The organism is Streptomyces sp. NPDC005805, from assembly GCF_040630445.1.
In the GTDB taxonomy this organism is placed as follows: Bacteria; Actinomycetota; Actinomycetes; order Streptomycetales; family Streptomycetaceae; genus Streptomyces.
Map to the genome: position 1 here is coordinate 55,077 of NZ_JBEXXN010000009.1, position 57,671 is coordinate 112,747.

Sequence of the window (57,671 nt, forward strand, 5' to 3'; positions counted from 1 at the left end):
CCGGCGTGGTGGATCTCGTCCAGGATGACCAGCGTCTTGCGCTGCTCGCAGCGGTTGCGGTGCAGCATGGGGCGGACGCCGACACCCGCGTAGGTGACCGCGACGCCCTGGTACTCCTTGCTCAGCGGGCCCGCGCTGTACTCCGGGTCCAGCTTGATCCCTATACGGGCGGCCGCCGAGGCCCACTGCTTCTTCAGGTGCTCGGTCGGCGCGACCACGGTGATCTGCTGCACGACATGGTGGTGCAGCAGCCACGAGGCGAGCGTCAGCGCGAAGGTCGTCTTGCCGGCGCCGGGCGTGGCGACCGCGAGGAAGTCGCGCGGCTGCTCCTGGACGTACCGGTCCATCGCCCCCTGCTGCCAGGCACGCAGCTTGTTGGCGGTGCCCCAGGGGGCCCTGCCGGGGAAGGCGGGTGAGAGGTGGTGGGAGGCGGTAGTAGTCACGGTCTCCGGGTGCGGGCTCGACTGGACGGGGCGCGGTACGACGGGACGGGGGCGCTGTACGACAACCGGGCCACCCTACCGGTGCCGCCCCTGGGCGCGGTCGGAACACCGCCGCGCACCGAGCGACGTGGTACGCGTCACGCGGCCGGAACGGCGAGCTCCCGCAGCGCCTCGGCGATGACCTTCACCTCGTCGACCGCGCCGGTCGCCACATCGATCACCAGACGCTCGGCCGCGTCGATGTCGGGGCGCAGTTGGACGTCGTTCAGCGCCAGGAAGACCATGCAGGAGGTCCACGCCGTGCGCTTGTTGCCGTCGACGAAGGGGTAGTTGACGGCCAGCGACTGCAGCAGCGCCGCGGCCTTGCCGAAGACCTCGGGGTACGCCTCCTGGCCGAACATCGCCGCCGGGGGGCGGTGCACGGCGGACTCGAGCAGGCCCAGATCCCGCACGACGACGTCCTGGTCGTCGACCGCGAGCGCGGCGACGGCCAGGACGTCCTCGGCGTCCAGGTAGACACAGGTCACTTCAGCCGCTCCAGGAGCTCGGACCACTTGGCGACCTGCTCCTTGGCGGTCTTCTGGACCATCGCCTGATGGGCGGTCCTGGCCAGGTACTCGTCGACCGCGCGCAGCAGTATGGCGTGCATGCTGATGCCCTCTTCCTCGGCGCGGCGCTTGAGGGCTTCGGTCTGGTCGTCCCGGAGACGCAGATTCATGGCCATACCAGAACGGCACCAGCGCATGGGGTCACTCTGGTACCACTTTGGGTACACGCAGCCGGGTCGCCACCCACGCCCCCGCCAGGGCGACCGCCGCCATCGGGAGGAAGACGGCGGCGAAGGCGGCCGGGTGGGAGGCGGTGGCGGCCGTCGTGGCGGTGCCGTGGGCCGCCGCGCCGAGTGCCGCGCCGCCGAGTGCGGCGAAGGCGGCACCGCCCGCCGCGAGGAGGAGGACGTTGGAGAGGGCGTCGGAGATCTGGAGGGCCGCCGAGTTGGCGCCCGCCTCCTCAGGGGCCGAGAGCTTCAGCAGCAGCACGCTCGTGGAACCGATGACCAGGCCCATACCGAAGCAGCCGTAGGTCCAGGCGACGGCGACGATCCACACCGGGACCGCCTCGATCAGGACGGTCGGCGCGGTGGCGATCGCGGCGGCGACCAGCAGCATGCCGAGGACGGCCAGCCGTTCGCGGTGGGGCTCGGCGCGCGGCCGGGACTGGGCGAACGAGCCGAGGGCCCAGGTCGCGCCGCCCGCCGCGAGGGAGAGCCCGGCCAGGGTCGGCGACAGCCCCCGCTGGGTGACCAGCATCAGCGGGACGAACGACTCCGCGGCGATGAACGAGCCGGCCGCCACGCCCCGCAGCAGGACGACGGACGGCAGCCCGCGCGCCGCCCGGTAGGTGCCCTTCGGCAGCACGCCGAGCACCGACGGCACAAGCAGCGCGGCGCCCGCGGCGGCCGGCAGCAGGGAGAGCCAGCGCAGGTCCTGCCCGGCGTACTGGAGCAGGCCCGCGCCCAGCGAGATCCCGAACGCGAGCCGGATCCGCCGCCGGTCGAAGCCGGGTACCGGCGCCCCGGGGTCGGCGGGCCCGGAGGCGCGCTGCCGGATCGCGGGCAGGGCGAGCGCGAGGGGCACCACGACCAGGACCGGGATGCCGAGGAACACCCAGCGCCAGCCGAGCTGCTCGGCGACCGTGCCGGCCGCCAGCGGGCCGACCACGGACGGGATCACCCAGCTCGCGGCGAACGCGGCCATGATCGCGGGCTGGAGGTGCGAGGGGTAGGCGCGGCTGACGACGACGTACAGGGCGACGATGACCAGCCCGCCGCCGAGCCCCTTCACGGCCCGCCCGAGGACGAAGACCCACATCGCGGACGCCGTCCCGGAGAGCGCAAGACCCACGGCCCACGCGGTCATCCCGAGCGCGAGCGGCCCGAGCGGGCCCCGCCGGTCGGCCCACTGCCCGGAGACGACCATGCCGAAGAGGCTGGTCGTGAAGTAGGCGGAGAAGGCGAACGCGTAGAGGGGGATGCCGTGCAGCTCACGGGCGGCCACCGGCATGGCGGTGCCGACCGCCGTGGCCTCGAAGGCGATCAGGAAGACGACCGAGACGATCCCGACGCTGAGCGCCCGGTACGGCGCCCGCAGCACCCCCTCGCGCCCGCCACCGCCCCCGGCGGGGACGGGGGCGGAAGCAGGGGGCGGCGGAGGCGGCGCGACCTCGGTGTCGCGCGGTTCGGGGGTGGTCATGCCCCTCAGCGTAAGGGGCATGAGCCGAGTTGGACCCTGTCGCGGGTCGGGTACGGACTGGTCCCTTGGACGTAGGCCCGGCGCACCCGCCCGCGCGCGGGCGTGAACGGCGCATGGCAGTCGTGTTGCGGCCCGGCCGGATTCCTTGAACGGCCCGCGAGCACCGGCCTACGGTCGGGGAGTCGACAACACGACCGTGTGCCCGAGTGGTTCAGGGGCTCGACTGCAACTCGAGTTACACCGGTTCGAATCCGGTCACGGTCTCCACGCGGACGGCGGGGTGCGGTGGCCCGGGAAGCTTCTCCCGGGGCGCCGCACCCCGCCGTCCGTCGTCGCGGGGCGCCCCGCCGGGGCCCCGTCCCCGTTTCAGGAGTTCGCCGCCCCCACCGCCGCCTGGGGGCGGATCGGGAGGCGGTTGACCGGGCGGCCGGTGGCGGCGCGGACGGCGGAGGCGACGGCGGCCGGGGCGGTGACGACCGGGGCCGCGCTGGCGGGCTTCGCGCCGAAGGGGGCGACCACGTCGCGCTCCTCGACGAGCTTCACGATGCGGATGTCCGGGGCGTCCAGGGCGGTCGGGAGGGCGTAGCCGGTCAGGTCCGGGTGGCGGACCAGGCCCCGGGCGGTGCGGAGGTTCTCCGTGAGGGCCGCGCCGATGCCCTGGGTGACGCCCGCCTCGATACGGGTCGCGAGCTGGGCCGGGTTGAGGACGTGGCCGACGTCCTGGGCGACGGCCATCTCCACGACCCGGACGGAGCCGAGTTCGATGTCCACGTCCACCACGGCGCGGATCGCGCAGAAGGCGAGGCCCACGAAGGCGTCGCCCTGGCCGGCTCCGTCCAGGGGCTCGGTCGGGTGGGGGCGGCACTGGGCGGTGGCCCAGAGCTCCTTGCCCTCCATCGCCTCGGTGACCGTCGTCGAGAGCACCCCGTCGTACGAGGTGATCTTGCCGTCCGTGATCTGGAGCAGCTCCGTGGACATGCCGAACTGGTGGGCCAGCGGCTGGAGGAGCTGGGTGCGGACCATCTTCGCGGCCCGTTCGACCGCCCCGCCGGAGACCCAGGTGTGGCGGCCGTGCGCCGCCGGGCCGGCCGGGGGCTGGTCGGTGTCGACCGCGGCCACCCGCACGTCCTCGATGCCCAGGGTCTCCTGGACGATCTGGCGGGCGAGGGTGGAGAAACCCGAACCGGTCTCGACCGCCGCGCAGATGACCGTGGCGACCCCGTCCTGCACCCGGACGGTGGCCGTGGAGACCTCGTCCGCGCCCTCCGCGCCGAGCATGTGGACCATGCCGAGCGCGTAGCCGACGCCCCGGCGCACCGCGCCCGGCTCGCCCGCGCCCTCGGGGCCGCCGGGCAGCAGCCAGTCGTCCTCGGGGGTGTCCTTGGGCAGTGAGGGGAGCGGGAACTCCCTTACTGCCTGGAGGAGTTCGGCGACCGGGGCCGGGCAGGTGACGGTCTGGCCGGTGGGCAGGATGTCACCCGTGGCGAGGACGTTGCGCAGCCTCAGCTCCGCCGGGTCGACGCCGAGCCGGGCCGCCAGTTTGTCCATCTGCGCCTCGTACGCGGCGCAGACCTGCATGGCGCCCTCGCCGCGCACATGGCCGGACGGCGGGTTGTTGGTGCGCACGGCCCAGCCCTCGATGAAGGCGTGCGGCACCACGTAGGGGCCGCAGGCGAACGCGACGGCGGCGGCCAGGGATTCGGAGGAGGTGTCCGCGTACGCGCCCGCGTCCAGCAGGAGTTGGGCCTCGACCTTCACCAAGTGGCCCTCGGCGTCCGCGTGGTGGCGGTAGCGGAGGAGCGTGGGGTGCCGGTGGGGGTGGCCGAGGAAGGACTCCTCGCGGGTGGCGGTCAGCTTGACCGGGCAGCCGGTGCGCAGCGCGAGCAGCCCGAGGGCGAGCTGGAAGCCGGGGTCCTCGCGGTCGCCGGTCGCGCCGGGGACACCGGTGACGACGACCTTGACGCGCTCCTGCTCCAGCCCGAAGCAGGCCGCGGCCAGGTCGCGGTCGGCGTGCGGGTCGGTGGAGGCGAGGTACAGCTCGACGCCGCCGTCCGGGCGCGGCACCGCGAGCCCGGCCTCGGCGCCGATGGGCGCCGGGTCCTGGCGGCCGATCCGGTACAGCCCCTCGACGACGATCTCGCCGGTCGCGTCCGGGTCGCCGTAGCGCAGCGGGATGTGGCGGACGAGGTTGCCGTCGGGGTGCAGCGGCTCCGCCTCGAACGCCTTCTCCGGGTCGGTGACCGGCTCCAGGACCTCGTACTCGACCGCGATGGCGGCGGCGGCGAGGCGGGCGGTGTCCGGGTGGTCGGCGGCCACGGCGGCGATCGCCTCGCCGTGGTGGCGGACGACCTCGGAGGCGAAGACGGGCCGGTCGGCGATCCGGCGGCCGTACGCGGTGTCGCCGGGCACGTCCTCGTGGGTGATCACCGCGCGCACGCCCGGCATCTCGCGGGCGGCGGAGGTGTCCACGGAGACGATGCGGGCGTGCGGGTGGGGCGAGCGCAGCAGGGCGGCCCAGAGCAGGCCCTCGGCCCACAGGTCGGCCGCGTAGGGGAAGGTGCCCTCGGTCTTGGCGCGGGCGTCGGCCGCCGGGAGGGAGGCGCCGAGGCCGTGGACGGGCTGTTCCGGGGCGGGGCCGCCGCCGTCGGTGACGAGGGGGGCCGGGGTGGTGGTGGCCGCGTCGTTGCTCACGCCATGCCTCCGTCGTGCGGGTGGGCGTCGTGCGGGTGGGCCTGAACGCCCCCGGCGCCCGGGGGCGCCTGGTGCGGGATACGCGCCTGCGGGTCGGCGGAGGGCTCCGCCGGGGAGTCGTCGGCGGCGTCCGCCGTGCCGGCCGCGCGTTCGGCGACGACCTCGCGGACGGCGGCGAGCACGCCCTGATAGCCGGAGCAGCGGCAGAGGTTGCCGCAGAGGGCCTGCCGGGTCTCCAGCTCGGTGGGGGCGTGGTTGCCCTCCAGCAGGTCGTGGACGGTCATGGCCATGCCGGGGATGCAGAAGCCGCACTGGACGGCCCCGCAGGCCGCGAGCGCCCGCTGCACGTCGGAGGGCTCACCGCCGTCCGCGAGGCCCTCGACGGTACGGACCTCGGACCCGGCGGCGGTCGCGGCGGGGACCAGGCAGGAGGCGACGAGCCGGCCGTCCACCTGGACGTTGCAGGCGCCGCACTCGCCCTGCGAGCAGCCGTCCTTGGCGCCCGCGAGGCCGAGGCGCTCGCGCAGCACGTACAGCAGGGACTCGCCTATCCAGGCGTCACTGACGGGGCGGTCGGTGCCGTTGACCCGCAGGACGTAGGAGGTGGCGGGGTGCTCGTCGCCGGGGGCGTCGGGCTCGGGGCCGGGGTCGTGGGCGGGCTCGGGCCCGGCCGCCGGGGCGAGGTCGGGCCGCGTTTCCGGGTCGGCCGACGCCGGGGCGGACGGCCCCGGGGCATCGGCGGCGGCCGGGCCGACCGCGGTGGGGTCCCCCGGGGCGCTGTCGGACCGGTCCGGCGCGGACGGCGGCTCCGACGGCTCGGCCGCGCCCCCGGCGGCGGCCGCCCCGGTGGCGGGGCCCGGGTCCTCGGCGGGGGGCTCCGGTGCGGGCGACGGGGCCACGGGCTCGGACGCTTCCGCAGCGGGGGCGGTGTCCGGGTCGGCGTGGGCGCTCCCGGCCAGGCCGTCGGCGGTCTCGGCGGCGTCCCCGGCCGGGTCGGCCGGCTGTGCGGGGAGCTGGTCCGCCCAGGGGGCCGCCGCGCCGCCCGGGAGGGTCGCCCAGGGCGCGGGCGCGCCACCGGGCAGGGTGGCGGACGGGTCGCCCGGGGCCGGGTCCGTCCGCGCCCGGTCCGTGCGCGCGAACTCGCCCGACTCCTCGGGGAGGTCCCCCTCCGCGATCGGGATCGACCACTGGCCGGTCATCTCGTGCGCGGCGGTGGGGGGCGTCTCCTGCGGGAAGGTCCACTGGCCGGTCGCGTGCGGGTCGGCCGCCGGGTCCGGGCGGGTCTCCCCCGGCTCGGGCCAGCGCACGGCCTCCGGCCGCCCACCGGAGGCACCAGCCCCGGCATCGGCACCGCCACCGGGCGCACCCGTCCCGAGCCCCCTGCCCCAGCCGCCCGGCGCCCCCGGGTCGGTGTCCGCCGCCGGGGAGAGCGGCTTCAGCGGCAGGATCATCGGCGGGGTGTAGCCGTGTCCGGGCGCCTCCAGCGGAGCGCCGTCCGGCAGGCCCTCGGGCGGCAGCTGGACGAAGGCCGTCGACTCGCCGTCGTAGTCCGAGCCGGGCGCGGTGGGCTGCCAGCCGTCGTAGTCGGGCGCGAAGCTCTGGCCCGCGCCCTGGGTGTCCTGGCCGCCGGTCCCGTACGCGCCGGGCGCGCCGGGGTGGTGGCCCTGGCCGTAGGGCTGCCCGTACTCCGGGCCGTACCCCTCCCCGGCCGGGCCGCTACCCGCGTAGCCGTGCGTGCCGAACCCGTCCTGGGCGGGGTACCCGTGGCCCTGCCCGGCGGAGTCGCGCACAAAGCCCTCGGGGAGCCGCAGCCCGTCGCCGCCCTCGCTGTAGTCCGCGCCCTCGGCACGGTCGTCGAACTCGGTGCGATCGCCGTACTCGGCTCGGTCGCCGTACGCGCCGTGCCCGGGGTACTCGCCGGGCCGGGCGCGCTCCGCGTACTCGCCGCGCTCCGCGCGTTCGGCGCGGTCCCCGTCCGGCCGGTCGCCGGTCCGGGGGCCGTGCCGGTGGTCCTCGTTGCTCATGACAGCGCCCTCCCCAGTGCCCGTCGGGCCAGCGCGGCGACCGTGCGCCGCAGGTGCAGCACGGCGGGCGGCAGCACCTGCTGCTGCTCGCCCGGAGCCGCCGGTTCCGGGTCCGGGACGCAGGCGGCGGCGACGTACTCACCGAAGGCCGCGAGCGCCTCGCCCGCGAGCCCGCGTTCCCCGTCCCAGTCGATCAGCGAGGCGATCCAGCGTTCCGCCTCCAGCGGCCGCAGCGGCATCGGCGCGATCGCCCCGACCGCGCAGCGCACCCCGCGCCGGGCCGGGTCCAGCACCACGGCGACCGAGGCGGTGGCCCGGCCGGGGCCGGTGCGCCCGGTGGCCTTGAGGAACACCTGCGGCGCGTGCAGCAGCGGGACGCGGACGTACCCGATCAGCTCGGCGGGACCGAGCATCTCGCGGCCCGCGAGCATGTGGGAGACCGGGATCTCACGGCGGGCGCCGCCCGGGCCGGCGATGACGAGGTCGGCCTCCAGCGCGGCCAGCACCGGCAGGGTGTCCCCGGTGGGCGCGGCGGAGGCGATGTTGCCGCCGAGGGTGCCGGCGTTGCGGATCTGCGGCGGACCGGCGGCGCGCGCGGAGGCGGCGAGCGCCGGGATGAGGGCCGCGAAGTCCGGGCGGCCCATCCGCGCGTGGGTGAGCCCGGCGCCGAGCAGGGCGTGGCCGTCCTGGTAGCGCCAGCCGCGGATCTCGCTGATCCGGCCGAGGCCGACGAGCCCGGCGGGGCGCAGCCGGCCCCGGTTGACGGCCGCCATCAGGTCGGTTCCTCCGGCGACGGGCACGGCGGCGGGCATGGCGGTGAGCGCCGCCACGGCCTCGTCGAGCGAGTCCGGCAGCGTTACCGACTGTGCCGTCCGCGGTGCGTGCGTGGTCACCCAGTCGCCCCTTCCCGGTGTCCAGGCCATCCCGCCTGTGTTGCCGTACCGTACGTGCTCACAGGCCGGACGTGGCAACTCTGGCACATCTTCCGGGCCGCCCGCCGAGAGGGTCCGCGAAGGGACCCTCTGCGACAAAAGTCCGATTGACGGCTGTTCGCTGGATTTCGCACGTGGGGACGCCGGTTCACCCGCGGGACGCCCCGGCCCACCGGGAAGACCCGGCGGACCGGGAGGGGGTCCGGCCCACCGGGAGGACCGGGCGGGGCGGGGCCGCCCGTCAGCCCTCCGGCGGCAGTCCCTCCAACGGGCGCCCCTGGACGCCCGGGCGGCGCTGCCACGGGTGCGGGCCGCCCGGCGGCCGGTAGCCGACACCGAGGGCGTCCAGCCGCGCGTAGTGGGCGTTCATCCGCTCCTCGAAGGCCGTGAAGTCCCGTTCCCCGGGCGGCGGGAGGGGCGACCAGGCGACCTCCGCGAACGCGGCCAGCCGCGGGAAGACCTGGTAGTCCACGCGCGAGCGGTCCTGCATCACCTCGGTCCACACATTCGCCTGGGTGCCGAGCACATGGGCCGCCGCCCCGGCCGACAGCCCCGGCGGAACGGGCTCGAAGCGGTAGACGTCCTCCAGGGTGCGCACATGGGCGATCGGCATGGGCTCGTCCTCGCCGGGCGCCTGGCGGTAGTCCAGATAGACGTGCTGCTCCGGGCACATGACCACGTCGTGGCCCGCCTCGGCGGCGGCGATCCCGCCCCGGTAGCCGCGCCAGGAGGAGACGGCCGCCCCGGGGGCGAGGCCGCCCTCCAGGATCTCGTCCCAGCCGATGAGCCGGCGGCCCCGGTCGGCGAGCCAGCGGTCGAAGTGCCGGATGAACCACGCCTGGAGGGCGTCCTCGCCGGGGAGGCCGAGCTCCTTCATCCGGGCCTGCGCGGCGGCCGAGGCGCGCCACTGGTCCTTGGGGCACTCGTCGCCGCCGATGTGCACGAACTCCGAGGGGAAGAGCTCCAGCAGCTCCTCCAGCACGCCCTCGTAGAAGCGCAGGGTGTCCTCGGTGGGGGCGAGGACGTTCCGGTTGACGCCCCAGTCGTCCCAGACGCCGAGCGCCGTGGTGTCCACCACATCGGTGTTGCCGAGTTCGGGGTAGGCGGCGATGGCGGCCTGCGAGTGGCCGGGGAGGTCGATCTCGGGGACGACGGTGATGTGCCGGTCGGCCGCGTAGGCGACGATCTCGCGGAGGTCGTCCCGGGTGTAGAAGCCGCCGTGCGGGGTGTCGCTCCACAGGTCGGACAGCCGGTGGCCGTGCTTGGTGCGCGGACGCCAGGAACCGACCTCGGTCAGCCGCGGGTAGCGGGTGATCTCGACGCGCCAGCCCTGGTCGTCGGTGAGGTGGAGGTGGAGGACGTTGAGCTTGTGCGCGGCCATCAGGTCGAGCTGGCGGAGCACGTCCTCCTTCGGCATGAAGTGGCGGGCCACGTCCAGCATCAGCCCGCGCCAGCCGAACCGCGGCGCGTCCTCGACGGTCCGCTCCACGAGGCCGTACGCGGCCACGGGGTCGATCCGGGCGCGCCGGAAGGCGGCCGGGCCCAGGAGTTGACGCAGGGTCTGGGCGCCCCAGAAGACGCCCGCGGGCCCGCCGCCGCGGATCTCGACGCCGTCGGCGCGGATGCCGAGCCGGTACGCCTCGGGGGCCAGGCGGTCGTCGGTGAGGAGGGTCAGCGCGTTGGGCGCGCCGGCCGGTCCGGGGGCGAGCGGCAGCCCGAGGGCCGGGCCGAGGGTGGCGCGCAGCCAGTGTCCGGTCCGCTCGGTGCCGGGTCCGGTGTGCAGGGTGGTGCGCTCGTCGGGCGTGAACGCGCCCGCGCCGGCGGCCCCGAGGCGCACGGGCGCGGGGACGAGACCGGCGCCGGGAGCGGGGCCGGGTACGGGTACGGGTACGGGTACGGGTACGGGTACGGGTACGGGTACGGGTACGGGGAGAGGGTCGGGCATCAGGGGTCCTCAGTCCTTCACCGCGCCGCCGAGGCCGGAGACCAGGCGGCGCTGTACGAGTACGAAGAAGACGAGCACGGGCACGGTCATCACGGTGGAGCCCGCCATGATGCCGCCCCAGTCGTTCTCGTCCGGCTTGAAGAAGACGAGCAGCGCCATCGGCAGCGTCGACTGGGAGGTGTCGCTGATGATGAACGACTTGGCGAACAGGAAATCGTTCCAGGTGGAGATGAACGAGAACACACTCGTCGCCACGAGTCCCGGGAACACCAGCGGGAAGAGGATCTGCCACAGGAACCGGGTGCGGCTCGCGCCGTCGATGTACGCGGCCTCCTCCAGCGCCTCGGGGACCGCTTTCACGAATCCGCGCAGCATCCAGATGGCGAACGGCAGTGAGAACGCGATGTGCGGAAGAATCAGCGAGCCGAGGGTGTTGAGCTGGCCCGCGTCGCGCATCAGGAAGAACAGCGGAATGGTCAGCGCCTCGATCGGGACCATCTGCGCGACGAGGAACATGATGAGCAGGGTGGTGCGGAAACGGAACCGGAACCGGGTGACCGCCGTGGCCGCGAGAAAGGCGATCAGGGCGGAGGCGAGGACCACACTCACCGCGACCACCGTGCTGTTGAGGAAATAGCGCCCGAATTCCTCCTGCTGGAAGACCCGGCGGAAGGAGTCGAGGGTGGGTGCGAGGGTCCACGGCCGGGGCTCGGTGGACTGGATCTCCCCGGCCGGCTTGAAGGCGGAGAGGACCATCCAGTAGAGCGGGAAGGCCACGACCAGGGCGATCAGCAGGGCGGCGGCCTCGGCGGCGAGCCGCCAGGGGCGGCGGACGCGGAACCGGCGGGCGAGGCCACGGGCGGGAGCGGGGCGCGCGGCGGCGGGTGGCGCGGGGACGGTGCTCATATCTCTTCTCCCTGGCGTCGCAGCAGCCGCAGGTACACCAGGGTGACCGCGAGCAGAATCAGCAGCATCACCACGCCGATGGCCGAACCGAGGCTGTACTGCGAGGAGGCGAACGCCTTCTGGTACGCGTACACATTGAGGACCAGGTTCTGCCCGGCGATTCCGCCGCCGTTCGTCATGACGTAGATCTGGGTGAAGACCTTGAAGTCCCAGATGATCGACTGGATCGTCACCACCACGAGAATGGGCCGGAGCATCGGCGCGGTGACGGAACGCCAGATACGCCACTGCGAGGCCCCGTCCAGTGACGCGGCCTCCAGCACTTCCCCGGGAATCGCCTTGATGCCCGCGTAGACGGTCACCATGACGAACGGGAAGGAGCACCAGACGACTTCGAAGAGGACCAGGGCGAAGGCGCTCATGCGCCCGTACGTCCAGGAGAAGTCGCCCAGTCCGAGAACCTTGTTGACCGGTCCGAAATCGGGGTCGAAGAGGAACACCCAGACCGTGGAGCCGGTGATCGCCGGGGTCGCCCAGGCGCCGAGGGCGGCCAGCATCAGGGCCAGTCGGGGCAGGGCGCGGACCCGGGTGAGCAGGACGGCGAGCGAGCAGCCGACCGCGAGGGTGGCGACGACGCAGGCGGCCGCGAAGAGGACGGTCGCCAGCAGCACCTGCCAGAACTGGCTGTCGGCGAAGAGGGTGCGGTAGTTGCCCAGCCCCTGGAAGCTGGTCGGTTCACCGCCGCTGACCTGGGCCTGGGTGTACTCCAGGAAGGAGATCAGGCCGAGCTGGTAGATCGGGTAGACCAGTAGTCCGGCGAGGACCACCAGGGCGGGGGCGAGATAGAGCCAGGGGGTCCGGCGCCCCCGGCCGGACCGCCGCCCGGCCGGGGTGCGCCGCCGCGAGGGTCCGCCGGGCGCGCTCTTGGTGACCGCCGCCGCGGGGGCCGCGGCGGCGGTCGTGGTGTCGTGCGCCATGGGCTCAGCCCGCTTCGGCGAAGGCGGTGTCCATCTTGTCGGCCGCGTCGCCGGCCGCCGCCGCCACGTCCTTCTTGCCGCTGACGATCTCCTGGAACATCGTGGGCAGCACGAGGGAGGCGTCGATCTGGCCCCAGGCGGGCGAGACGGGCACGAACTTGGCCCCGGCGCCCAGGGTCTCGATGAAGGGCCCGACGAACGGCTGCTTCTTCGCGGCCTGCTCGCGGACGTCGGTGTAGGTGGGCAGGAAGCCCATCGCGTCGAACAGCTTGCCCTGGGTCTCCTTGCCGGCCAGCCGCTTCAGCAGGTCGACGGCGAGGGTGCGGTGCCCGGTGCTGCGCAGCACGCCGAGGTTGTTGCCGCCGGCGAAGGCGGGGGCGATCTCGCCCTCCTTCGCGCCGGGCAGCGGGACGACGGCGTACTTGCCCTTCACGGAGCCCGCTTCGACGGCCTGGTGGCTGAAGTCGCCGCCGATGGCCATGGCCGCCTTGCCGGAGGCGAAGGCGGTGACGGTCGCGTTGCCGCCCATGGAGGCGCACTTGGCGGCGGGGCAGTTGTCGTCGCCGAAGAGGGAGGTGTAGGTCTCGATGCCCGCGCGGGCGGCGGGGCTGTCGACGGCGGCGGTGTGCTTCCCGCCCTTCTCCTCGGCGAGTTCGCCGCCCTTCGCCCAGATGAACGGCATCGCGCCGTAGGTGTAGGCGCCGCCGACGGCGAGGCCGTACAGCTCCGGCTTCGCCTTGCGGATCTTCTTGGCGGTGGCGACCAGTTCGTCCTGGGTGCGCGGCGGCTCGATGCCCAGCTCGTCGAAGACGTCGGTGCGGTAGTAGAGGGCGCGCACGCCGACGAAGAAGGGGGCGCCGTAGACCTTGCCGCCGACGGTGACGGACTGCCGGGCGGTGGGGTCGGTGTCGCGGGCCTGGTCCCAGGCGTCGAACTCGGCGGTGACGTCGGCGAGTCCGCCGTCCTTGACGTAGCCGGCGGTGTCGGTGTTGCCGTACTCGATGAGGTCCGGGGCGCTCCGGGGGTCGTTGAACGCGGCCTTGATGCGCTGGGCGCGGGTCTCGACGGGTATGTACTCGATCTGTACGCGGGCGCCGTCGTTGGCCTTCTCGAAGGCGGCCACCGCCTCGTCGACGACCTTCTCCTTGGGCTTGTTGTTGACCTCCTGGAAGAGCCAGACGCGCAGGGTGCCGCTCTTATCGTCCTGCCCGGCGCTGTTGTCGGAGGTCTGGGGGGCGCAGGCCGTGAGGCCGGCCAGGGCGAGTGCCGCGACGGGGGCGGCGAGTTTGGCGATGAGCTTCATGCGTGGACCCCTACGAAGAAGCGTTGCAACATGCGCAACGAGCGTTTCGTACTGCACAACACGCAGGAGGCTAGAGCGGGCCGCCCGGCCGGGACAAGAGGTCTCAACCACTCTGTGACCGGCGGACGCAGCCCGTGCAACGCGCGCCGGCAGGAACGCCGGTACGGGGGCCGGGCACACGAACGGCCCCCGGGGCGCGCCGTGGAGCGCGCCCCGGGGGCCGTGGAGCCGAGCCGGTCGGGTGGCGGTGCGGGGACTACTTCTTGTCGCCGTCCTTGCCCTTGTCCCCGCCGGAGCCCATCGAGTCGTAGATCTCCTTGCACATCGGACAGACCGGGTACTTCTTGGGGTCGCGCCCCGGCACCCAGACCTTGCCGCACAGGGCGACGACGGGAGTGCCGTCGAGGGCACTCGCCATGATCTTGTCCTTCTGGACGTAATGGGCGAAGCGCTCGTGGTCGCCGTCGCCGTGCGACGTCTGCGGCGTCGGTTCTACGAGGGTCCCGGTGCCTGTCCCGCGCTCGGGCTCAAGAGTGCTCATGGGCTCCAAGGGTACCCACGTGGGGAGCCGTACGGGAGCGCCCTCGGGGAGCGGGGCCGCCGGGTCGGCGGCGGTCAGTTCAGACTGGGGTCGTCCGGATAGGTCGCGAACATCGCCAGTTCGCTCCGCTGCCGCCGCAGCACCGCCCGCCACAGGCCCTCGGGACGCGGCGAGGAGACGTCCCCGGGCTCGGAGTCGACCACGTACCAGGCCCCGTCCTCCAGCTCGGTCTCCAGCTGGCCCGGCCCCCAGCCCGCGTACCCGGCGAAGATCCGCAGCGAGCCGAGCGCGGAGCCCAGCAGCTCCGGCGGGGCCTCCAGGTCCACCAGGCCGATCGCGCCGTGGACGCGCCGCCAGCCGAGCGGCCCCTCGTCCCCGGGGATCACCGCGACGCCGAGCGCGGAGTCCAGCGAGACCGGGCCGCCCTGGAAGACCACCCCGGGCTCCCCGGCGAGGGCGGCCCACGCCTCCAGGATGTCCACCACGCCGACCGGGGTGGGCCGGTTGAGGACGACGCCGAGGGACCCCTCGTCGTCGTGGTCGAGCAGCAGGACCACCGCGCGGTCGAAGTTCGGGTCCGCGAGGGCGGGAGTGGCGACGAGCAGCCGCCCTGTGAGCGAGGACACCTCGGTCATGCGAGACATGATCCCGCATATTCGCCGTCCGCGGGGGCAGTAGCGACGATGCGTGCCCGCCCGCAGGTCGCGGCGCGCCCGGCGCGCGCCACCGGCACCACGGGGGCGGCGAGCGCCGGTGACCGTGCGCGAGAGACCGCCGACGGTACGTGTTGTGCCGAATTCATTACGTCCCCGGGGGCCCCTCACCCATACAGGGCAGGGCCTTCCGCCCCTTACCCTTTTCTCTGGCCACCCGTCCGACCTCCCCTCCGCACCACTAGGGGGGACCCCTCCGGAACGCGAGATTCATGACCGGCACAGACGATGTACTCCTTGTCCACGGCGGCACCCCGCTCGAGGGCGAGATCCGCGTCCGCGGCGCGAAGAACCTCGTGCCCAAGGCGATGGTCGCCGCCCTGCTCGGCAGCGGCCCCAGCCGGCTGCGCAATGTGCCCGACATCCGCGACGTGCGGGTGGTCCGGGGGCTGCTCCAGCTCCACGGCGTGACCGTGCGCCCCGGCGAGGAGCCGGGCGAGCTGGTGCTCGACCCGACGCACGTCGAGAGCGCCAACGTCGCCGACATCGACGCCCACGCCGGCTCCTCGCGCATCCCGATCCTGTTCTGCGGCCCGCTGCTGCACCGGCTCGGCCACGCGTTCATCCCGGGCCTCGGCGGCTGCGACATCGGCGGCCGGCCGATCGACTTCCACTTCGACGTGCTGCGGCAGTTCGGCGCGACGATCGAGAAGCGCGCGGACGGGCAGTACCTGGAGGCCCCGCAGCGCCTGCGCGGCACCAAGATCCGCCTGCCGTACCCGTCCGTCGGCTCCACCGAGCAGGTGCTGCTGACGGCGGTGCTGGCGGAGGGCGTCACCGAGCTGACCAACGCGGCGGTCGAGCCGGAGATCGAGGACCTCATCTGCGTACTGCAGAAGATGGGCGCGATCATCTCCATGGACACCGACCGGACCATCCGGATCACCGGTGTCGACAAGCTCGGCGGCTACACCCACCGGGCCCTCCCGGACCGTCTGGAGGCCGCCTCCTGGGCGTCCGCGGCGCTGGCCACCGAGGGCGACATCTACGTCCGCGGCGCGCAGCAGCGCTCGATGATGACCTTCCTCAACACCTACCGGAAGGTCGGCGGCGCCTTCGAGATCGACGACGAGGGCATCCGCTTCTGGCACCCGGGCGGGCGCCTGGAGTCCATCGCGCTGGAGACGGACGTCCACCCCGGCTTCCAGACGGACTGGCAGCAGCCGCTGGTGGTGGCGCTGACCCAGGCGACCGGCCTGTCGATCGTGCACGAGACGGTGTACGAGTCCCGGCTCGGCTTCACCTCCGCGCTCAACCAGATGGGCGCGCACATCCAGCTGTACCGGGAGTGCCTGGGCGGCTCCGACTGCCGCTTCGGGCAGCGCAACTTCCTGCACTCGGCGGTCGTCTCCGGCCCGACCAAGCTCCAGGGCGCGGACCTGGTCATCCCCGACCTGCGCGGCGGCTTCTCGTACCTGATCGCGGCGCTGGCGGCGCAGGGCACCTCCCGGGTGCACGGCATCGACCTGATCAACCGCGGCTACGAGAACTTCATGGAGAAGCTGGAGAAGCTCGGCGCGAAGGTGGAACTCCCGGGCGGCGCGGTCGTCTGACCCGCCCGCGCCCCGAAGGCCGCCGCCGAGGCCCCCGCAGGAGTCCTGCGGGGGCCTCGGCGCGTGTGGGGGCCGTGGGGCCCCTTCGGCGGGACGGGGGTCGCGGGGGGCGCCGGGCCCTGGGCGGGGGGCCGTGGCGGGGCCGCCGGGCGTCCGGGCCAAGGCGGCCCGGGCAGGCCCCGGCGCGGCCCCGGGCGGGCCGCGGACGCACGCGAGGGCGGGCACCGGGGATGAACCCGGTGCCCGCCCTCGCTCGTCGGCCTGGCGGCCTTACTTGCCCTTGGCGGCTTCCTTGAGCTTGGAGCCCGCGGAGACCTTCACGCTGTAGCCGGCCGGGATCTGGATCGGGTCACCGGTCTGCGGGTTGCGCGCGGTGCGAGCGGCACGGTGGGTGCGCTCGAAGGTCAGGAAGCCGGGGATGGTGACCTTCTCGTCGCCCTTGGCGACGACCTCGCCGACGGTCTCGGCGAGAGCGGCCAGAACGGCGTCGGCGTCCTTGCGGGTCACCTCGGCGCGGTCGGCCAGCGCGGCCACCAGCTCACTGCGGTTCATGTTGTTACTCCCGTGTTCTTCTTGCTGTTGAGGCGTGCCACGCGGCAGGGCCGCGCTGGCACAGCTAAGCCGATGCTGCCAGGGCCCTCGGACAGTCCCCGGACCCGGGTCCGCTGTCAGACCCTCGCGCCCGAATAGGCATCCTGCCCCCACCACCGGCGGGAACGCCAATCCGGCACTCTCCTGAGTCACACGAAAAGCGCCACAGTCCCGTCGTGATGACGTTGCGTCGACTGTGCCGGGACTCCTCGGAGCGGTCGCGGGCTCATGAACCGCCACCCTAGAGGGGGGTTTGGGGTGCCATGACCCGCGACGCGCCGTATGTCAGGCGGACGTGGGGGCCGTCACAGCCGTCCCGGCGGCCTTCGCGGCCTCCCGGACGGCGCCCGCGACCGCGCCCGCCACCTTGTCGTTGAAGACGGACGGAATGATGTAGTTCGGGTTCAGCTCGTCGTCGGTGACGACGTTCGCCAGGGCCGCCGCCGCGGCGAGCATCATCGTGGTGTTGACGGTGCGGGACTGCGCGTCCAGCAGACCGCGGAACACGCCCGGGAACACCAGCACGTTGTTGATCTGGTTGGGGAAGTCGGAGCGGCCGGTGGCCACAACTGCCGCCGTCTGGCGCGCGATTGCCGGGTCGACCTCCGGGTCCGGGTTCGCGAGCGCGAAGACGATGGCGCCGTCGGCCATCGCGGCCACGTCGTCGGCGCCGAGGAGGTTGGGGGCGGAGACGCCGATGAACACGTCCGCGCCGACCACCGCCTCCTTGAGGGTGCCGGTGACGCCCTCGGGGTTGGTGTTGTCCGCGATCCAGCGCAGCGGCGAGTCGGGGGCGGCGTCGCGCAGGTCCTCGCGCTCCGCGTGCACCACCCCGTGGATGTCGGCGACGACCGCGTGCTTGACGCCCGCGGCGAGCAGCAGCTTGAGGATCGCGGTGCCGGCCGCGCCCGCGCCGGACATCACCACCCGCACGTCGGAGACCGACTTGCCCACCACGCGCAGGGCGTTGGTGAGCGCGGCGAGCACCACGATGGCGGTGCCGTGCTGGTCGTCGTGGAAGACGGGGATGTCCAGGGCTTCGCGCAGCCGGGCCTCGATCTCGAAGCAGCGGGGCGCGGAGATGTCCTCCAGGTTGATGCCCGCGAAGCCGGGGGCGATGGCCTTGACGATCTCCACGATGGCGTCGGTGTCCTGGGTGTCCAGGCAGATCGGCCAGGCGTCGATGCCGGCGAAGCGCTTGAACAGGGCCGCCTTGCCCTCCATCACGGGCAGGGCGGCCTTGGGGCCGATGTTGCCGAGGCCGAGGACGGCCGAGCCGTCCGTCACCACTGCAACGGAGTTGCGCTTGATGGTGAGGCGGCGGGCGTCCTCGGGGTTCTCGGCGATGGCCATGCAGACCCGCGCCACACCCGGGGTGTAGATCATGGAGAGGTCGTCGCGGTTGCGGATGGGGTGCTTGGACGCCATCTCGATCTTGCCGCCGAGGTGCATCAGGAACGTACGGTCGGAGACCTTGCCGAGGACGACGCCCTCGATGTCGCGCAGGCCCTCCACGATCTCGTCCGCGTGCGAGGTGGAGGTGGCCGCGATGGTGACGTCGATGCGCAGCTTCTCGTGACCGGAGGCGGTCACGTCGAGGCCGGTCACGGACCCGCCGGAGGATTCCACGGCGGTGGTGAGCTGGGAGACCGCGGTTCCGCTCGCGGGCACCTCCAGCCGGACCGTCATCGAGTACGAGACGCTGGGCGCCGTTGCCATGACCGGGTTCCTCTGCTTTCCCTAGCTTCGTTGCTACGCGGCGCCGGGACCACGACCCGGGCGGCGCCCTCCGATGGTGACACCTACCTGCGAGTAGCAGGTAATACGGTCATTGAGTTTTCGGAAACAGTTTTCCACCATACGAGAAGTTGCCGGGAAACAGAAGAGGTCCGGGTCACCGGGGTGACCCGGACCTCTGTCCGGAACGTTGAATGACACCGACCCGCCATGCTCGCCTCGCGGCAAGTGGTCGCTCGAAGCGACGAAGGTTGGGCCCGGGGGCTTGGATCGGGCCGGTGCCACACCCAGGCTAACGCACCACCCGCAGAAGTGATTCCCCTCCGGTGAGTTGACTCGCCGGAGGGGACCCGAAGGGCTCCCGGCGGGGCGGGTCAGTCCCTCAGCAGGTCCGGCACACCCTCCCGGTCCGGCTGGTCGCGGCGGTCCGAGACCACGGTGAGCTGCTGCGTCGCCCGGGTGAGCGCCACGTACAGCACCCGCAGACCGGCCGGGGACTCGTCGGCGATCTCGGCCGGGGAGACGACCACGGTCGCGTCGTACTCCAGTCCCTTGGCCTCCAGCGAGCCGAGGGCGACGACCCGCTCCCCCAGCCCGGACAGCCAGCGCGCGGCCTGCTCCCGGCGCCGCATGGCGACGACCACGCCCACCGTGCCGTCCACCTCGGCCAGCAGCCGTTCCGCCTCGGCCCGGACCGTGTCCCCGAGGTCCCCGGCGCCGCCCCGGCCGTCCCCGCCGCCCTGCCCGTCTCCGGCCCCCTCCGGCACCACGGCGAACCGCGGCCGCAGCCCGGTGGAGCGGACCGCCTTCGGGGACTCCATCCCGGGCATGGCGAGGGCGAGGACCTTCGCCGCCAGCTCCGCGACCTCGGCCGGGTTGCGGTAGTTGACCGTCAGCTCGAAGCGGCGGCGCGGGCGCGAGCCCAGCGCCTCCTCCCGGGCCTCGGCCGCCTCGTCCGGCGCGGACCAGGACGACTGGGCCGGGTCGCCGACGACCGTCCAGGTGGCGTGGCGTCCCCGGCGGCCGACCATCCGCCACTGCATGGGGGTCAGGTCCTGGGCCTCGTCGACGATGACGTGCGCGTACTCCGTGCGCTCCGCCGCCAGCCGCTCGGCGCGCTCGCGCTGGGACTCCTCGCGCTGGGGCATCAGCTCCTCCAGCCCGGTGAGCTGATCCAGCGGGTCCAGCTCCCGCTTGCGGCGGCGCGGGCGGGCCGGGGCGCCCAGCAGGGTGGCCAGTTCGTCCAGCAGGGCCACGTCGTGCACGGAGAGGGCGTCGCGGCGCAGGGAGCGGGCGAGTCTGCGGACCTCACCGGGGTTGAGGACGCGGCGGGCCCAGCGGCCGAGCCGGCGCTCGTCCGCCATGGCCGCCAGCACCCCGCGCGGGGTGAGTTCCGGCCACCAGGCGTCCAGGAAGCCGGTGAAGGCGTCCTCGGAGGTGACGTCCTCGTCGAAGGAGGACCGCAGTTCGGCCGCCAGCTCGGGATCGGTGTGCCGGCCGGCCGCCCCGGACTTGGCGTACAGGGCGTCCAGCAGCAGCCGTCGGGCGCGGGGGCGGAGCAGGTTGACCGGGGTGGTGCCGCCGAGGGCGGTGTTCCGGATGCGCCGCAGCTCGTCCGCCGCCAGCTCCAGGCGGCGCCCGAAGGCGACCACCCGCAGCCGCTCCGGGGTCCCGGCCGGGCCGGCGCTCTCCTCGCCGAGGGCGAGCTGCCCCTCCGCCTCCCCCGGCGCGGCGCCGGGCAGCTCCAGGGCCCCGCGCGCCGCCTTGCGCAGCACCTTGACCATCCGGGAGGAGCCCTTGATCCGGGCCACGGCCGGTTCGTCGTACGCGGTGGCCTCCGCGCCGTCCACCAGGGAGCCGAGGGCCCGGATCGCGACCTGGCCCTCCTCGCCCAGGGAGGGCAGCACACCCTCGGTGTAGGCGACGAGCAGCGGGGTCGGGGAGACGATCAGGATGCCGCCCGCGTAGCGCCGCCGGTCCTTGTAGAGGAGGTAGGCGGCCCGGTGCAGGGCCACGGCGGTCTTGCCGGTGCCCGGCCCGCCCTCCACCAGGGTCACGGAGGCGGCGGGGGCCCGGATGACCAGGTCCTGTTCGGCCTGGATGGAGGCGACGATGTCCCGCATGGAGTGGCTGCGGGCCTGCCCGAGGGCGGCCATCAGGGCGCCGTCGCCGACCACGGGCAGCGCCTCGCCACCCAGGTAAGCGGTCAGCTCGGGGCGCATCAGGTCGTCCTCGACGCCGAGGACCTTGCGCCCCCGGGAGCGGATCACACGCCGGCGCACCACCCGGCCGGGGTCGACCGGGGTGGACCGGTAGAAGGGCGCGGCGGCCGGGGCGCGCCAGTCGATGACCAGCGGCGCGTAGTCGGAGTCCAGGACGCCGATCCGGCCGATGTGCAGGGTCTCCCCGATGTCGGCGGTGCCGTCCGGGCGCAGGGCGTCGTCGGCGGGCTCGACGGAGGTGTAGGCGCCGTCCGGGCCCCTGACGCCGTCCTTGCCGTCGAGGAGGTCGATCCGGCCGAAGAGGAAGTCCTCGAACTCGTTGTTGAGGCGGTTGAGGTGGATGCCCGCGCGGAAGACCTGCGCGTCCCGCTCGGCGAGGGCGCCGGGGGTGCCGACCTGGCCCCGCCGGGCGGCGTCGTTCATCAGGAACTCCGCCTCGTGGATCTTCTCCTCCAGCCGCCGGTAGACCCGGTCCAGATGGACCTGTTCCCCGGCGATCTCCCGGTCGCGCACCGAATCGGCGGCGGACGGGACCGGCGGAGCGGTCACCTGGTAGACAACGGAATCAGCGGCATCCTGCGCGGCCACCGGGCCCCCTTCTGACGTGCACTGGGCAGCCGTCAACCGTACGCCACGGGGGTGGACATTGCACCTGTACCGGGCCGGGAAACCGCGAGGCGCGCCCGGCGGGCCGGCGGCCCCGGGCCGGGTAACCACGACGCGGGCCGGGACAGCGGTGCGTCCCGGCCCGGTACAGCACTGTGCCCCGGCCCGCGCGTGCGGCCGGTCCCGGATCCGGGGTGCCTACGCGTCGACCTCCACCAGGCGCTGTCCGTCGAAGGTGCGAACCTCGAAGCGGTCGATGTCCTCGCGGTTCATGGCGGAGCCGCCGTGCACGTACAGCGGGCTCTTCGCCGACTTCTCGGGGCTGTCGGGGATGCCGTACCCCCACTTGGGGACCGCCCAGGAGGTGACGACCTCCTCCTCGCCCGTCTTGGAGACCGCGACCAGGCTGCACTTCAGCGGGCCCCGGACGTTCTTCAGCTCCAGGACCGTGTGGGTGCCCCAGCCCTTCTTCTCCATGCCGACGACCGCGCTGACCTTCGTCGTCGCGTCGGTGGCCTGCACCTTCTCGTCCATGTGGTGGAAGAAGGCGTCCTCGGCGGGGCTGGTCGGGTGCGGGTCGGCGGCCTGGGTGGTGCCGCCGCCGTCGTCGGAGGTGGCGACGACCGCGACCGCGGGGCCGGCGATGATCAGGGCCGCCGCGGCGGCGATCACGTACATCCCGCGGCGGCGCTTGGCCGCGCGCTTGGCCGCCACCTCGTTCAGCAGGCCGCCCAGGACCCGGGGGCTCGGTGAGGTGGGCACCACGGGCGCGGGGCGCGGGGGCGGGAAGTCGGCCGCGCCGGGCAGGCTGTAGAGGTTCTGCGGCGGCGCCGGGGCGGGGGCGTCGGCCAGCATCGCCAGCATCGGCTCCATCCCGGAGAACTCGTCCAGGTGGTGGGCGCAGATGTCGCAGCCCGCCAGATGCGCCTCGAAGGCGGAGGCGTCCGATTCGTCGAGCACGCCGAGCACATACGCACCGACCGCGTCGTGCACGGACTCCTGTTCATAGGATTCGTACCGCTCGTACCCGTTCATGCCGATACCCCCCTCTCCTCCAGTGCGAGCTTCATGGAACGCAGTGCGTAGAACACACGGGACCGCACGGTCCCGCTGGGTATGCCGAGCGTTTCGGCCGCCTCATTGACCGTACGCCCCTTGAAATACGTCTCGACCAGTACTTCCCGGTGTGCGGGCGTCAAATCGTCGAGCGCATCCGAGAGCGTCATCAGCCACAACGCCTTGTCGATCTCGTCCTCCGCGGGCATGACCTCGAGCGGCGACGGGTCGACCTCCTGCGGCCGGGCCTGCCGGCTGCGGTGGCCGTCGATGACGATGCGCCGGGCGACCGTCACCAGCCAGGGTCGGACAGAGCCGGTGGCCTGATTGAGCCGGCCGGCGTTCTTCCAGGCACGGATGAGCGTCTCCTGCACGACGTCCTCCGCGCGCTGGCGGTCGCCGGCGACGAGACGGAGTACGTAGGCGAGCAACGGTCCGGCGTGTTCGCGGTAGAGCGCACGCATCAACTCCTCGTCGGGGACGGAGGTGTCGATGCGTGGCTGTTCCGCGCGATGGCGGGCCCGTTGCGGACGGTCATCGGCCACGGCGGCATCCTTGCGCACCTGAACCTCCCGGTCGAGACCCTGATCTGGACGGCTGACTGCTTGTCCCTCTCATCTACGGGTCCGGCCGGAGGATCACTCAACGCGAGCACGGGAAAGTTCAAGATCTTTTACGGGAGGGGGCGGCGGCCGCCGGAGGGGTGGTCGCGCGGCGGCGGTGGCGGGCCACCCGCTCGCGGTTGCCGCACACCTCGCTGGAGCACCAGCGGCGCCGCCGCCCGCGCGAGGTGTCCAGGTACACCCGGGCGCACCCCTCCCCGGCGCAACGGCGCAGCCGGGCCCGGCCGACGGGGTCGGTGAGCAGTTCCACGGCGTCCCGCGCGACGGCGGCGAGCAGGGTCTCCCGGGTGGGCGCGGCGCTCAGCGCCCGGACGAGCGCGCCGTGTCCGTCGGGCACGGCGCGGATGCGGGGTGGCGGGCCCTGGGCGAGGGCGTTGACGGTCTCCAGCGCGCTCTCCACACAGCGCCCTTCGAGGGCGGCGGTCACCAACTGGTCCACGGATCGCCGCAGTTCGACGAAGGCACCGGTCCAGTCCGGGCCGAGGGCGGGCAGCCGGGTGCCGGGCGGGACCAGCCCGGCGCCGAGCAGCCACCGGGCCAACGCGCCCGGTTCGGCGAGGGGTTCGGGGGCGGGCGGGGCACCGGGGGCGGCCGCGGTGGGGACCGGCGCGGGAGGGGCCAGCACGGGAGGGGTCGGCGCGGGAGGGGTCGGCGCGGTGGCGAGGAGGTCGAGGCAGACGCGTCCGGAGTCGAACCGCCACCGGGCACCGGACTTGGTGGGCGGGGCGCCGCCCTCACCGCGCTCACCGCGCTCACCGGTACCGGACGTCATGTTCCTGTCACCGCCTGAGTCGGGTCGCCGCCGGGTCTCCCCTTCAGGGTGCCTCCCCCGCGCCACCCCCGGAACCCCTCGTACGGCCACGTACGCGCGGCACGGCCACGTACGCGCGGGCCGGACCGGACCGGGCCGGGCCCGCTGCCCGAGGCCGGACCGCGCCGGGCGTACGGCTCAGGCGCTCGCGTCGTACTTGGCGTCCGCCGCCGGGTCCAGGGCCAGCCGGTAGCCGCGCTTGACCACGGTCTGGACGAGCTTGGGCGCGCCCAGCGCCGTCCGCAGCCGGGCCATCGCGGTCTCGACGGCGTGCTCGTCGCGGCCGGAACCGGGCAGCGCACGCAGCAGCTCGGCCCGGGAGACGACCCAGCCGGGACGCTCGGAGAGGGCCCGCAGCAGCGCCATGCCCGCCGGGGGCACCGGCCTCAGCTCGTCGTCGACCAGGACCGCGTGCCCGCGGATCTCCACCCGCCGGCCCGCCACCGGCAGCGCCCGCGCCCGGGCGGGCAGTTCCGCGCCGAGCAGCTGCACGAGCGGGCCGAGGCGGAAGCGTTCCGGCTGGACCGTGTTCACGCCCGCGGCCTGGAGCGGCAGCGCGGTGACCGGCCCGACGCACGCGGCGAGTACCTGGTGGTCGAGCACGCGCACCAGCTCCGCCAGCTTCCCCTGGGACTCGGCCCGGGAGAGGAGGGACGCGGCGGCCGGGGCGCTGGTGAAGGTCACCGCGTCCAGGGCCCGTCCGAGCACCTGGTCCAGCAGGCGGTCCAGCGGACCGATGTCCTCCGGCGGCATCCAGCGGTAGACGGGGACGAGGACCACCTCCGCGCCCCCGGCCCGCAGGGACTCCACAAAGCCGGGCAGCGGTTCCCCGTGCAGCTGGAGGGCGATCCGCCGGCCCGCGACGCCCTCCTCCAGCAGCCGGTCCAGGACCTCGGCCATCGACTCGGAGGCCGGCGACCACTCCTCGGTCAGGCCCGCCGCCCGGATCGCGCCCTTCACCTTGGGCCCCCGGGCGAGGAGTTCGACCCCGCGCAGCCGGTCGAGCAGGGCCTCGCCCACCCCCCAGCCGTCCGCCGCCTCCACCCAGCCGCGGAAGCCGATCGCGGTGGTCGCGACGACGACGTCCGGCACCCGGTCGATGATCTCCTTGGTGGCGGCGAGGAGTTCGGTGTCGTCCGCGAGCGGCACGATGCGCAGCGCGGGCGCGTGCAGCACCGCCGCGCCGCGCCGCCGGAGCAGCGCGCCGAGCTCGTCGGCCCGCCGGGCGGCGGTGACGCCGACGGTGAAGCCCGCGAGCGGGCCGTGCGGTTGGCCGTGGTCGTGCATCTCGGTCGTCCCCACTGGAGGTACTCCACCCGGATCGCCCTCGGGGCCGGCCGGTCCGTCGGCGGACCGGCCGGCCCCGAGGTGCGCTGAACTGGCCGCCGAGCCTGTCAAAGGCGCGTGACGGGCCCGGATCGGCGGTATTTCCCGGTTGTTACGCGGTGTGGCGGGCGTGTTGCCCGCCGGTGCGCCCGTGTGCGGTCCCGGTCAGACCCGGGCGTAGGCGGGCTCCGTCTCCGGCGCGCCGAGCGGCTCGTCCCCGGTGTCCGCCAGCGCTGCGGCGGGTGCGGCGGCCGGCCGGCGAAGGTATACCGCCCAGGTCACCACGGAGCAGAGGGCGTAGAAGGCGAGGAAGGAGACGAAGGCGGCCGTCCCGGTGCCCGCGGTGAGGAAGGACTGCCGGAACGCGAGGTTGATGGCGAGGCCCCCGACCGCGCCGATCGCCCCGATGAACCCCATCGCGGCCCCGGAGAGCCGGCGCCCGTACGCGGCGGCCGCCTCGCCCGTCATGCCCCGGGCCAGCGCCTTGTTCTGGAAGATGCCGGGGATCATCTTGTACGTCGAGCCGTTGCCGAGGCCGGTCAGCACGAACAGGGCGATGAAGCCGACGAGGAAGACGGGCAGCGACTCGGCCAGCGAGGCGGCGATCACCACACCGGTCGCGGCGGCCATGGCGAGGAAGTTCCCGAGGGTGATCCGGGCGCCGCCGAAGCGGTCGGCGAGCAGCCCGCCGACGGGCCGGATCAGGGAGCCGAGCAGCGGGCCGATGACGGTGAGCGACGCGGCCTGGAGCGGTGTCCGGCCGAACTGGGTCTGCAGGACCAGGCCGAAGGCGAAGCTGTAGCCGATGAACGAGCCGAAGGTGCCGATGTAGAGCAGCGCCATGATCCAGGTGTGCCCGTCCCGGATGGCCTCCTTGGCGGCGCCGGTGTCGTTGCGGACGGGGGCGAGGTTGTCCATCCACAGCGCCGAGCAGAGCGCGGCGACGACGATCAGCGGCAGGTAGACGCCGAGCACCAGCCGGGGGTGCGCGGCCCCCGCCGTGCCGATGACCAGCAGGGCGACGAGCTGGATCACGGGGACACCGATGTTGCCGCCGCCCGCGTTGAGGCCGAGGGCCCAGCCCTTCTTCCGCAGCGGGAAGAAGGCGTTGATGTTGGTCATGGAGGAGGCGAAGTTGCCGCCGCCGACCCCGGTGAGCGCGGCGACCAGCAGGAAGGTGGCGTAGGAGGTGCCGGGTTCCATCACGGTCCAGGCCGCCACGGTGGGCAGCAGGAGCAGCAGGGCGCTGAAGACCGTCCAGTTCCGGCCGCCGAAGCGGGCGACGGCGAAGGTGTACGGCACCCGGATCACGGCGCCGACCAGGGTCGCGGTGGCTATCAGGAAGAACTTCCCGGCGGGGTCGATGCCGTACTCGGGCCCCATGAACAGGACCATCACGGACCAGAGGCTCCAGATCGAGAAGCCGATGTGTTCGCTCAGTACGGAGAAGGCGAGGTTGCGGCGGGCGATCCGCTCGCCCTTCGCCTCCCAGAACGCCTCGTCCTCGGGGTCCCAGTGCTCGATCCAACGGCCTGCCATCGCGTGCCTCCACCTGTGCATCTGCGTGTCCGTGTGTCCGGTCGTGGGAGGGACGCTAGGGACGGCGCGTTTCGGCCCCGGTGGCCACAGGTGACCGGTGCGGAACGTTGCTCTCACGGGCGGCGGGGCCCGGCGGTGAGGGCCCGGCCCCTTCCCGCGCGCCGGGTCAGGCGCGCGCCCCCGAGCCTACCCCGCCGCGTCACCCGCCCGCCATCACCGCCCGGTCGGTGTCCGGCAGCCACGCGCCCGGCGGCTCCGCGAGCCAGCCCTCCGCCGCCGCCAGCTCGCCCGCGGCGGCCCGCAGCGCGTCCAGTGCCGGGTGGCGCAGCCCCTTCCGCCAGACCAGGGACACCGGCGACAGCGGCACCGGGTCGCTCAGCGGGCGCAGCACGGCACCCGGCATCGGCGGGAAGTCCACGACGGCCAGGACCGGATGCCGGCTCCGGGCCATGATCCGCCGGAACTCCTCGGCGCCGACCGCCATCGGCGAGGGCGGCGACAGCTCGATACCGCGGCCCGCGAAGAGCAGCGCCGCGTACTCCGTCCACTCCCGGGTGCGCGGATTGCCCGCCCCGGCGTAGACCCGCTCGCCCGCGAGCGCGCCCAGCGGCACGGTCTCCCGCGCGGCGAGGGGATGGTCCTCGGGCAGCAGCACCGCCATCGGCTCCAGCCGGACGGGCTGATGGCCCAGCAGGGCGCGGACCTCGGGGGCGAGCCCGGCGACCCGGCCGAAGGAGACGTCGATCCGCCCGGCGAGGATCTCCGCCGCCGCGCCGGACAGCCCGCTCTCGTAGCGGGCCATCAGCTCGCAGTCGGGGGCCAGTTCGCGCGCCCGGTCCAGGACCCGGCCGGAGATCAGGCCGGGCGAGTTGAGGTCGACGAGCAGGGGCCGGGCGCTCCCGTCGGCCGCGGCGAGCAGATCGTCCTGGGCGGCCAGCACCCGCCGCGCGTACGGCAGCAGGCGTTCGCCGTCCGGGGTCAGGGTCACCTGGCGGGTGGTCCGTACGAAGAGTTCCGTGCCCAGCTCCCGTTCCAGCCTGCGGATGTCCCGGCTCAGCGCCTGCTGGGCGACGAAGAGACGCGCGGCGGCGCGGGTGAAGTGGAGTTCGTCCGCGACGGCGGTGAAGGCGCGCAGCAGCCGGGGGTCCAGGTCTCGGGGCACGGTGCATTCAACAACACAGGTGCGTGAATGGCCACCGACCAGGTGTTGGACCGTCCCGGCCGGGTGCGGCCAGGGTAGGGGGCATGCCGCAGACCACCCGGCCCGCAGGGGCCCGCTCCGTCCTGCCCGCGATCACCCCCGGCCACCCCGCCTTCGTCCCCCGCCACACCCCCGACGGCCCGCCGTCCCGGGGCGGCACGCTGCGCGGCCCCCTGCACCGGCCACCCCGCAGACCGCCCCGGCGGCCACCGCGCCGTACCTGGCTCCTCGCGCGGCGGGGTGGCGGCCGCACCCGGCCTCCCGGCCCGTACGCCCGTCTCTTCACGATCCCCGGGACCCGCGCCTTCACCGCGGGGAACCTGATGGCCCGCCTGCCGATGGGCATGTTCGGCGTCGGCGCGATCCTGATGATCGCCGGCACCCGGGGGTCGTACGCGCTGGCCGGGGCGGTCACCGCGACCGGTCTCGCGGCCACCGCGGTGGTCGCGCCGTGGACGGCCCGGCTGGTCGACCGGTACGGGCAGGCGCGGGTCGCCGTGCCCGCGACCGTACTGGCGGTCCTCGGTCATCTCACCCTGGTGCTCTGCGTGCGCGCGGACGCCCCGGCCTGGACCCTGTTCGCCGCGTACGCCGCGACCGCGACCTGCCCCAACACCGGCGGTATGTCCCGGGCCCGCTGGGCGCATCTGCTGCGCGACGACCCGGCGGCCCGGCACACGGCGAACGCCTTCGAGCAGGCCGTCGACGAGCTGTGCTTCATGCTCGGCCCGGTCCTCGCCGCGCTGCTCTGCTCGGCGCTCTTCCCGGAGGCGGGCACCCTGGCTGCGTCCCTGCTGCTGCTGACGGGCGTGCTGCTGTTCACGGCCCAGCGCTCCACGCAGCCGCCGGTCTCGCGCACCGCACCCGGCCCCGCGCCACTGCGGGCACCGGGGATGCGGCCGCTACTGGTGGTGTTCCTGGCGACCGGCGCGGTCTTCGGGTCGATGGAGGTGGTCACCCTCGCGTACGTCGACGGCCCGGCGGGCGGCGCGGTGCTCGCCCTCCAGGCGGCCGGCTCCTGCGCGGCGGGGCTGGTGTACGGGCGGGTGCGGCGCGCCGCCGGGCTGACCGGCTGCCTCGCCGCGATGACCGCCCTGATGGCCCTGCCCCTGCTGGCCGCGGCCGGGACGGGCACGGTGTGGGCCCTGGCCCCGGCCCTGCTGCTGGCGGGTATGGCGACGGCCCCGACGATGGTGACGGGCATGACGGAGATCCAGCGCCTCACCCCGGCGGGCCGCGCCAACGAGGGGATGACCCTGGCGGTGACCGCCCTGCTCGGCGGTATCGCGGCGGGCTCGGCCTCCGGCGGCTGGGTGGTGGAGCACCTGGGCGCGGCGACCGGCTACACCGTCCCGGTCACGGCGGCGGCCCTGGCCCTGACGGCGGCGGCGGCCACGGCCGGGACCCGGCGGGCGGGGTGAGCGGCGCACGGGCTGCGCAGCCCGTCTCCGAGCTGCGGGCGGGCTGAGCGGTAGGCGGGGTGAGCGGTAGGCGGGGTGAGCGGTAGGCGGGCTGCTCAGGGACGGGCCTCGAAGACCAGGTTGAACGGTGTCTCCATGGCGCGGCGGAACCGGCTGAATCCCGCCTCCTCGGCAACCTCGCGCAGCCGCTTCTCCCCGGCCTGGGCGCCGAGGCAGGCGGCCACGTCCTGGGCCATCGACGACGGGGTGCAGATCACCGTGGACGCCGCGTAGTAGACCCGGCCCACCGGGTTGAGGTTGTCCGCGAGGGCGTCGTTGGCGAACGGCTCCACCAGCATGACCGTCCCGTCCTCGGCGAGCGTCTCGCGGGTGTGCCGCATGGCTCCCACGGGGTCGCCCATGTCGTGCAGGCAGTCGAAGAAGCAGACGAGGTCGTACCCCTGGCCCGGGAAGTCCGCCGCCGACGCCCGGGCGAAGGCGGTGTTGCCCGCCACCCCTTCGTCGGCCGCGAGCGCGGTCGCCCGGTCCACCGACGCCTGGTGGTAGTCGAAGCCGTGGAAGGTGGACGCCGGGTAGGCCGCCGCCATCAGGACGGTGGAGACCCCGTGGCCGCAGCCGATGTCCGCCGCCGTGGCACCGGCGGTCAGTTTCTCCTGGACACCGTCGAGGGCGGGAATCCACTCGGCGACGAGGCCCGCCCGGTATCCCGGCCGGAAGAACTGCTCGGTACCGAGGAAGAGTTCCGGGTCGTGCTCGTCCCATCCGAACCCGTGCCCTTCCCGCAGGGCCCGGGCGAGCCGTTCCCGGTCGCGGTAGAGCGACGACACGATGTGGTAGCCGCCGACCACGTAGGCGGGGCTGTTCTCGTCCGCGAAGACGAACGCCTGCTCGGGCGAGAGCGTGAAGGTGTCGTCCGCCGCGTCGTACTCGACATAGCCGCTCGCCGCCTGGGCGGCGAGCCACTGCCCGACACAGGGTGCGGGCAGCTCTGTGCGCTCCGCGAGGCCGTCCGCCGTCGTCGGGCCCGCGCCGGCGAGAGCGGACCACAGCCCGAGGTCTGCCCCGAGCTGGACGAGTACGCCGTTCATCGCGGCGCCGATATCGGTGACGGCCTGTCCGAGAAGCTCGTTCAACTGCTGTTCGTCGACAACGGACCGGTTGCCGTGCGCTGTCGCCGTCACAGGAACCGCCTCCTCATGAGGCTGGGGTGATCGTGGCCCCCGAGACAGATTCCATGCTATCCACCCGATATCGGGACAAGAACAAACGAGCCGCAAAGAAGGCCGCGACGGCGTCCGTCGTGCCGGAGCCGGGAATTCTCCGGTTCTCCGGTTCTTCGGAGATGACGGAGGCGGACATGACGAAGGCCCGCCGGTCGGAACCGGCGGGCCTTCGCCCACATGGGATACGGGGTGGCCGGGCGCTCGCGCCCCCGGACCCCATCGGTGGAGATGGCGGGAATCGAACCCGCGTCCAACGGTGCGGAAACAGGGCTTCTCCGTGTGCAGTCCGCTGCGATTTTCTCAGCCCCGGAGATCACGCGGACAAGTCTCCGACGGGCTCAGTCACTGTTTGGTTTCCCTCTCGACCCCGTGACCGGGCCTAGAGGTTTAGTTCCCTGGTTGACGCCAGGATCCGGGTCGGGAACACCCCCGGGCTGACGCTCCATGAGTGAAGGTTCGTCTCTACTGCTTATCAGGCAGCGAGGGCGAAGGCTTCGGAGTTATCGCGCTTGGTGTTGGCGATTATTGGTTGCGACATATGGTTAACGAGATCATTGCCGCTTCCTCGACACGCTTCCCCTGCTTCGACAGCCGCTGTCGAAACCGATCATCCCCATGTTGAGTTGACAAACCCCTGTCGCCAGGAGCGATGCCATCGTACGTGACCAACGCACGACGATGCCAGCGTATTCCGCCGGGGCGCGGCCCCGGGCGGTCAGGCGCGCTGCTTGCGGCGGGCCGCCGAGATCGCCCGGTCCGTCTCGCGGCGGTCCTGCTTCTCCCGCAGGGTCTGCCGCTTGTCGTACTCCTTCTTGCCCTTGGCCAGCGCGATCTCGACCTTGGCCCGGCCGTCCTTGAAGTACAGCGCCAGGGGCACGATCGTGTGACCGGTCTCCTGGGACTTGGACTCCAGCTTGTCGATCTCCTCGCGGTGCAGCAGCAGCTTCCGCCGGCGCCGCGCGCTGTGGTTGGTCCAGGTGCCCTGGCTGTACTCGGGGACGTGCACATTGTGCAGCCACGCCTCGCCGCCGTCGATCTGCACGAAGCCGTCCGCCAGCGACGCCCGCCCCTGGCGCAGCGACTTCACCTCGGTGCCGGTCAGCACGAGACCGCACTCGTAGGTGTCGATGATGAGGTAGTCGTGCCGCGCCTTCTTGTTCTGCGCGATCAGCTTGCGCCCTTTTTCCTTTGCCATAGTGCGGTCATTTTCGCACTAGGAGGCACCCCTGAGGCCACCCAATACCGACCGGGCCCGCCGCTCGGCGCCCTCGGAGGCGGGCAGGTCCGGTGCGATGCCCCGGCCGTCGACATGGTGCCCGGCGGGGGTGCGGTAGTGGCCGACGGTCAGCTCGGCCACCGAACCGCCCGGCAGCTCGCTGGGCATCTGGACCGAGCCCTTGCCGAAGGTGCGGCTGCCGACGGTGACCGCGCGGCCCCGGTCCTTCAGGGCGCCCGCGACCAGCTCGGCCGCGCTCATGGTGCCGCCGTCGACCAGGGCGACCAGGGGCCGGCCGGTGTCGCCGCCGGGCTGGGCGTACAGCGCCCGCTGCTCGCCCCGGACGTCGTAGGTGGCGACCAGGCCGCCGTCCAGGAAGGCGGAGGCGGCACTCACGGCCTCGGAGACCAGCCCGCCCGCGTTGCCCCGCAGGTCGAGGAGGACGCCCGCGCCCTCCGGGGCCCCGCGCACGGCCCGGCGGACCCGCTCGCCGGAGCCCTTGGTGAAGGCCTCGACCTTGATCAGCACGGTGTCCCCGTCGAGCCGGCGGACCCGCACCGACTCGGTGGTCACCAGGGTCCGGGTGAGCCGCTCGGTCCACTTCCGGCCGTCCCGCTGGAGCCCCAGCTCCACCGCGGTGCCCTCGGCGCCGCGCAGCAGGGCCACGACCTCGGTGACGGGCCGGCGGGCCACGTCCACGCCGTCGACGGTCCGCAGCCCGTCACCGGCGCGGACACCCGCCCGGTCGGCGGGGCCGCCCTCCCGCACCTGGGAGACCTCAAGGCGTCCGTCGCCGGTGCGGCGGGCGCCCAGGCCGACACCGGAGTACTCGCCGTCGAGGGCGCTCTCGAACTCCTCGTACTCCCGGCGGTCGTAGACGGCCCCCCAGCGGTCGCCGCTGCGGCTGACGAACTGCTCGGCGGCGGCGGTCCCGGACTTCCCGTCCGCCATCGCCTCGGCCGCGGCCCGGGCCACGTCCTCGCGGTCGACGGTGGCCGCCGCGGCGCGCGCCTCCAGCGGGCGCGGGGGGTCCTCCGCCTCGTCCCGGGGCAGGGCCCCGGTGGCCGCCGCGGTGGCGAGCACGGTCGCGAAGACCAGGGTCAGGGCCGCCCCGCGGCGGATGCCGTGGGGCCGGGGACACGGATCGGGACGATCAGGACCTGACATGGCGACGAGTCTAGGACAAGCGAAGGGCGCCGTACGGACGTTGACCGTACGGCGCCCGGGGCGCATGTCACACCTTCAGGTACTTGCGCAATGCGATGAAAGCGGCAACGGCGGGCATCAGCAGACCGATCGCGAGGACCAGTGGCAGCTTGGTGAGGACCGCGTCCCAGCCGATGAAGTCGACCAGCTGCATCTTGTCGGCGAGCGCCAGCCCGTTGTCGATCAGGAAGTACCGCCCGACCAGCAGCATCACACAGGCGACCGCGCCGCCCAGCAGGCCCGCGACGGCGGCCTCCGCGATGAACGGCGTCTGGATGTAGAAGCTGGACGCGCCCACCAGCCGCATGATCCCGGTCTCCCGCCGCCTGCTGAACGCCGACACCCGCACGGTGTTGACGATCAGCATCATCGCGATGACCAGCATCAGGCCCATCACGCACAGGGCGGCGATCCGCATGCCGTTCATCAGCCCGAACAGGTTCTGCAGGATGTCCCGTTGGTCCTGGACCGAGTGCACACCGTCCCGGCCGGCGAACGCGGTGGCGACCACGCTGTACTTCTCCGGGTCCTTCAGCTTGACCCGGAACGACTCCTGCATCTGGTCCGGCGTGATCGTCGAGGCGATCGGGGTGTCGCCGTACTGCTCCTTGTAGTGCTTGTACGCCTGCTCCGCCGACTCGTGCTGGACGGTCTCGACCAGGTTCATGGCCTTCAGATCGGACTCGATCTGCTTCTTCTGCGCGGCGGTGACGGCACCCTTGGCGCACTGGGGCGAGGTGGACGCGTCGTTCTTGTTGCAGAGGAAGATGGAGACGTTGACCTTGTCGTACCAGAAGTCCTTCATCGTGTTGACCTGCTCACGCATGAGCAGGGCACCGCCGAAGAGGGCCAGCGACAGGGCGACGGAGATGACGACCGCGAAGGTCATCGTGAGATTGCGACGGAGACCGACACCGATCTCCGACATGACGAACTGGGCGCGCATGGCGTGCTTTCAGCCTTTCAGTCTGTCCGGGCTCAGTGCTGGTAGCCGTAGACGCCGCGGGCCTGGTCACGCACGAGTCGGCCCTTCTCCAGCTCGATGACGCGCTTGCGCATCTGGTCGACGATGTTCTGGTCGTGGGTCGCCATCACGACCGTCGTCCCGGTGCGGTTGATCCGGTCGAGCAGCTTCATGATGCCGACCGAGGTCTGCGGGTCGAGGTTGCCGGTGGGCTCGTCGGCGATGAGCAGCATCGGGCGGTTCACGAAGGCGCGGGCGATGGCCACGCGCTGCTGCTCACCACCGGACAGCTCGCCGGGCATCCGGTCCTCCTTGCCGCCGAGGCCGACCAGGTCGAGGACCTGGGGCACGGCCTTGCGGATCTCACCGCGCGGCTTGCCGATGACCTCCTGGGCGAAGGCCACGTTCTCCGCGACGGTCTTGTTCGGCAGCAGCCGGAAGTCCTGGAAGACGGTGCCCAGCTGGCGGCGCATGTGCGGCACCTTCCAGTTGGAGAGCCGCGCGAGGTCCTTGCCGAGGACGTGGACCATGCCCTGGCTGGCGCGCTCCTCGCGGAGCAGCAGCCGCAGGAAGGTCGACTTGCCGGAACCCGACGACCCCACGAGGAAGACGAACTCGCCCTTCTCGACTTCGAGGGAGACATCACGCAGGGCAGGTCGGTTCTGCTTGGGATAGGTCTTCGAGACGTTGTCGAATCGGATCACGGGTGCACCACGGGTCGCCGGGAGTAGGTGAGCGTGACCATACGCGAACCCGCGTCGGCCGCGCAGTCACGGTCCCGGCTTGACCGTTATATCCCTTCTTGGGCCCGCCCCCGTCGCCCCTCACCCGGTCACGGGAGGGGTACGAACCGGGCGGGGCGCGCCGAAAAGCGCGTGAGCTGGCACAGTGGTAGGGGAACAGTCGCGTTTCCCCGCACGTTGTGGGGAGAGGAATGTGCTGACGGTCCGCGCCTGCGGCTCCGGCGCGCGGGAGGAGGAAGGCGCATGACGTACGACCGACTGGTGTGCGGGAACTGCGCCGCCCCGGTGGCTCAGGGCCGCTGCCCGGTCTGCCGCGCCAACCGTGAGCGCCTCCAGCAGGAGGCCCCCTTCGCCGGGCTGAACCCGGTGGCGCTGCTGGCCCTGCTGGTGATCCTGGTCGCGGCGGTGGCCCTGCTGGCCGCCTGACCGCCCCCTCCAACCACCGGGAAGGGCCCGGAGTGCTCGGCACTCCGGGCCCTTCCTCGCTGTCACCCGCGTGACCGCGCGTAGCCCTTAGGCGACGGTGCGTCCGCCGACGAGGCGCGGCAGCATCCGGAAGCCGATGCCACCGGCGATCATCGTCGCGGCACCGAGCAGCAGGAACGTGGTCTCGGCGGCGCCGGTCTCGGCCAGCTCCTCCTTGGCCTCGCCCTGCTCGACCGGCTGGGAACCGGCGTTGTCGGTGTCGGTACCGGCGGTGGCGTCACCGTCGATCACACCACCGTTCGGGTCGGTGCCGGAGCCACCGGTGCTGGTGCCGCCGTTGTCACCGCCACCGGTGGCGGTGCCGCCGTTGTCGCCACCGCCGGTCGCGTCACCCGAGGTACCACCGTTGGTCGGGTCGCCGTTCGCCCCACCGTTGGTCGGGTCGCCGTTCGCCCCACCGTTGGTCGGGTCACCATTGGCGCCACCGTTGGTCGGGTCACCGTTCGCCCCACCGTTGGTCGGGTCACCATTGGCGCCACCGTTGGTCGGATCGCCGTTCGCCCCACCGTTGGTCGGGTCACCATTGGCGCCACCGTTGGTCGGGTCACCGTTCGCCCCACCGTTGGTCGGGTCCGGCTCACAGAGGGTGGGGTCGATCTCGCAGTCGTCACCGGGGTCGCCGGGACCCTCGGTGTCGTTGACGCCCAGGCCGGCCTCGATCTCGATGCCGGCAACCTCGGCCTCGGCGTTGAGGCCGAAGGCCTGCGCCGCACCGGCGGCCGTCAGCGACGCACCCGCGGCGATCACGGCGCCGGCGGCTATGCGCGCGACACGGATCCGCGTCTTCTTCGTCATGTGTTTGCTACCCCCAGTAGCTCATCGTCATCAGGGCACCGTCCGGGGCAGCAGACCCAGGGGTGTCAACTCCGCCCCCGTTTCACACGCGCCCCGCGAACACGCATGCCGCACGCCAGCTTTCCCAGTTTCCGAAGGGGCGTCAAGGTCGTTAGCAGGCGCGATGTCCGATATGAAGTCAGTTGACTGACCTGCCGGATGCAACTGTGACATAAAAGGGAACTGCCGCCCCGGGGGCGGCAGTTCCCTTGTCGACAAAGCGAGTTGCTACTTCTCCTGCTGCTTGCGCCAGCGAATTCCCGCTTCCAGGAAGCCGTCGATCTCGCCGTCCAGGACCGACTGGGGGTTGCCGACCTCGAACTCGGTGCGGAGGTCCTTCACCATCTGGTACGGGTGCAGGACGTACGAACGCATCTGGTTGCCCCAGGAGTTGCCGCCGTCGCCCTTGAGGGCGTCCATCTTGGCCTGCTCCTCCTGGCGGCGGCGCTCAAGCAGCTTCGCCTGGAGGACGTTCATGGCGCTCGCCTTGTTCTGGATCTGGGAGCGCTCGTTCTGGCAGGAGACCACGATGCCGGTCGGGATGTGCGTGATGCGCACCGCCGAGTCGGTGGTGTTCACGCCCTGGCCGCCGGGGCCGGAGGCGCGGTACACGTCGACGCGCAGCTCCGACTCGTCGATCTCGACGTGGTCGGACTGCTCGACGACCGGCAGCACCTCGACGCCCGCGAAGGAGGTCTGGCGGCGGCCCTGGTTGTCGAACGGGGAGATGCGCACCAGGCGGTGGGTGCCCTGCTCCACGGAGAGGGTGCCGTACGCGTACGCGGCCTTGACCACGAAGGTGGTCGACTTGATGCCGGCCTCCTCCGCGTACGAGGTCTCGTAGACCTCGGTGCCGTAGCCGTGCCGCTCGGCCCAGCGCAGGTACATGCGCTGGAGCTGCTCGGCGAAGTCGGCCGCGTCGACGCCGCCGGCCTCGGCGCGGATGTTGACCAGGGCCTCGCGCTCGTCGTACTCGCCGGAGAGGAGGGTGCGGACCTCCATCTCGTCCAGCGCCTTGCGCACGGACTCCAGCTCGGTCTCGGCCTCGGCGCGGGTGTCCGGGTCGTCCTCGGCCTCGGCGAGCTCGAAGAGGACTTCGAGGTCGTCGATCCGGCTGCGCAGGGCCTCGGCCTTGCGCACCTCGGCCTGCAGGTGCGAAAGCCTGCTGGTGATCTTCTGCGCCGCCTCGGGGTCGTCCCACAGGGACGGTGCCGCCGCCTGCTCCTCGAGCACGGCGATGTCTGCCCTCAGCTTGTCGAGGTCCAGGACGGCCTCGATCGACCCCATGGTCGAGGAGAGGGACTTCAGCTCTTCGGAAACATCGACGACTGCCACGGGTCCAGCGTAACGGCTGCACGGAGTGTCCCGTGCTGGCCCCGGAGCATCCGCCCCGCGCGGGGGCTCGGCCCGGGCCTGGGAGGTGTCCGGACCCGATCCGCCGGACGCCTCCTACGGCTCCGCCGGGGCGGACTGCCGGGTGTCCTCCGGCGCCGGCCCGTCCTCGTCGCCGCTCACCGCGAACCAGCCGCCGACACCGACCGCAGCCGCCACGGCGATCGCCGCGACGCCCAGGGTGATCCGGCGCCGGCGCACGGACGCCGGGCGGTTGCGGGCCGAGCCCGGGCGGCGCTGGCCCGGGGTCCGGGGCGCGCGGGCCGTGCCGTGCGCCCCGCCCGCCAGCTCGTCGGGGGCGGGGACGCGCATCGAGGTGTGGGTGTCGCGGTTGGCGTCCGCGGGCGCGGCGCCGGGCACCAGGGGGACCGAGCCCCGGCGGCGCTGCGGGGCGGGGGCGTCCGGGGAGGCGTCCTCGTACGGCTCCTCGGCCGGTTCGGCGTCGGGCTCGTCGACGTCCAACGGCGGGATGCCCTTGAGCAGCGGTTGGAGCTCCCGCAGGCGGTGCGCCAGCTCCGAGGCGCGCAGCCGGGAGGCGGGGGCCTTGGCCAGGCACTGGACGAGGAGCTGCCACAGCTCCTCCGGGATGCCGGGCAGCGGGACGACCGTCTCGGTGACATGGCGGCGCAGGACCGCGCCGGGGTGGCCGCCGCCGAAGGGCGTGAAGCCGGCCAGCAGCTCGTAGAGGACGGTCGCCAGCGCGTAGATGTCCACGGCGGCGCGCGGCGGCAGGCCCTCGACGATCTCGGGGGCGATGTAGTCGGGGGTGCCGATGATCCCGGAGGCGTTCGGGGCGCCGGCGGCGGAGCGGGTGGCCTTGGTGCGGCGCGGGGTGTCGATCAGCTTGGCCACGCCGAAGTCGGTCAGCAGGGCGGGGTGCGCCCCGCCGGGGCCGAGCGGACCCTCCATGTCGAGCAGGATGTTCTCCGGCTTGACATCGCGGTGGACGACCCCGGCGGCATGGGCCGCCGCCAGCCCCTCGGCCACGTCGGCGACGATGGCGACGGCCGCCTCGGGGGCGAGCCGGCGCTCGCGGTCCAGCCGGGTGCGCAGATCGGTGCCGCGGACCAGGTCCATGACCAGCGCCAGGTCGTTCCCGTCCACGACGAGGTCGCGGACGCCGACGACCCGGGGGTGGTCGAGGCCGAGCAGGGCGGTGCGCTCCTGGACGAAGCGGCCGACGAGGTCCTGGTCGCAGGCCAGGTCCTCACGCAGCAGCTTGACGGCCACGGGCCCCTCGGGCCCTTCCCCGAGCCACACCGTGCCGGCGCTTCCCCGTCCCAGGATCTGGTGGGCCGTGTACCGGCTGCCGATATTCCGTGCCAAGACTGCTCCCTGACTGCTCCCTCAGCGGCGGGCGTTGCCCTGAGAAACACCCCACAACCTACGCGGGCATCGGGGAGCTGTGTGCCCCGGATGTCGCCGACCTTCACTTCTGCGGGATAAATCAGCCCGGAGAAGTCGACAAATCCACCAAGTCGCCCGTCCGGAGGCGCGCGCCGGGCGGGACGGGGCGCGCACAGGGACGGCCCCCGGCGACCACTGGTCGCCGGGGGCCGTGACACCTCCTGGCCCGCCTACTGCGGGTTGGTGACCTCGTCCGCGGTCTTCTGGGCCTCGCCGAGCTGCGAGAACCAGTCGCTGACCTTGCCGATGCCGTCACCGATGGCGTCCCAGTAGCTCTTGCCCTCCGCGATCCAGCCCTGCAGCGGGGTCAGCTCCCAGATGAGCCAGCCGCCGATGACGAAGAGCACGATCATGACCAGGCAGCCCTTGAGGCAGCCCAGGCCCGGGATGCGCACCGGGTTGGCGCTCCGCCGGCGCGGCTCGCGCGGCGGCCGGGGCGCGGGGGGCTGCGGCTGCTGCGGCGGGTTGTAGGGCTGCGGAGCCGGGGCGTACGGCTGCGGCTGGGGCGGGGGCGGCTGCTGGCGCCGCTGGGGCTGCCGCGGCTGCTGGTACGGCTGGGGCTGGGGAGCCGGCGCGTACTGCTGCTGCCGCTGGGGCGGCTGCTGCGGCTGCTGCTGGGGCCGGCGCTGCGGACGGCGGCGCAGCGGGTCCTGGTCCGGGTCCAGGTACTGCATCTGCGTCTGCTCGTTGCGGTCCCGGACGGCGCGGAGCTGGGACTGCCACGGGTGCGGGTCGTCGGGCCCGGCACCGGGCGGGACCGGCGGCATGACGGAGGTGGGGTCGGCACCGCCGCCGCCCGGGCCGGTCTGCGGCATGACGCTCGTCGCCGCGGAGGGGTCGTACGCGGGCGGGCCGCCGGCCGGGCCCCGGCCGGCGCCGGTGTTCGGCAGCACCTGGGTGGGGTCGGCCGCGCCGGGGGTGTCCGGGACGGGCGCGGGCGCCGGGTCGGGCGCGAGCAGGGCGCCGACGGCGAGCGCCGCGTCCACCTGGGCGGCGCCCGCGTGGACGCCGATGCCGGCGGCCACCGTGCGCAGCCCGCGGGCCAGGTTCTCGGCGCTGGGCCGCTCCCCCGGCTCCTTGCGCAGACAGCGCTCGATGACGGTCCACAGGGGCTCGGGCACGGTGGTGGGCCGCCGGGGCTCCTCGCTGAGGTGCCGGTGCAGCACCTCCAGGGCGCTGCCGCCGGAGAACGGGGGGCGGCCGGTGACCAGTTCGTACAGCAGGATGCCCGCGCCGTAGATGTCGACCGCGGAGGTCTGCGGCCGGCCCTCGGCGGACTCCGGCGCGACGTACGCGGGCGTGCCGACGAACTCGTGGGTGCGGGTCAGGCCCGGGGAGTCGGCGAGGCGGGCGATGCCGAAGTCGGTCAGCATCGGGTGCATCCGGCCCTCGGCGTCCGTCTTGAGCAGGACGTTCGCGGGCTTCAGGTCGCGGTGCACGACGCCGTCCGCGTGGCTCGCCGCCAGGGCGTCGGCGATCTGCGCGGTCATCAGGGAGGCGGCGACCGGGGAGAGCGGGCCGTTGTCGCGCAGGTAGTGGTGCAGGTCGGGGCCGTCGACCAGGTCCATCACGAGGGCGAGCAGATCGCCCTCGACGACGAGGTCCCGGGTCCGGACGATGTTCTCGTGGGTGAGCCGCAGCAGGACGGAGCGCTCGCGCAGGAAGCGCATCACGACGTCCGCGTCGTTGGCCAGCTCCTCCTTGAGGACCTTGATCGCGACGGTCTCGCCGGGCTGGCCGGGGACGGCCGCCTCGGCGCCCGCCGTCTCCCGCTGGCGCGCTCGCCAGACGGTGCCCGTGGCGCCGCGGCCGAGCGGCTCCTCGAGCAGGTACTTGCTGCCTACCGGCCGCACGTCGCGCTCCCTGCTGATCGGGGTCTCACATGGATCTCACTGGACCGGGCCCGCCGATGATCCTTTGATCCTGACGGCCGCCCGGTGTCCGGCCCACTGTAATGCCGGGGAAGGGATCACCGGCGGCCCCGGCGGGACCAGTTTCCCGGTCGTCCCTGCTCGAAGGGAGACGCGAGGGCCGCACAGACGGTTGCCGCGCCCAAAGGCGACGAAGTTCGTGATTCGGGCCACGTGCGGGCCGCGTCCGCGCCGGATTCGGGCCACGTGCGGGCCGTGTCCGTGCCGTGCCGATGTCCGGCTCGTCCCCCGTTCGTTTCCCAGCAGGCACTTTTGCGCCCAGAGCCGACCATTCAAGATCACTTATGGGTGGGGGCCGGGCGTGTTGTCGGCGACAGGTGCAAGGATGCCCTCAGCACAGAGCCGCACGGGGGGTGCCTCCCGGGCGTGCACGCGTATGCGGGCGGTCCGGGGCGGTGGCGGGCTCGTGCGACACCTGCCGGGTGGGGGCGATCGGGGCAGCCGCTCCCTCTGCCGGGCACCGCGCGCAGAAGGGATTGCTGACGGCGATGCAGATCCGGCTCACGGTGCTCGCGCCGCGCGGCGGGCAGTCCGCCCCGGCGGGGCGGGCCTGCGACGTGCTGGTCACCGCCCCCGCGGGTACCGCGCTGGCGGCGGTGGCCTCGGGTCTCGCCTCCGCCGTCGCCGGCCCGGACGCCTCGGGCGCCGTCGTCCTCTACGCGGGCCGGGAACGGCTCGACCTCCAGCGCAGCACCCTCGGCGAGCCGCCGCTGCTCGACGGCGCGGTCCTCTGCCTGAACGCGCCGGCCGAGGACGAGCCGCACGCCCTGGAGATCCCGGCGGAGCTGCATGTCGTCGCCGGCCCCGACGCGGGCGGGGTGCATCTGCTGCACGGCGGCCGGATCAGCGTGGGCCGCTCGGCCGACGCGGACGTGCCGCTGGACGACCCGGACGTCTCCCGGTTGCACTGCGAGGTGACCGTCACGGACGACGGCCGGGTCACCGTCGCGGACCTCGGCTCCACCAACGGCACGACCCTGGACGGCGCCCCGGTGGGCACCCGCCCGGTCCGCCTCGGCGCGGGGGCGCTGCTGCGCGTCGGCGAGTCCACCCTCCGCCTGACGGCCTCCGGCCGCGGGACCCCCCTTCCGACGGCGGCGGACGGCGAGGGCCACCTGCGCGTCCTCCGCGCCCCCGCCGTACCGGACCCGGGCGCACCCGGGGCCCGTGTCCCGGCCCAGTACGCACCGGGGGCGGCGGGGCCGGGCGTGCAGCCGACCCCGGCCGGGCAGGGCACGGCGGTTCCGGGCGCGGCCGGAGGGTCCCGGCCCGGCCAGGACCCTGCGGGCACCACGCCCCGGGCGGGCTTCGGGCCCGGCGCGACCGAGACCGGGCGCTCTGCGGGTCCCCCGCCCCTCGGCGACCCGGGTGACCGAACGGGTCGGCACGGCCCGGCGGTACCGCGCGCCGAGGGAGGGGCGTGGCCCGGCCAGGACGCCGGCGGCGGGGCTGCGGGCACCGCGCCCCGGGCGGGCTTCCCGGCCCCGCGCCAGGCCGATCCGGGCTCCGGGCCCGGGGTGGCCGAGGCCGGTGGCCGAACCGGTCGGCACGGCACGGCCGGGTCGGCCGACTCCGCAGGGCCCCTGCCCGGCCAGGGCGACGGTCCTGCGGGAGGCGCGTCCCGCTCGGGCTCGGCGGCCGGGGACCCGGCCATGGGCGGCCGCCCCGGACACGGGCAGTACGGCACCCCGGGCGCGGGTGGATCACATGGCTCGGGCCCCTCGGGGCAGGGGTCCGGTGGTCCCGGGACCCACGGCACGGACGGGCTCTCCGGGCCGGGAGGCTCAGGAACGGAACCTCGCGCGTCCCTGCGCGGCGGTGCGCACGGGCAGGGCCCCGGGGCCGGGGCCCACGGAGGCTTCGCGTCCTCCGCCCAGCTCCCCCGCTGGGCCCGCACGGCAGACCCGGGCGGCGCGCCCGAGCAGGGCGGCGGGCGCGCCGGCGCCACCCCGCAAGAAGGCTTCACGCCCCCCGGCGCGCCGGAGGGCCACGCGGGCCGCGCCCCGGGCCGGGCGCGCCCGGGAAGCGCCGGCGGCGACCCCCACGCCACGCACCACCCGGGGCAGCCAGGCCCCCACCCGGACGGCACCCCGGACTGGGCCCGCCCCGCAGACGGCGATGCGCCCGGCGCCGCAGCAGGCGCGCCCGACCAGGGGCACGCTCCCGGGAGGGCCGCACCCCGTGTGGCCCGCCCCGCAGGCGGCGGCGCCCCCGGCGCTGAAGCCGACGCACCCTATGTGAACCACCCCGCCCCCGGCCGGGGCAACGGCGCGCCCGGCCAACGGCGCGGTCCCGGCGATCCCGCCCCCGGCGCTGAAGCCGACGCACCCCGTGTGAACCACCCGGCCGACGACCCCGCCCCCGGCGGGGGCAACGGCACCCCCGCCCGCCGCCGCCGCGGCATAGGCGCGTGGGCGCGGCGGCTCGCCGGGGGGCGGGAGGAGCGCGGCGGGGCCGAGGCCGTGGCCGCGCCCGTCGTGGCCGAGGGCGGCGGGGGCGGCGTCGAGCGGTGGCCCGATCCCGCCGCCGTGCTGCTCACCGCGCTCGGGCCGGGCCCGAGGCTGTGGGAGCGGGACGGGGGCCACCCCGAGTCCCTGGTGCTGCGCCTCGGCACCGCCGACCGCGCCGAGCTGCCCTCCGTGCCCGTGACCGTCGCCCTGCGCGAGGCCGGGTCGCTGGGGCTCGCCGGGCCGAGGGCCCGGCTGGCCGGGCTCGCGCGGGCCGTCGTCGCCCAGCTCGCCGCGCTGCACTCGCCCGCCGAGCTGGAGATCGTGCTCATCAGCACGGACCGCGCCCGGACCACCGAGGAGCGGCGCGCCGAATGGGCCTGGCTCGGCTGGCTGCCGCAGGTGCGTCCCGCCCACGGCCAGGACTGCCGGCTGCTGCTCGCGTTCGATCGCGACCAGGCCGAGGCCCGCACCGCCGAGCTGACCCGCCGGCTCGACGACGGGCCCCTCGGCCTGGGCTGGCCCAGCGCGGACCCGGCCGCCGTCGCCGAGGCGGCCGCCCGGCACACCGGCCCCCGGACGGTCGTCGTCGTGGACGGCGACCCCGGCTCCGCCGCCCTGCGCGAGACGACCGCCCGGCTCGCCGGGGCCGGCCCGGCCGCCGGTGTCCATCTGGTGTGCCTCGCCGAGACCGCCGCCGCCTCCCCCCTCTCCCCCGTCGCCGCGACCTACGAGTCCGCCTGCCAGGTCTCGCTGCCGTTCCGCGAGTGCGGGGCGGTCGCCCTGCTGAGCGGTGACGTCGCGACCGCCCTGCGCGTGCTGCGCGTCGCGGGCGGGCGCACCGCCGGGCACGGCACCGTCGGCGCGGTGGACGCCGTCTCCCCCGCCTGGGCGGAGCGCTTCGGACGCGCGCTCGCCCCGCTGCGTACGGAGGGCCCGGCCGCCGCCCACCCCGGCCGTGCGTCCGCCCTGCCGCGTACCGCCCGGCTGCTGGACGAACTCGGGCTCGCCCGGGCCACCCCCGCGTCCCTGATGGCGCGCTGGGCCTCGGCCGGTGACGGCACGGTCGTGCTGGGCGCGGGCCCGCACGGCCCGCTGACCGTGGACCTGACGGCGGAGGACCCGCATCTGCTGATCGAGGGGCCGCCCGGCAGCGGGCGCACCGAGCTGCTGCGGTCGGTGGCCGCGTCCCTCGCCGCGGGCGCCCGGCCGGACCGGCTGGGCCTGCTGCTGGTGGACGGCGCGGGCGGCGAACGCGGCGACGGCCTGTCCGCCTGCACCGAACTCCCGCACGTCACCGAGCACCTGGTGGCGAGCGACCCGGTGCGGATGCGCGCCTTCGCCCAGGCGCTGGGCGGCGAACTGAAGCGCCGCGCCGAACTGCTGGAGGGCACCGACTTCGCCGACTGGCACGCCCGCGGCACGGGGAGCGAAGGCCACCGCACGGCGGGCGAGCGCCACGGCACGCCCACCCGGCACCCGGGCGCCCCCGCCGGGCAGCCCGGCACGGTCGCGGAGCACCTGGTCTCCCCTCGCACCGCCCCCGAGGCCGCCGCCCGCCCCGCGGCGGCCCCGGACGGTGCCGCCGAACGCGGCGAGTTGCACGCACCCCCCTCGCGCACCCTCCGGCTGCGCCCCGGCGGCCGGACCCGGCCGCCGGGCCCCGGCCCGCTGCCGCGCCTGGTCGTCCTGGTCGACGACTTCGACGCCCTGGTGGCCCCCGCGCTCGGCAGCCCGGGGCGCCCTGCGGCCGGGTCCGTGGTCCGCGCCCTGGAGGCCGTCGCCCGGGACGGCGAACGGCTCGGCGTCCACCTGGTCGCGACCTCCTCCCGGCCCGACCGCACGGCGGACACCCACCTCGCCGAGGGCGCCCGGCTGCGGGTGGTCCTCCAGGCCGCCCCGGTCGCACCGGGCCCGGACGACCCGGCGCCCGGCCGGGGCCGGCTCGGGCACCCGGACGGCCGGGTGACCGCGTTCCAGGGCGGCCGGGTCACCGGCCGCATCCCCCGGACGGCGACCCTGCGTCCGACCGTCGTCCCGCTGGAGTGGGAGCGGATGGGCGACCCGCCGGCCCGCCGCCCGGTGCGCGAACTGGGCAACGGCCCGACCGACCTGGCGCTGCTGGCCAGCGCGCTGGAACGGGCGGCCCGCTCGGTGGCGGCCGAGTCGCTGCCCCCGCTCACCCCGGCGCGTCCCTGACCGTGCGCGCCCCCGGTCCGCACCCGTCGACGCGAGCTGACGCGACGTCACAAGGCGATCACGAAAGCCCGGTTGCCCGCGATCGCGGTATTGCGGGCCCCAGACGACGGGCGTAGACCTGCTGTCACGGGACATCAGCGCAGGGGACAGCAGCGCACGGGAGAGACGGGGCAGCAATGCGCAGAACTCTTCGTACGGGCAGGGCCGCAGTGGTGTTCGCAGCCATCGGCGCCCTGGCCCTGACCGGATGCGGATCGGACGGGGACGGTGCCGGGACGCCGGAGGACGGCACCGGCAAGGAGACGAAGGCGACGGTCGAACTGCCGTCCCTGAAGGGCGAGACCGTGCAGGTGGCCGCCGTCTGGAGCGGCCCCGAGCAGGAGAACTTCACCAAGGTCCTGAAGGAGTTCGAGAAGCGGACCGGCGCCACGGTCACCTTCGTGCCCGCGCAGGACCCGATCGTCAACTTCCTCGGCACCAAGATCGCGGGCGGCAGCCCGCCGGACGTGGCGATGCTCCCGCAGGTCGGCGCGATCCAGCAGGTGGTGGAGCGCAAGTGGGCCAAGCCCGTCGGGCCGGAGGCGAAGGCCCAGCTGGCGAAGAACTACTCGCAGGGCTGGCAGGACCTCGGCGCGGTCGACGGCACGCCCTACGGCGTCTACTACAAGGCCGCCAACAAGTCCCTGGTCTGGTACAACACCACGGTCTTCGAGAACGCGGGCGCGAGCGAGCCGAAGAGCTGGGAGGAGTTCCTGTCCACCGCCGAGACGATCTCCGCCTCGGGTGTGACGCCGGTGTCGGTCGCCGGCGCGGACGGCTGGACCCTCACCGACTGGTTCGAGAACGTCTACCTCTCGCAGGCGGGCCCGGAGAAGTACGACCGGCTCGCCAAGCACGAGATCCCGTGGACCGACCCGTCCGTCAAGGACGCGCTGACCACGCTGGCCCAGCTGTTCGGCAAGCCGTCCCTGATCGCGGGCGGCGCGGACGGCGCCCTCCAGACCGAGTTCCCGGCCTCCGTCACCCAGACCTTCAGCGGCGGGGACACCCCCAAGGGCGCGATGGTCTTCGAGGGCGACTTCGTGGCGGTCAACATCGCGCAGACGGACGCGGAGATCGGCAAGGACGCCAAGGTGTTCCCGTTCCCGGCGGTCGGCGGCGGCGAGGCCCCGGTGGTCACCGGCGGCGACGCGGCCGTGGCCCTCAAGGACAGCAAGGGCGCGCAGGCCCTGCTCACCTTCCTCGCCTCCCCCGACGCGGCGGCCATCTCGGCCTCCGCGGGCGGCTTCATCTCGCCCAACAAGGCCCTGGACACCGCCGCCTACCCGGACGACGTGCAGCGGGACATCGCCGAGGCGCTGATCGCCGCGGGGGACGACTTCCGCTTCGACATGTCGGACCAGATGCCGCAGTCGTTCGGCGGGACGCCCGGCAAGGGCGAGTGGAAGGCGCTCCAGGACTTCCTGAAGAACCCGAAGGACATCGCCGGTACCCAGCAGCGCCTTGAGGCGGACGCGGCCAAGGCGTACAAGAGCTGACGGCATGGCTGCCGAGACGAAGGGGGGCCCGGCGGTGCCGGCGCCCCCCGAGGGCAAGCGCAAGAGCGTGACAGGCACACGTAAAGCGGTGGCGGTGGCCTTTCTGCTGCCCGCGCTGGTGCTGCTGGGCGCGCTCGTGGTCTACCCGATCGGGTACTCGCTCCAGCGGTCCTTCTTCGACCGGTCCGGCGACTTCGCCGGGTTCGCCAACTACGTCGAGATCTTCACCGACGGCACCATCCTGACCGCGGTCAGGAACAACGCGATCTGGGTGGTCGTCGCCCCCACGGTCGCCACCGCCCTCGGCCTGATCTTCGCGGTGCTGACCGAACGGGTGCGCTGGGGAACGGCGTTCAAGCTGCTGGTCTTCATGCCGATGGCGATCTCCATGCTGGCCGCCGGGATCATCTTCCGGCTGGTCTACGAGCAGGACCCGGAACGCGGGGTCGCCAACGCGGTCTGGGTGGGCGTCCACGACACCTTCAACGAGTCGGCCGGCTACCCCGGCGCCCGGCCGCTGCCCGTCCACCCGCTGGAGGCGGCCGGCGGCGGGGCGTACGTCACCAAGGAGCCCGTCACCGCGGGCACTCCGGTACGGCTCCCGCTGGTCGGCGTCGCCCCCGCGAAGATGCCGTCCGACGCGAAACCGGCCCGCGAGGCCCCGGCGGCGGACGGCGACGGGATCGGCGGCACCGCCTGGCTGGACTTCACCCGGGGTGGCGGCGGGCGGCCCAACGTCGTCGACCAGAAGGAACTGGGCCTGCCCGGGATCACGGTGCAGGCGGTGAAGGACGGCGAGGTGGTCGCCGAGACCACGGCGGCCGCCGACGGCACCTTCACCCTGCCCGCCTCGGCGGAGGGCGCCCTGCTGAGGCTGCCCGCGGAGAACTTCCGGGAGCCCTACAACGGCGTCAACTGGCTCGGCCCGGGCCTGGTCACCCCCGCGATCATCGGCAGCTATGTGTGGATGTGGGCGGGCTTCGCGATGGTCCTCATCGCGGCGGGGCTCGCGAGCGTGCCGCGTGAACTGATGGAGGCCGCGCGGGTGGACGGCGCCAATGAGTGGCAGGTCTTCCGCAAGGTGACCGTCCCGCTGCTGGCCCCGGTCCTCGCAGTGGTCCTGGTGACGCTGATGATCAACGTCCTGAAGATCTTCGACCTGGTCTTCATCATCGCGCCGGGCTCCTCCCAGGACGACGCCAATGTGCTGGCGCTCCAGCTGTACCGGTCCTCCTTCGGCACGGACGCGGACCTGGGGCTCGGCAGCGCGATCGCGGTGCTGCTGCTCCTGCTGGTGCTGCCGGTGATGTTCTTCAACATCCGGCGGATGCGACGGGAGGCACGGCGATGAGCGCCGAGGGGACGACGACCACCGACGGGAGCCCGGTCCCGGCCGCGCCCGTGCCGGAGAGGGCGACCGGGACCGGCCGGAAGCGGCCCTCCCTCGCGGCCCGGATCGCCACCCGCACCGGCGGGGGCGCGCTGCGGGTCTTCCTGGTGCTCGCCGCGCTGTTCTGGCTGATGCCCACGGTCGGTCTGCTGCTCTCCTCGCTGCGCAGCCCCGGGGACATCGCCGAGAGCGGCTGGTGGGAGGTGCTGACCGCCCCGGCCCAGCTCACCACGGAGAACTACAGCCGGCTGCTGGAGAACGAGGCGATCACCGACTCCCTCGGCTCCACCCTGATGATCACCGTCCCGTCCACGGTGCTGGTGGTCGTCATCGGCGCCCTCGCGGGCTACGCCTTCGCCTGGATGGACTTCCCGGGCCGCGACTGGTGGTTCATGGTGGTCGTGGGGCTGCTGGTGGTGCCGGTGCAGGTGGCGCTGGTGCCGGTGTCCGAACTCTTCGGCGCGGTCGGCATCTTCGAGACGACCCTCGGGGTGGTCCTCTTCCATGTGGCGTTCGGGCTGCCGTTCGCCATCTTCCTGCTGCGGAACTTCTTCGCGGAGATCCCCCGGGAGCTGCTGGAGGCGGCCCGGCTCGACGGGGCGGGCGAGGTGCGGCTGTTCACCCGGGTGGTGATGCCGCTGGGCGGGCCGGCCATCGCGTCCCTGGGGATCTTCCAGTTCCTGTGGGTGTGGAACGACATGCTGGTGGCGCTGATCTTCGCGGACTCCGAGTCCGCGCCGATCACGGTCACCCTCCAGCAGCAGGTACGGCAGTTCGGCAACAACATCGATGTGCTCGCGCCGGGCGCCTTCGTGTCGATGATCATTCCGCTGGCGGTGTTCTTCGCCTTCCAGCGGCAGTTCGTCTCCGGTGTGATGGCGGGAGCCGTGAAGTAGCGCGCGGGGCCGGGGGCGGCGGGTCGGCCGCCCCCTCCCTCCGGACCCGGTCAGCGGGAGACGCCCGCCCGGGGCCGCTCCGCCACCGCGCCCCGGCCGTCCGCCGGGGTGTACTGCCGGTTGAGGACGTCCTGTACGTCGACGTGCTCCCCGGCCACGATCGTCTGCGCCGCGTGCGGGGTGAGGACGGCCACGTACTGGTAGCCGAAGAGGGTGGGCCGGGCGCGGGTCAGCAGGCGGGAGGTCGCGCTCAGCACCCGGGCCGCCGCCCCGGCGCCCAGCACGGACCAGAAGGGCGCGCCCGTGGAGGTGAGCCGCAGTTCGTCGAAGCCCGCGGCGCGGACGGTCCGCCGCAGCCCGGCGCGGGTGAAGAAACGCAGATGCGTCTCGTCCAGGATGCCGCGCCGGTCGTAGCCGAAGGCGCCGGCGGCGACCCGCAGCCGTGAGTACCAGTGGCTGAAGTTCGGCACCGACAGCAGCATCCGGCCGCCGGGCACCAGAGCGTCCCGGAGCTGCGCGAGCAGGGCCTCCGGCCGGGACAGGTGCTCGATGACGTCCGCGGCGACGACGTAGTCGAAGCCGGTGCCGGCCTCCGCGGGCAGGCCGCGCTCCAGGTCGGCCAGGACGAACCGGGAGCAGCGCTCGCGCACCCCCGGCACCTCCACGCAGTCCAGGCCGGTGACGGTGTGCCCGAGCGCCTCCAGCCGGGCCGCGAACTGCCCGCCGGAGCAGCCGACATCCAGGACCCGGCCCGGGGGCATGGTGCGCATGATCCGCAGGATCGCGGCGTGCGAGGACCCGTCGCCCTCCTTGAAGGCGTACTCCACGGGCTTGGGAATCCACGGGCAGGTGCCGAAGCCCTTGAGCGCGAGGCGGTACTCCAGGACGTCCTTGACCACGTCCTTGGCGTAGCGCAGCCCGTTGACGTGGCAGATCTCGTCGCCGTAGTGGGTGGGGACGGGGATCTCCTCGATCCGCAGGCCCGCGTCGAGGAGCTGGACGATGATCTGGGTGTCGAAGTCGAAGGCGTCGCTGTTGCGGTCCAGCGGCAGCCGGCGCAGGGCGGCGACGCTGTAGGCGCGGTAGCCGGAGTGGAACTCGCTCAGCCGGGAGCCGAGGAGGGCGTTCTCGAAGCGGGTGAGGACGCGGTTGCCGAGCCACTTGTAGAGGGGCATCCCACCGCGCAGCGCGCCGCCCGGCTGCTTCATCCGGGAGCCGAACACGGCCTCGCACTCGCCGCGTTCGATCGGCGCGACCATCTGGGGCAGCAGCTCGGGGGCGTACTGCCCGTCGCCGTGCAGCAGGACGACGATGTCCAGGCCGCGGGCGGCGGCGAGGGCGTAGCCGGCCTTCTGGTTGCCGCCGTAGCCGAGGTTCTTGGTGTGGCGCATCACCACGGTGGGCGGCACGCCCTCCCGCTGCGACCAGCGGCAGCCCGCGGTGAAGGTCTCGTCGGCGCTCGCGTCGTCGAGCACCAGGATCTCGGCGACCCGGGACAGGAAGTCCCGGGGGATGCGGTCGAGGGTCTTCTCCAGGGTGGCCTCGGCGTTGTACGCGACGACGAGGATGCCGATCCGGGGCGCGGGGCCTCCGGTCCCAGGGGCCCGCGCCGGCGCGGGTGCGGGGGCGTGCGCCGGGGCGGGTGCGGTGGCGGCGACGGGCCGCCGCGCGGGCCCGGGCACGGCGGGCTCCGCACCGGCGGGACGGGCGGCCCCGGCCGGGGTGTGGTCCCCGTGCGGGCCCGGGGCGTCGGCCCCGGCGGTGGTCGGGCCGGGGCTCCCGAACGGGCTCTCGGGCGGGCTCTCCATCACGGGGACGTACTCCACTCTGCGTCGGGCGGAACGGCGGCAAGGGGCCGGGAACAGCGGGGGACGACGGACGGACGGGTGCGAACGGACGGGCGAAGGGCGTTCGGGCGGGGGTCAGTTGACGGGTGAGGCGGGCGCGGCCGGCGCCGGGGCGCGCGGGGCGACGACCGGCACCGGCCCGTCCTCCCGTGGCCCCGGCGGCCGGTCCAGGGCCCGGCGCAGCCCGGTCACGATGCCAAGGGCGAGCAGCAGCCAGGCGGCCTCGGCGAGATGGAGCGCGGGGTCGCTCCAGCGGACCGCGCTCGGGCCCGCGTAGACGACGACGGCCGCCGCCCCCGCCGCCGCGCTGTAGAGCGCGCCCTGCCAGAACCCGAACAGGAAGAGGCCGACCACGGGCCAGGCCAGGTACTGCACGGCCGAGCCGGTGCTGAGCAGCAGGAGCAGGGTCGTCGCCAGCGCGACCGCGTACGCCGGGTCCGCCGGTCTGCGCCAGGCGAGCCAGGCGCCCGCCCCCGCGCAGGCCAGCACGAACAGCAGATGGAAGTCCCCGCGCAGTCCCGCCACGAACCCGTCGGAGGCCCCGGCCAGATCGGCGATCCGCAGTAGACCCCACAGCCGCCACGGACCGCCCTCATAGCCGAGCACCTTCTCCCCCAGGCCCGCCGGGACGGTGGCCAGCGCCGGACCCCACAGCACGGCGAGGACGGCGAGGAACCCGGCGCCGAAGCGCACGGCGGCCGGCCGGCCGGCCCGCAGCGCGGCGACGGCCAGCGCCGGTACGGCGACGACCGGGACGAGCTTCACGCTGATCGCCACCGCGGCGGCCACTCCCGCCGCCCCGGGCCTGCCGCGCTCGGCCAGCAGATACGCGGCGAGGACCATGAACATGATCGCCACGGAGTCGGTGTTGCCGTGGTAGCCGGAGGTGGCGACGAGCACGGGGCTCAGGGCGAAACCGAGAGCGCAGGCCAGCGCCGCGCCCGGACTCCTTCGACGGCGGACGATCTCCAGGACGAGGAGCGCGGAGACCAGATCGGCCAGGCAGGCGGGGGCGCGGATCAGGCCCCCGAAGGGGATGCCGAGACCTTCCAGCCCGTCGAAGCCGAGGAGCATCAGGCCCGCGAGGGGCGGGTGGTTGTAGACGGGCTGGTCGGGGATCGGGGTCGCGTAGACGTCCACCGGGCCGACGCGGGCGATCACGGCGGCGAAGGCGTCGAAGATCCGGACGTCGGCGGGGCCGCGGGTCGTGGCGGCGAGGACCGTCTTGGCGACGAAGGCGGCCACCGACACGACGACCACGACGGCTCTCGCCCGTCGCACGTCGAGCGGCGCGGTTCCCGTACGCATGCGCAGACCCATGGCGGCCGAACGTAGCAACCGGCAACGCCGATGACGTGCACCGATGAACACACTTACGCGGCGGGGAGTTGACAGCGCTGCGTTCTCGGGGCGCGGGACGGCACGGGAATCACCCGTAAGGCGCACCGCGTGTCACGTAGCCCGGCCGGGTGGGGCCTCCCCGGGCCCGGGGCGCGGTATCCGGGCCCGCCGCGGGGGCGTGGGCGTGCGCGGGACGGGCGGGGCTCCGGGGGCAGGGCGTCAGCCGGCGCGGAGGGCCGCCACCGCGGAGGTGGCGAGTCCGTCCAGGTAGCCGGCGGGCAGCTCGCCCCGGACGACGGCCAGCCGCCAGTAGAGCGGGCCCACGATCAGGTCGAGCGCGCGGTCGGGGTCGGTGCCCGCCGGCAGTTCGCCGCGCGCCACCGCCTCGCGGACCACGACCGCGGCCACCCCCTGCCGGCTGTCGAGGAGGGCGGCCTTGATCGCGTCCGCGATCTCCGGATGGCGCGCGGACTCCACCAGCAGGTCCGGGATGACCCGGGAGGCCACCGGGTGGCGCAGCGCGTGCGCGGCCACCTCCAGCAGCGCGCGCACATCCCCGTGCAGGGAGCCGGTCGCGGGCGCGGGCAGCCCCTCGGCGGCGACGGCCGAGACCAGGTCGAGGACGAGTGCGAGCTTCGACTTCCAGCGCCGGTAGACCGCGGTCTTGCCCACCCCGGCCCGGCGCGCGATGCCCTCGATCGACATCCGGGCGAACCCGACCGCGGCGAGTTCCTCGAAGACGGCGGCGCGGATCGCGTCGGTCACGTCCTCGCGGAGCACGGCCGCTCCGGCGGGGGCGCGCCGGGGGGCGTCGCCGGGCGTCTCGCGGGGGGTTCCGGGGTGTGCGGGCATGGCCGGAAGCATACCGGCCGGGACGGAACAGTTGCGTTCCGACGTCGAAGCGCCCTACTGTCACCGTAGCGACGAAACGGTATCGTCCCGTCGTGAACCTCCATCCGGCCGTCCGCACCGAAAGCCGATCCGCGTGACCACAGCCCCCTCGGCCCCCTCCCCGGCACCGCCGCTTCCGGCACCTTCCCCGGAGCCCGCCGACACCACCGACAGCACCGCCGGAACCGTCGGGTCCGATCTCGCCGCCCTCGCGGCCCGCCACGGGCTCACGGTGAGCGGCGCCCGCCCGCCCCTCGGCGCGTATCTGCGCAGCCTCTGGGCCAGACGGCATTTCATCGGCGCCTTCGCCACCGCCAAGCTCACCGCCCAGTACAGCCGGGCCCGGCTGGGCCAGATCTGGCAGCTCGCCACCCCGCTGCTCAACGCGGCCGTCTACTACCTGATCTTCGGTGTACTGCTCGGCACGGGGGACGACGTCCCCGACTTCGTGCCCTTCCTGGTGACCGGCGTCTTCGTCTGGACCTTCACCGCCAACTGCCTGATGGCGGGCACCCGCTCGATCTCCGGCAACCTCGGCCTGGTCCGCGCGCTCCACTTCCCCCGCGCCTCGCTGCCGATCGCGCTGGCCCTCCAGCAGCTCCAGCAACTCCTGTTCTCCCTGGGCGCGCTGGTGCTGATCCTGGCCCTGTTCGGCGAGTTCCCCCGATGGACCTGGCTACTGGCGGTTCCCGCCCTGGCGCTCCAGGCCGTCTTCAGCACCGGTCTGTCGATGGTCCTCGCCCGCCTCGCCGCCCGGACCCCGGACGTGGCCCAGCTGATGCCGTTCCTGCTGCGCACCTGGATGTACGCCTCCGGGGTCATGTGGTCCGTGGACAAGGTGCTGGCGAGCGGCCGGGTGCCGGAGGCGGTCGGGTTCCTGATCCGCTACAACCCGGCGGCCGTCTACATCGACCTGATGCGCTTCGCCTTCATCGAGTCGTTCACCGCCGACCGGCTGCCCCCGCACGTCTGGGCGGCGGCCGCCGGCTGGGCGCTGGCCGCCGGGGTTGGCGGGTTCCTGTACTTCTGGCAGGCGGAGGAGAGGTACGGCCGTGGCTGACCCCGGCGGGCACACCCCAGCGGACGGCACCCGCGAGCACCCACCCGCGGACGGCGCCGGAGGCCGCGCCGGCGAGCGCGTCCCCACCGTCGTCGCCGACGGCGTCCACCTGCGCTACCGGGTCCCCGGCGGCCGGGAGGTCCACGCGGTCCGGGGCGTGAGCTTCGCCGCGTGGCGGGGCGAGTCCATCGGACTGATCGGGTCCAACGGCTCGGGCAAGTCCACCCTCCTCAAGGCGGTCGCGGGCCTGCTGCCCACCACGCGGGGCCGGATCTGGACCCGGGGGCAGCCGACCCTCCTCGGCGTCAACGCGGCCCTGATGCCGGACCTGACCGGGGAGCGGAACGTGGTCCTCGGCGGTCTGGCGATGGGCATGACCCGCCGGGAGATCCGCGAACGCTACGACGGGATCGTGGAGTTCTCCGGGATCAACGACAAGGGCGACTTCATCTCCCTGCCGATGCGCACCTACTCCTCCGGTATGAGCGCCCGGCTCCGCTTCTCCGTCGCCGCCGCGCGGACCCATGACGTCCTCCTCATCGACGAGGCCCTGGCCACGGGCGATGCCCGCTTCCGGCGGCGCAGCCGTCGGCGCATCGAGGAACTGCGCGCCCGGGCGGGCACCGTCTTCCTGGTCAGCCACGACCACACGACCGTCGCCGAGAGCTGCGACCGGGCCCTCTGGCTGGAGGCGGGCGTGCTGCGCGCGGACGGCCCGGCCGCCGAGGTGGTCGCCGCGTACGAGGCGTCCGCACGAGGCACGGAACGGGCCCCGCGCGGGTAGGCTCCCCTGCTGCCGTCGGCGAGGGGGGACCGCGATGGGCGACCCACGGGGCCCGGAGCCCCTGCGTGACGAGGACCCGCGCGAGATCGCGGGCTACCGGCTCCAGGGCAGGATCGGTGAGGGCGGTATGGGCACCGTCTACCTCACCCGCAGCCGGGACGGCCGGCTGCCCGTCGCGCTGAAGCTGATCCGCCGCGAGCACGCCCGGAACGACAAGTTCCGGGCCCGTTTCGCCCGGGAGGTCGAGGCCGCGCGCTCGGTGCACGGCCCGCATCTGGTCCCGGTCGTGGACCACGACGCCACGGCGGAACGCCCCTGGCTCGCCACCCGCTACATCCCCGGTGTGCCCCTCGACGCGACCCTGCGCCGCCTCGGCCCGCTCCCCCTCGACCGGGTGCTGCGGCTGACGGCGGGGACGGCGCTGGCCCTCGCGGCGGTGCACGCGGCCGGGCTGATCCACCGGGACGTGAAGCCGGCCAACCTGCTGCTGACGGCGGAGGGCCCCTGGCTGCTGGACTTCGGCGTCGCGCGGGCGGCGGACGGCGCCTCCGCGCTGACCACGGCGGGCCGGATGGTCGGCACACCGAAGTACATGTCGCCCGAGCACGCGCTGGGGCGCGAACTCACCCCGGCGTCCGATGTGTTCACCCTGGGCTTGGTCGCGGCGGAGGCCCTGACCGCCCGGCACCCCTTCGGGGAGGGCAGCGGCTTCGTGATCGCCACCCGTATCGCGGGCACCGCCCATGAGCCGCCCGACCTGGGCGTCCACCCGCCCCGTATCCGCCCCGTCCTCGCCGCGGCCCTCGCGCCCCGCCCCGAGGACCGCCCCACGTCGACGGAGATCGCGACCTGGTGCGCGGACGCCTGACACGCGCCCCGGCGCCTCACGGCACACCCCCCTGACCGCGCGCCGCCGACGCCAGACCGCCCCGGCTCCGCGAACACCGGCGCGGCCGGACCCGCCCGGGGCGAGGGCCCGGCCCCGCCGAACCGCACACGGCACGGGGCCGGTCCCGCCCGGGACCGGCCCCACACCGTCATGAGCGCGCCACTCGGGCGCCCCGCGTCAGCTGTGCGCTCGCAGCAGCTGCCGCATCGTCCGCATGGCCACCGACAGGTTCGCCAAGTCGAACGCGTCCGACCCCTGGATCTCGTCCAGGGTCGAGCGGGCGCGGCCGAGGATCGCCGCGTTCTTCTGCTCCCAGGCCCTGAAGCGCTCCTCCGGCGTCGCCGTGCCGTTGCCCACGGACAGGACGTCCGAGGTCAGGGCCGCGTGCGCCGCGTAGAGGTCCTCACGGATGGAGGCGCGGGCCATCGACTGCCAGCGGTCGGAGCGCGGCAGCTCGATGATCCGGTCCATCAGCTGGGTGATGGACAGCCGGTCCGCGAGGTCGTAGTAGACCTCGGCCACGTCCAGCGGCGCCTGGCCCGTGCGGTCCGCGATCGCGACGATGTCCAGGATCGGGAAGGCCGAGGAGAACCCGGCCACCCGCAGCGCCAGCTCCTCCGGCACCCCGGCCGAGGTCAGCTCGCCGACGATGCCCTCGTACCACTCCAGGTCCGCGCCGCGCAGCATCTTCGGCAGCGAGTCCCAGACCTCCGCCACCCGCTCGGCGAAGAAGGCGACCGTCTCGGCGAGTTCGAGCGGCTGCGGCCGGTTGCCCAGCAGCCACCGCGTACCGCGCTCCACCAGCCGGCGGGAGTGCAGCCGCACCCGGGTCTGGACGTCGGCCGCGACCTTGTTGTCCAGCGCCTCGACCGCGTCCCACACCGCGCCGAGCCCGAAGATCTCCCGGGCCGCGGTCTGCGCCCGCACGATCTCCTCGATCGACGCGCCGGTCTCCTCCCGCAGCCGGTGCAGGAAGGTCGAACCACCGGTGTTCACCGTGTCGTTGACCAGGACCGTGGTGATGATCTCCCGGCGCAGCGCATGCGCGTCGATCGCCTCGGCGAAGCGCTCGCGCAGCGGCTTCGGGAAGTACGCGTGCAGCAGCTTGCGCAGGTACGGGTCGTCCGGGAGGGAGGTCCCGATCAGCTCGTCCGCCACCGTGATCTTGGTGTAGGCCATCAGCACGGCCAGCTCCGGCTGGCTCAGTCCGCGGCCGGTGTTGAGCAGTTCACGGATCTGCCGGTCGTTGGGCAGGAACTCCAGCTCGCGGTCAAGGTGCCCGTCCCGCTCCAGCCGGCGCATGAAGCGCTGGTGGGCGTGGAGCAGGGAGGGCGCCTGGACGACCGCGTTGGCCAGGGCGGTGTTCTGCGCGTAGTTGTTGCGCAGCACCAGCGCGCCGACCTCGTCCGTCATCTGCGCGAGGAGCTGGTTGCGCTGCTTGACGGTCAGATCGCCCTCGGTGACCAGGCCGTTGAGCAGGATCTTGATGTTGACCTCGTGGTCGGAGGTGTCGACGCCGGCGCTGTTGTCGATCGCGTCGGTGTTGATCCGCCCGCCCTTGCGATCGAACTCGATCC

At 74.0% G+C, this 57,671-nt stretch carries 45 protein-coding genes, 1 tRNA gene and 1 other RNA gene (2 of these 47 cut by a window edge); 11 read left to right on the forward strand and 36 right to left on the reverse strand.

From position 1 onward, the window contains the following. The 4 genes from ABZ457_RS07760 to ABZ457_RS07775 form a co-directional block, all read right to left on the reverse strand. Window positions 1–443, reverse strand: the 5' portion of a protein-coding gene (locus ABZ457_RS07760; protein WP_359155035.1) for a DEAD/DEAH box helicase. Its footprint begins 1,342 nt before the window's first position; the window shows 443 of its 1,785 coding nt (coding positions 1–443); it begins with the start codon at window positions 441–443; its stop codon lies beyond the left edge, outside the window. A 137-nt stretch (window positions 444–580) separates the two neighbouring features. Next, a complete protein-coding gene (locus ABZ457_RS07765) occupies window positions 581–970 on the reverse strand; it encodes a type II toxin-antitoxin system death-on-curing family toxin (protein ID WP_359155037.1) in 390 nt (129 codons plus the stop codon). After that, complete coding sequence (locus ABZ457_RS07770; RefSeq protein WP_359155039.1) at window positions 967–1,167, reverse strand: CopG family transcriptional regulator; 201 nt, start codon at window positions 1,165–1,167, stop codon at window positions 967–969. The genes ABZ457_RS07765 and ABZ457_RS07770 overlap by 4 nt, the downstream gene beginning before the upstream one ends. Window positions 1,168–1,192: 25 nt before the next feature. Then, window positions 1,193–2,692, reverse strand: coding sequence for an MFS transporter (locus ABZ457_RS07775; RefSeq protein ID WP_359155041.1), 1,500 nt, complete (start codon window positions 2,690–2,692; stop codon window positions 1,193–1,195). A 192-nt stretch (window positions 2,693–2,884) separates the two neighbouring features. Between ABZ457_RS07775 and ABZ457_RS07780 the strand changes: the two genes are divergently transcribed. After that, window positions 2,885–2,959, forward strand: a tRNA-Cys gene (locus ABZ457_RS07780). Window positions 2,960–3,058: 99 nt separating this feature from the next. On the opposite strand, the gene ABZ457_RS07785 is transcribed toward ABZ457_RS07780, so the two are convergent. The 9 genes from ABZ457_RS07785 to ABZ457_RS07825 all read right to left on the reverse strand — a co-directional run bounded on the left by ABZ457_RS07785 (window position 3,059) and on the right by ABZ457_RS07825 (window position 14,646). Continuing rightward, a complete protein-coding gene (locus ABZ457_RS07785) occupies window positions 3,059–5,383 on the reverse strand; it encodes a molybdopterin cofactor-binding domain-containing protein (protein ID WP_359155043.1) in 2,325 nt (774 codons plus the stop codon). After that, window positions 5,380–7,407: a 2Fe-2S iron-sulfur cluster-binding protein gene (locus ABZ457_RS07790; protein WP_359155046.1), complete on the reverse strand. Its 2,028-nt coding sequence runs from the start codon at window positions 7,405–7,407 to the stop codon at window positions 5,380–5,382. The genes ABZ457_RS07785 and ABZ457_RS07790 overlap by 4 nt, the downstream gene beginning before the upstream one ends. Next, a complete protein-coding gene (locus tag ABZ457_RS07795) occupies window positions 7,404–8,300 on the reverse strand; it encodes an FAD binding domain-containing protein (protein ID WP_359155048.1) in 897 nt (298 codons plus the stop codon). The genes ABZ457_RS07790 and ABZ457_RS07795 overlap by 4 nt, the downstream gene beginning before the upstream one ends. A 280-nt stretch (window positions 8,301–8,580) precedes the next feature. Next, complete coding sequence (locus tag ABZ457_RS07800) at window positions 8,581–10,284, reverse strand: beta-N-acetylhexosaminidase (RefSeq protein WP_359155050.1); 1,704 nt, start codon at window positions 10,282–10,284, stop codon at window positions 8,581–8,583. 9 nt (window positions 10,285–10,293) lie between these two features. Continuing rightward, entirely contained in the window at window positions 10,294–11,190 is an 897-nt protein-coding gene (locus tag ABZ457_RS07805; protein ID WP_359155052.1) for a carbohydrate ABC transporter permease, read from the reverse strand. Continuing rightward, window positions 11,187–12,167: a sugar ABC transporter permease gene (locus ABZ457_RS07810; protein WP_359155054.1), complete on the reverse strand. Its 981-nt coding sequence runs from the start codon at window positions 12,165–12,167 to the stop codon at window positions 11,187–11,189. Before ABZ457_RS07810 ends, ABZ457_RS07805 begins: the two co-directional genes overlap by 4 nt. 4 nt (window positions 12,168–12,171) lie before the next feature. Further along, window positions 12,172–13,470 carry an extracellular solute-binding protein gene (locus ABZ457_RS07815; RefSeq protein ID WP_359155056.1) on the reverse strand — a complete coding sequence of 433 codons (1,299 nt, stop codon included), beginning with the start codon at window positions 13,468–13,470 and terminating at the stop codon, window positions 12,172–12,174. A 256-nt stretch (window positions 13,471–13,726) separates the two neighbouring features. Further along, window positions 13,727–14,011 carry a DUF3039 domain-containing protein gene (locus ABZ457_RS07820; protein WP_359155058.1) on the reverse strand — a complete coding sequence of 95 codons (285 nt, stop codon included), beginning with the start codon at window positions 14,009–14,011 and terminating at the stop codon, window positions 13,727–13,729. 74 nt (window positions 14,012–14,085) lie between these two features. Then, window positions 14,086–14,646 carry a YqgE/AlgH family protein gene (locus ABZ457_RS07825; protein ID WP_018846323.1) on the reverse strand — a complete coding sequence of 187 codons (561 nt, stop codon included), beginning with the start codon at window positions 14,644–14,646 and terminating at the stop codon, window positions 14,086–14,088. A 290-nt stretch (window positions 14,647–14,936) separates the two neighbouring features. On the opposite strand from ABZ457_RS07825, the gene murA reads away from it, so the two are divergent. After that, window positions 14,937–16,277 carry a UDP-N-acetylglucosamine 1-carboxyvinyltransferase gene (gene murA, locus ABZ457_RS07830; protein WP_018846322.1) on the forward strand — a complete coding sequence of 447 codons (1,341 nt, stop codon included), beginning with the start codon at window positions 14,937–14,939 and terminating at the stop codon, window positions 16,275–16,277. Window positions 16,278–16,547: 270 nt separating this feature from the next. Here the strand turns inward: murA and ABZ457_RS07835 are convergent, their stop codons facing one another. From ABZ457_RS07835 to ABZ457_RS07875, 9 genes are all read right to left on the reverse strand, one after another. After that, entirely contained in the window at window positions 16,548–16,829 is a 282-nt protein-coding gene (locus ABZ457_RS07835) for an HU family DNA-binding protein (protein ID WP_004571953.1), read from the reverse strand. 324 nt (window positions 16,830–17,153) lie between these two features. Beyond that, the gene (locus tag ABZ457_RS07840; protein WP_359155061.1) at window positions 17,154–18,587 is read right to left on the reverse strand and encodes an NAD-dependent malic enzyme; all 1,434 of its coding nucleotides are present in this window, start codon (window positions 18,585–18,587) and stop codon (window positions 17,154–17,156) included. Between the two features lie 392 nt (window positions 18,588–18,979). Further along, complete coding sequence (locus ABZ457_RS07845) at window positions 18,980–21,376, reverse strand: UvrD-helicase domain-containing protein (protein ID WP_359155154.1); 2,397 nt, start codon at window positions 21,374–21,376, stop codon at window positions 18,980–18,982. 255 nt (window positions 21,377–21,631) lie between these two features. Beyond that, entirely contained in the window at window positions 21,632–22,468 is an 837-nt protein-coding gene (locus ABZ457_RS07850) for a zf-HC2 domain-containing protein (RefSeq protein WP_359155063.1), read from the reverse strand. Next, window positions 22,465–23,052 (reverse strand): sigma-70 family RNA polymerase sigma factor, encoded by a 588-nt coding sequence (locus tag ABZ457_RS07855; RefSeq protein ID WP_359155065.1) that lies wholly within the window; start codon window positions 23,050–23,052, stop codon window positions 22,465–22,467. Before ABZ457_RS07855 ends, ABZ457_RS07850 begins: the two co-directional genes overlap by 4 nt. Window positions 23,053–23,152: 100 nt before the next feature. After that, window positions 23,153–23,884, reverse strand: coding sequence for an ABATE domain-containing protein (locus ABZ457_RS07860; RefSeq protein WP_359155067.1), 732 nt, complete (start codon window positions 23,882–23,884; stop codon window positions 23,153–23,155). Window positions 23,885–24,061: 177 nt separating this feature from the next. Beyond that, window positions 24,062–25,210, reverse strand: coding sequence for a uroporphyrinogen-III synthase (locus tag ABZ457_RS07865; protein WP_359155156.1), 1,149 nt, complete (start codon window positions 25,208–25,210; stop codon window positions 24,062–24,064). A gap of 204 nt (window positions 25,211–25,414) precedes the next feature. Then, window positions 25,415–26,788, reverse strand: a complete 1,374-nt coding sequence (locus tag ABZ457_RS07870; RefSeq protein ID WP_359155069.1) for a nitrate/nitrite transporter — start codon at window positions 26,786–26,788, stop codon at window positions 25,415–25,417. 199 nt (window positions 26,789–26,987) lie between these two features. Beyond that, window positions 26,988–27,950, reverse strand: a complete 963-nt coding sequence (locus ABZ457_RS07875; protein WP_359155071.1) for a LysR family transcriptional regulator — start codon at window positions 27,948–27,950, stop codon at window positions 26,988–26,990. Between the two features lie 83 nt (window positions 27,951–28,033). Between ABZ457_RS07875 and ABZ457_RS07880 the strand changes: the two genes are divergently transcribed. Continuing rightward, window positions 28,034–29,410, forward strand: coding sequence for an MFS transporter (locus tag ABZ457_RS07880; RefSeq protein ID WP_359155073.1), 1,377 nt, complete (start codon window positions 28,034–28,036; stop codon window positions 29,408–29,410). Window positions 29,411–29,505: 95 nt separating this feature from the next. On the opposite strand, the gene ABZ457_RS07885 is transcribed toward ABZ457_RS07880, so the two are convergent. From ABZ457_RS07885 to ftsE, 6 genes are all read right to left on the reverse strand, one after another. After that, the gene (locus ABZ457_RS07885) at window positions 29,506–30,591 is read right to left on the reverse strand and encodes a class I SAM-dependent methyltransferase (protein WP_359155075.1); all 1,086 of its coding nucleotides are present in this window, start codon (window positions 30,589–30,591) and stop codon (window positions 29,506–29,508) included. Between the two features lie 262 nt (window positions 30,592–30,853). Further along, window positions 30,854–31,248, reverse strand: a transfer-messenger RNA (tmRNA) gene (gene ssrA, locus ABZ457_RS07890). 100 nt (window positions 31,249–31,348) lie between these two features. Next, complete coding sequence (gene smpB, locus ABZ457_RS07895; RefSeq protein WP_018846312.1) at window positions 31,349–31,828, reverse strand: SsrA-binding protein SmpB; 480 nt, start codon at window positions 31,826–31,828, stop codon at window positions 31,349–31,351. Window positions 31,829–31,846: 18 nt separating this feature from the next. Continuing rightward, window positions 31,847–33,016 (reverse strand): S41 family peptidase, encoded by a 1,170-nt coding sequence (locus ABZ457_RS07900; RefSeq protein ID WP_359155078.1) that lies wholly within the window; start codon window positions 33,014–33,016, stop codon window positions 31,847–31,849. A 67-nt stretch (window positions 33,017–33,083) separates the two neighbouring features. Next, on the reverse strand, window positions 33,084–34,001 hold the full coding sequence (gene ftsX / locus ABZ457_RS07905; RefSeq protein WP_359155080.1) for a permease-like cell division protein FtsX: 918 nt from the start codon (window positions 33,999–34,001) through the stop codon (window positions 33,084–33,086). Between the two features lie 32 nt (window positions 34,002–34,033). Further along, a complete protein-coding gene (ftsE, locus tag ABZ457_RS07910) occupies window positions 34,034–34,723 on the reverse strand; it encodes a cell division ATP-binding protein FtsE (RefSeq protein WP_018846309.1) in 690 nt (229 codons plus the stop codon). 282 nt (window positions 34,724–35,005) lie between these two features. Here ftsE and ABZ457_RS07915 point away from each other — a divergent pair, with 282 nt between their 5' ends. Beyond that, complete coding sequence (locus ABZ457_RS07915; RefSeq protein ID WP_359155083.1) at window positions 35,006–35,188, forward strand: hypothetical protein; 183 nt, start codon at window positions 35,006–35,008, stop codon at window positions 35,186–35,188. An 87-nt stretch (window positions 35,189–35,275) separates the two neighbouring features. On the opposite strand, the gene ABZ457_RS07920 is transcribed toward ABZ457_RS07915, so the two are convergent. From ABZ457_RS07920 to ABZ457_RS07935, 4 genes are all read right to left on the reverse strand, one after another. Continuing rightward, on the reverse strand, window positions 35,276–36,043 hold the full coding sequence (locus tag ABZ457_RS07920; protein WP_359155086.1) for a hypothetical protein: 768 nt from the start codon (window positions 36,041–36,043) through the stop codon (window positions 35,276–35,278). Between the two features lie 267 nt (window positions 36,044–36,310). After that, window positions 36,311–37,417, reverse strand: a complete 1,107-nt coding sequence (gene prfB / locus ABZ457_RS07925; protein ID WP_359155088.1) for a peptide chain release factor 2 — start codon at window positions 37,415–37,417, stop codon at window positions 36,311–36,313. A gap of 114 nt (window positions 37,418–37,531) precedes the next feature. Continuing rightward, window positions 37,532–38,800 carry a serine/threonine-protein kinase gene (locus ABZ457_RS07930; protein ID WP_359155090.1) on the reverse strand — a complete coding sequence of 423 codons (1,269 nt, stop codon included), beginning with the start codon at window positions 38,798–38,800 and terminating at the stop codon, window positions 37,532–37,534. Between the two features lie 251 nt (window positions 38,801–39,051). Beyond that, window positions 39,052–40,734 carry a serine/threonine-protein kinase gene (locus ABZ457_RS07935; protein ID WP_359155092.1) on the reverse strand — a complete coding sequence of 561 codons (1,683 nt, stop codon included), beginning with the start codon at window positions 40,732–40,734 and terminating at the stop codon, window positions 39,052–39,054. Window positions 40,735–41,300: 566 nt separating this feature from the next. On the opposite strand from ABZ457_RS07935, the gene ABZ457_RS07940 reads away from it, so the two are divergent. From ABZ457_RS07940 to ABZ457_RS07955, 4 genes are all read left to right on the forward strand, one after another. Beyond that, complete coding sequence (locus ABZ457_RS07940) at window positions 41,301–45,458, forward strand: FHA domain-containing protein (RefSeq protein WP_359155094.1); 4,158 nt, start codon at window positions 41,301–41,303, stop codon at window positions 45,456–45,458. 176 nt (window positions 45,459–45,634) lie between these two features. Continuing rightward, window positions 45,635–46,996 (forward strand): ABC transporter substrate-binding protein, encoded by a 1,362-nt coding sequence (locus ABZ457_RS07945; RefSeq protein ID WP_359155096.1) that lies wholly within the window; start codon window positions 45,635–45,637, stop codon window positions 46,994–46,996. 67 nt (window positions 46,997–47,063) lie between these two features. Continuing rightward, window positions 47,064–48,347 carry a sugar ABC transporter permease gene (locus ABZ457_RS07950; RefSeq protein WP_359155159.1) on the forward strand — a complete coding sequence of 428 codons (1,284 nt, stop codon included), beginning with the start codon at window positions 47,064–47,066 and terminating at the stop codon, window positions 48,345–48,347. Further along, a complete protein-coding gene (locus ABZ457_RS07955; RefSeq protein WP_359155098.1) occupies window positions 48,344–49,282 on the forward strand; it encodes a carbohydrate ABC transporter permease in 939 nt (312 codons plus the stop codon). The genes ABZ457_RS07950 and ABZ457_RS07955 overlap by 4 nt, the downstream gene beginning before the upstream one ends. Before the next feature lie 50 nt (window positions 49,283–49,332). Here the strand turns inward: ABZ457_RS07955 and ABZ457_RS07960 are convergent, their stop codons facing one another. The 3 genes from ABZ457_RS07960 to ABZ457_RS07970 all read right to left on the reverse strand — a co-directional run bounded on the left by ABZ457_RS07960 (window position 49,333) and on the right by ABZ457_RS07970 (window position 53,334). Continuing rightward, on the reverse strand, window positions 49,333–51,090 hold the full coding sequence (locus ABZ457_RS07960; protein WP_359155100.1) for a bifunctional glycosyltransferase/class I SAM-dependent methyltransferase: 1,758 nt from the start codon (window positions 51,088–51,090) through the stop codon (window positions 49,333–49,335). Window positions 51,091–51,204: 114 nt separating this feature from the next. Then, window positions 51,205–52,449 carry a glycosyltransferase family 39 protein gene (locus ABZ457_RS07965; RefSeq protein ID WP_359155102.1) on the reverse strand — a complete coding sequence of 415 codons (1,245 nt, stop codon included), beginning with the start codon at window positions 52,447–52,449 and terminating at the stop codon, window positions 51,205–51,207. Between the two features lie 240 nt (window positions 52,450–52,689). After that, on the reverse strand, window positions 52,690–53,334 hold the full coding sequence (locus ABZ457_RS07970) for a TetR/AcrR family transcriptional regulator (protein ID WP_359155104.1): 645 nt from the start codon (window positions 53,332–53,334) through the stop codon (window positions 52,690–52,692). Between the two features lie 259 nt (window positions 53,335–53,593). Between ABZ457_RS07970 and ABZ457_RS07975 the strand changes: the two genes are divergently transcribed. The 3 genes from ABZ457_RS07975 (at window position 53,594) to ABZ457_RS07985 (ending at window position 56,073) form a co-directional block, all read left to right on the forward strand. Beyond that, on the forward strand, window positions 53,594–54,421 hold the full coding sequence (locus tag ABZ457_RS07975; RefSeq protein WP_359155162.1) for an ABC transporter permease: 828 nt from the start codon (window positions 53,594–53,596) through the stop codon (window positions 54,419–54,421). 109 nt (window positions 54,422–54,530) lie between these two features. Further along, window positions 54,531–55,205 (forward strand): ABC transporter ATP-binding protein, encoded by a 675-nt coding sequence (locus ABZ457_RS07980; RefSeq protein ID WP_359155164.1) that lies wholly within the window; start codon window positions 54,531–54,533, stop codon window positions 55,203–55,205. 34 nt (window positions 55,206–55,239) lie between these two features. After that, on the forward strand, window positions 55,240–56,073 hold the full coding sequence (locus ABZ457_RS07985; RefSeq protein WP_359155106.1) for a serine/threonine-protein kinase: 834 nt from the start codon (window positions 55,240–55,242) through the stop codon (window positions 56,071–56,073). A 198-nt stretch (window positions 56,074–56,271) separates the two neighbouring features. Here ABZ457_RS07985 and ABZ457_RS07990 read toward each other — a convergent pair whose 3' ends face one another. Further along, window positions 56,272–57,671 carry the end of an NAD-glutamate dehydrogenase gene (locus ABZ457_RS07990; protein ID WP_359155108.1) on the reverse strand. Its footprint extends 3,571 nt past the window's final position, so only the last 1,400 of its 4,971 coding nucleotides appear in the window; its start codon lies off the right edge, out of view; its stop codon occupies window positions 56,272–56,274.

Excerpts from the sequence above, each read along its gene's own strand:
- smpB (WP_018846312.1), bottom strand. The coding sequence starts at position 31,828 with ATGGCAAAGGAAAAAGGGCGCAAGCTGATCGCGCAGAACAAGAAGGCG.
- ABZ457_RS07825 (WP_018846323.1), bottom strand. The coding sequence starts at position 14,646 with ATGACCGAGGTGTCCTCGCTCACAGGGCGGCTGCTCGTCGCCACTCCC.
- ABZ457_RS07810 (WP_359155054.1), bottom strand. The coding sequence starts at position 12,167 with ATGGCGCACGACACCACGACCGCCGCCGCGGCCCCCGCGGCGGCGGTC.
- ABZ457_RS07790 (WP_359155046.1), bottom strand. The coding sequence starts at position 7,407 with ATGAGCAACGAGGACCACCGGCACGGCCCCCGGACCGGCGACCGGCCG.
- ABZ457_RS07805 (WP_359155052.1), bottom strand. The coding sequence starts at position 11,190 with ATGAGCACCGTCCCCGCGCCACCCGCCGCCGCGCGCCCCGCTCCCGCC.
- ABZ457_RS07880 (WP_359155073.1), top strand. The coding sequence starts at position 28,034 with ATGCCGCAGACCACCCGGCCCGCAGGGGCCCGCTCCGTCCTGCCCGCG.
- ABZ457_RS07945 (WP_359155096.1), top strand. The coding sequence starts at position 45,635 with ATGCGCAGAACTCTTCGTACGGGCAGGGCCGCAGTGGTGTTCGCAGCC.
- ABZ457_RS07865 (WP_359155156.1), bottom strand. The coding sequence starts at position 25,210 with ATGCACGACCACGGCCAACCGCACGGCCCGCTCGCGGGCTTCACCGTC.
- ABZ457_RS07960 (WP_359155100.1), bottom strand. The coding sequence starts at position 51,090 with ATGGAGAGCCCGCCCGAGAGCCCGTTCGGGAGCCCCGGCCCGACCACC.
- ABZ457_RS07870 (WP_359155069.1), bottom strand. The coding sequence starts at position 26,788 with ATGGCAGGCCGTTGGATCGAGCACTGGGACCCCGAGGACGAGGCGTTC.
- ABZ457_RS07920 (WP_359155086.1), bottom strand. The coding sequence starts at position 36,043 with ATGACGAAGAAGACGCGGATCCGTGTCGCGCGCATAGCCGCCGGCGCC.
- ABZ457_RS07850 (WP_359155063.1), bottom strand. The coding sequence starts at position 22,468 with ATGAACGGGTACGAGCGGTACGAATCCTATGAACAGGAGTCCGTGCAC.
- ABZ457_RS07800 (WP_359155050.1), bottom strand. The coding sequence starts at position 10,284 with ATGCCCGACCCTCTCCCCGTACCCGTACCCGTACCCGTACCCGTACCC.
- ftsX (WP_359155080.1), bottom strand. The coding sequence starts at position 34,001 with ATGCGCGCCCAGTTCGTCATGTCGGAGATCGGTGTCGGTCTCCGTCGC.
- ABZ457_RS07770 (WP_359155039.1), bottom strand. The coding sequence starts at position 1,167 with ATGGCCATGAATCTGCGTCTCCGGGACGACCAGACCGAAGCCCTCAAG.
- ABZ457_RS07955 (WP_359155098.1), top strand. The coding sequence starts at position 48,344 with ATGAGCGCCGAGGGGACGACGACCACCGACGGGAGCCCGGTCCCGGCC.
- ABZ457_RS07970 (WP_359155104.1), bottom strand. The coding sequence starts at position 53,334 with ATGCTTCCGGCCATGCCCGCACACCCCGGAACCCCCCGCGAGACGCCC.
- ABZ457_RS07775 (WP_359155041.1), bottom strand. The coding sequence starts at position 2,692 with ATGACCACCCCCGAACCGCGCGACACCGAGGTCGCGCCGCCTCCGCCG.
- ABZ457_RS07820 (WP_359155058.1), bottom strand. The coding sequence starts at position 14,011 with ATGAGCACTCTTGAGCCCGAGCGCGGGACAGGCACCGGGACCCTCGTA.
- ABZ457_RS07860 (WP_359155067.1), bottom strand. The coding sequence starts at position 23,884 with ATGACGTCCGGTACCGGTGAGCGCGGTGAGCGCGGTGAGGGCGGCGCC.
- ABZ457_RS07940 (WP_359155094.1), top strand. The coding sequence starts at position 41,301 with ATGCAGATCCGGCTCACGGTGCTCGCGCCGCGCGGCGGGCAGTCCGCC.
- ABZ457_RS07965 (WP_359155102.1), bottom strand. The coding sequence starts at position 52,449 with ATGGGTCTGCGCATGCGTACGGGAACCGCGCCGCTCGACGTGCGACGG.
- ABZ457_RS07815 (WP_359155056.1), bottom strand. The coding sequence starts at position 13,470 with ATGAAGCTCATCGCCAAACTCGCCGCCCCCGTCGCGGCACTCGCCCTG.
- ABZ457_RS07900 (WP_359155078.1), bottom strand. The coding sequence starts at position 33,016 with ATGTCAGGTCCTGATCGTCCCGATCCGTGTCCCCGGCCCCACGGCATC.
- ABZ457_RS07835 (WP_004571953.1), bottom strand. The coding sequence starts at position 16,829 with ATGAACCGCAGTGAGCTGGTGGCCGCGCTGGCCGACCGCGCCGAGGTG.
- murA (WP_018846322.1), top strand. The coding sequence starts at position 14,937 with ATGACCGGCACAGACGATGTACTCCTTGTCCACGGCGGCACCCCGCTC.
- ABZ457_RS07985 (WP_359155106.1), top strand. The coding sequence starts at position 55,240 with ATGGGCGACCCACGGGGCCCGGAGCCCCTGCGTGACGAGGACCCGCGC.
- ABZ457_RS07840 (WP_359155061.1), bottom strand. The coding sequence starts at position 18,587 with ATGGCAACGGCGCCCAGCGTCTCGTACTCGATGACGGTCCGGCTGGAG.
- ABZ457_RS07915 (WP_359155083.1), top strand. The coding sequence starts at position 35,006 with ATGACGTACGACCGACTGGTGTGCGGGAACTGCGCCGCCCCGGTGGCT.